We start from the raw sequence: 56,909 nt of genomic DNA on the forward strand, positions 1-56,909 counted from the left end.
TTTATTGAGGGAGGATAGTTGTATAAGGAATTGGTTTATTATGGTATTATATTTAGGTTATTGTCTTCAACACTCAATGTTAGGGTGGATAATTTAATCGGTCGAAATTTACATTCATCTTTTAGGAGGACATACCTTTGTTTAATTTTAAAAAAGTCACTGTAGGACTCTTGGTTATAGGAATCCTTGCTGCTTGTGACAATGAACTAGACTTTAAAAATGAATTAGTAGATACTCCTCAACAAAACGAAGTTCAAGATTCCACCCAACAGAACACAGAGCCTTCTTACGATGCACCAAGGTATCATATGACGGGCGGTTGGACAAATGGTGAATATTACATAATGATTAATGGTAGCAGCGACATCAAAGGATCTGCTAAGTATATACTGCAAAAAATCCCGAAAAAGGGAAAAGAGAAAGTCGTAATGCATTTACAGTTAACCGAATCAACTGGAAATAAGCTAACTGCTATAATTTATAGTGAAGATTCAAATAAGACTTCATTTCTAACGTTAGAAATGAACAAAGAAAAAACTGAAATTACTATAACGATTCCGAATGAAAAACCCGTCACTTACAAAAAAACAGAAATTATGCCATTCGAATTTAATCCTGAATATGTATGGGGAGAATAAAACCAAAATAAAAAGACAACCTCATCAACCATAGTGGTAAGCATTGTTATTGACTAACGGGTGCGTTGTTCATTAAGACTCACTAAAAATAATCAAAATATTTTATAAAAACTGTATACTAAATCACAAGAAAATCCATTTTGATCAATCATTTTTCAAAATGGATTTTTTTTATTTACGCTAATATGTGGGTTAAAGAGGACATATTGATTAATCTTTATTTCAATGCTACAGCAGTTAAAATATTTCATTAACTTCCCATGATTCGACTATTTGATGCGCCATCCTTGGATCATATCCTTTACCCATCAGATAGGCAATAGCTGCAATTTCCATCATTGCATGAGGGATGGATGTTTTTTGAGCTTCGTTTAAACCATACTGTACCCATGGTCCAACCTGTGACAGTGTTTCTTGTTTGAGATGGTGTGGGTTAGTGTAAGAAGGATACACAATATTACATCCTTTCGAAATATAGTTAAATATCACTATCCTATATTATGCACTTTAACTCATCCCGTGTTCGATAATCTCTAATTTTAAAGATAAAAGTTATGGGTCAAAGGATTTCCTTCTTAGAGGTAGGTTTGTTAAAGTGGAAAATTTTATAAGCGTTTCTAATTAAAGTATTGTAACTTCCTCGAGAAGAAACAATCAACCTAATAGAATGTAAACTAAATCAGGTTCAAGCTAAAAGTGAATTTTTTGAAATTGGTTAAACTAGTGGTATCGGTTGATTCTTCAAAGATTCACGAAAAATGTTGACAAAGTCCACTAATTACAATAATGTATTAGTGGATAAAGTCTACTAAAAAAGGAAGTCAAGAATGAATATAAGTAAAAATACCATGGCTGATATACGGCAATTCAATAGATTTTATACGAATATACTTGGTGTATTGGATAAGCATATTTTGGATACCGGATATTCTTTCACTGAGGCAAGGGTAATTTTAGAAATCGGTTTGATGGAGCAGTGTATAGCAAACAATTTGGTTGATAAACTGGAAATTGATCGCAGCTATATGAGCAGAATAATTAACAAGCTGAGTAAAGATGGACTGGTCATGAAGGAAAACTCGACCTTGGATAACAGAACTAGTCTGATTCGGTTGACCCCTGAAGGGATGACTCTTTTTAACCAGCTTAATGAAAGATCTGATGAACAAATAGTGAGGTTATTCCAAGGATTATCACAAAATGAAATAAAAGAAATCCATGCTTCTATGATGTTCATTCAGAAAAAATTAGATAGTTTGGGGAGAATATAGGATGATACGTTTTGAAAATGATTATACAGAAGGTGCTCATAAGCGAATTCTGAAACGATTAATAGAAACCAATGAAGAACAAACACCCGGATATGGAGTGGATGAACACTGTGAAAAGGCGAGAGCTTACATTCGAAAAGAGTGTGATGCGACGAATGCAGATATACACTTTTTAGTAGGGGGAACACAAACGAATACAACGATCATCGCTTCAATTTTGCGGCCGCACCAAGGTGCAGTTGCTGCAATTACCGGGCATATCGCGGTACATGAAACAGGAGCAATTGAAGCCACTGGTCATAAAATACTTACTTTGCCGAGTGATGATGGAAAAATTCAAGCTGAACAGGTGAAAGAATTATATGATGCTCACTGGAATGATGTTACTCATGAGCATATGGTACAGCCAGGCCTGGTTTACATTTCTAACCCTACGGAAAATGGAACGACTTATAGTAAAGCCGAATTGGAAGCATTAAGTAAAGTTTGCCGGGAATGTGGTTTGCCATTGGTATTGGATGGCGCTAGATTAGGGTATGGTTTGGCTTCAAAAGACAGCGATTTAACCTTGGCAGACGTTGCAAGGCTATGTGATGTGTTCTATATAGGGGGAACGAAGGTTGGTGCAATGTTTGGTGAAGCGGCAGTCATCATGAATGATGCCCTGAAAAGGGATTTCCGGTATTTTATCAAGCAAAAGGGAGGATTACTGGCTAAAGGGAGACTATTGGGGATCCAGTTTGAAACCTTATTTGAAGATGGCTTATACTATGAAATTTCTAATCATGCCGTGGAAATGTCAATGATGATTCGAGAAGCATTTGTTGAAAATGGATTTTCATTACGATATGATTCCACATCAAATCAGCAGTTTCCCATTTTGCCTGAAGATGTAATTTTGGAATTAGGCAAAAAGTATTCATTCTCCTTCTGGGAAAAGATCGATGCTACACACAGTGCTGTGAGATTTTGCACCAGTTGGGCTACGAAAAAAGAACATGTTGAAATGCTGGTAGAGGATATCAAGGCAACAAAAGGAGAAAAAAATGGCCACGATAGAGCTATATTCAGACAATAGTTATCTAAAAGAATGTTCGGCAAATATTGTTTCGATACAAGACCGGTTTGTCGTGTTCGATCAAACCATTTTTTATCCAGGTGGCGGTGGGCAGCCTTGTGACCGAGGGGTTATTAAACAAGGTGATGAAACCTATAATATATTAACAGTAAAAAAATAGATGGTGAAATCATTCATGAACTAGAACGCCCATTACAGGATATTAATCAAACGGTAGAAATGGAGATTGACTGGTCTTGGCGGTTTCAGAATATGCAGTATCACACACTATTGCATGTCATTTCAGGTTACTTATATCAACATTACAATGCTTTAGCTACAAGCAGTCAAATTGAAAAAGAACATGCGAGATTAGAGCTGTCTTTTTCTCCTGAAATAATGGGAGAAATACCATTTGAACAATTAGAACAATCGATAAAGAAGGTACTGGCACACCCCCATAATGTTTACACGAAAACAATTAGCAGGACTGAGGCAGAGCAAAAGGAAGGGGTAATTAAAACGGTCATTAATTTACTTCCAGCTTCTCTTAACGAAATTCGAATCGTTCAAATAAATGATATTGATGAGCAAGCATGCGGCGGAACCCACGTCAACAACACAAATGAAATTAAAGACTTTTCCATTATGAAAAACTCAACAAAAAGGACCCACGAAAAAAAGGATTAAAATTCAACTATTGGATTAAGCTCTGCTATCCCGTTTTTTATCAATGAGGAATATACGGGAATAGGCCCATAAACGGCAGTATCAAATAGAACAATATTTTTATTCCAAGCTGCAGCTGCCAATTGTTATCCAATTAACGGGTGCTTTACTTCATTTCCAAGAGCTAATCTGCAGCTCCTTTTCTTATGCAACAAAAGGTCAGCTATGTTGAAGAAGACCAGTTTGCGTTATGGTATAGGTTATTAAATTTAGATTGTAGTTTTATGGGGGGGTTATGTCAAATAAGTTGAAAAATGTAATGCGATTGTTTTTTGAAAAAAAAGAGAGTACAAGACCATTTACTCTGATTAGATATTTAATGATAATATTAATGGGCTTGAATTTAATATTAGGGTTAATAAATGAGTTTAATTTTAATTTCATAAAATATTTATTAATCTTATTAGGAATTGGTTCAATAATAGACGCATTCGAAAGACTCTTAAAAAAGGAAAATAAGAGTTGGATGTTATTAAATTTTGGTGTTGCGTTTGTATGGTTCACACTATTTTTTTTGTATTGAACGAATTAACAGGCCTTACTTCTATAAAGGAGTTGCATTGCAGCTCTTTTTTTTGGAGCTAAAGCCAGGTCTGTTCAACAATTGGGCCAGTTTGTTGAGGAACTTTTTAATCCAAGGCCAAAAAACAACCAGTCAAATAACCGGTCGTCTTTTGGCCTTGGATTCAAGTATCGTTTTAATTGACAGTAAACATCCAGGAAATGCCAAATTTATCCTTCAGCGAACCGTGAAGTTTCGCAAAGAATGTTTCATGAAGATCCATATGTATAGATCCATCTTCTTTTAATATGTTCCATGCCTTTCTGGCTTTTTCCTCCGAGTTAAGCTCCACGCTTACAACCACTTTGTCACTATCATTCAATTCGCGTTTTGAATCAGAACCCATAATAAATCCATCTTCTGTTATTCTTAAATGTGAGTGTAGAACAAGTTCTTTATCACTCTCTTCAACAGGAAAGTCTGGACTTGAAGGGAGCTCACTATATTTTTGCATCGCAATAAGTTCTCCGCCAAATGCCTCAATATAAAGTTTGAAAGCCTCTTCGCATTCTTAAACATTAAATACGGTTTAATCATTTTCATCCTCCTTTGAATTAAGATTGGATTCCTTAGTAATAACTGCTACCAAGATTGTCTTCTTATAGTATATACGAACATAAGTTCAGTTTTCAAGTAAAAACTTCTAAATCATTCTTTTTTATTAAAAACTTAAACATGTATCATTATGTACAAAAATATCATTTTTTTATTCTCCACGTGAAGGAATATAATGCTAATAAATCGTGGTGTAAAGATGAATACTACATTATTAAGTGCTCTGCTCTTGGTAGTCGAATTTATAAGTTTCGTTCAGAAACCTTTAAGGCATTAAACATTTGGTTGGAACGGTATCGTGAAATATGGGAAGAAAAACTCGACAGCTTGGAACTTTATCTTGAAGGAGCTACAAAATAAAACACAATAATTGGAGGATTAAAATGTTTACAAAAACCGAAATTACCCGTAGTTTCAACGCTGCTCGTGAGCTTGTATTTAAGGCGTTGCCGAATCAGAACATCTGCAGAACTGGTGGGGCCCAAAAGGATGGGCTTTTAATATTTCCAAGTTTGAGCTTCGTGAGGATGGTGTCTTCCATTACAGCCAGACATCTCCTGACGGTAATGTAATGTGGGTCAAATTCGTTTATCAAGAAGTAAATGCTCCAGAGAAACTTGTTTACACCTCTTTCTTTTCTGATGAAAAGGGTAACATCGTACGTGCTCCTTTTAACGACAGCTGGCCATTGAAAATTCTCAATACTTTTACATTCACCGAGCATGAAGGTAAAGCAGTACTTACGATGATTGGGACACCTGTATCACCGACTGAGGAGGAAATGAAAACTTACGAGGAGTCGCAGGAAATGGTACAGGCGGGCTTTTCAGGAACCTTCGTTCAACTCGCTGATTACCTCTCGAATATTTCTGAAAACTGATATAGATCGATGAAGAACAAAAGAACAATGAGAACACTGTTAATAGCAGTGTTCTCATTGTTCTTATTAAAGGGCACTTTAATGGGGTAACGAAAAAAGCCCGATTTCTTAATATAGAAATTGGGCTTTTTAATATTGGAATTCATTATCATTTTAAATAGCATTTTTTGTAGTCAATTGTCTTGTGAAATTTTTCTTCCTTTAATCATTGATAAAAAAGAAAAACTGTGGTAAATTTATATAGTTACACACTGTTAAGTGATTTTTATGTAGATCATCCCTATTTTAATTATACTTCATATAATCCTTTTCAGTCAACCCCTAATTTTATTTTTTTAAAGGAGTGTTTGATATGAACATGGAACTTCGCCAGGAGCAAGAACGAGCGGACAGCGCAATTGGTTGATCGGATGAACAATTTTTGGCATAGAATTCGTCTTGGCATTGAGCGATAAATGGGAGGGAAAGAAATGAAACCATATGTACTAGAGTTTCGGGAGATCGATAAAACGCAACTTTTGCTCGCCGGAGGAAAAGGGGCAAATTTAGGGGAACTATCGAAGATTCATGGAATACAAGTGCCAGAAGGATTTTGTGTTACGACAGAAGGTTATCAAAAAGCCCTCGAACAAAACGAGGCCTTCTACGCATTGGTGGATCAACTAACACTGCTAAAAGTAGAGGATCGAGATCAAATTGGTGAAATCAGCAAGAAGATTAGGAAAATCATCATGGAAGTAGAAATTCCATCCGATGTAGTGAAGGCTGTTGCTCACTATCTCTCCCAGTTTGGCGATGAACATGCTTATGCAGTGCGTTCCAGTGCAACTGCTGAAGATTTACCACATGCCTCTTTTGCCGGTCAACAAGACACCTATTTAAATATTAACGGCAAAGAAGCAATCATGCAGCATATCAGCAAATGTTGGGCTTCCCTGTTTACGGATCGCGCGGTAATCTACCGTATGCAAAATGGATTTGACCACAGTCAAGTTTATTTATCCGTTATCGTTCAAAGGATGGTTTTCCCACAGACTTCAGGGATTTTATTTACAGCTGATCCGATTACTTCTAACCGAAAACTGCTATCGATCGATGCCAGTTTTGGACTTGGAGAAGCGCTGGTCTCTGGCTTGGTATCTCCCGATTGTTATAAAGTGCAGGAAGAGGAAATCGTCGAAAAGATGATAGCAACCAAAAAATTGGCTATCCATGGACTAAAAGAAGGCGGAACAGAGACCCAGCAGATCGATCCCGATCAGCAAAAGACTCAAACACTTACTGAACAACAAATTTTACAGCTCGCACGCATAGGCAGAGAGATTGAAGCTTATTTTGGTTGCCCGCAAGATATCGAATGGTGTTTGGTTGATGATACATTTTATATTGTCCAGAGTCGGCCAATCACTACTTTATACCCGATCCCTGAAGCGAATGATCAAGAAAATCACGTCTATGTATCTGTTGGTCATCAACAAATGATGACCGATCCAATGAAACCACTTGGAATGTCTTTATTCCAGTTAACCTCTTTTGGACCCAGGTTTAAAGCTGGTGGAAGGTTGTTTGTTGATATAACACATAATCTGGCTTCACCTGACAGCAGAAAAATGTTATTAGATGCCATGGGACAACACGATCCGCTCATGAAAGACGCACTCATTACCATAATTGAGCGAGGAGATTTCATAAAATTTTCACCAAATGAAAAGCAAGAACAGAGTTCCGGTAAAAGCAATAAAAGTGTGTCGTCTGCGGATTCAAGGGCACAAATCGAAAACGACCCGACCATCGTTTCAGATTTGATTAAGAGTAGTCAAACATCGATAGAAGAGTTAAAACAAAACATCCAAACGAAATTAGGATCGGATTTATTTGATTTTATTCTGGAAGATATCCAGAAATTAAAGAAGATTTTATTTGACCCGCAAAGTTCAGCTGTGTTTATGGCTGCTATAGATGCTTCATCATGGATCAATGAAAATATGAACGAGTGGTTAGGTGAAAAAAACGCAGCAGATACGCTTTCTCAATCTGTACCAAACAATATTACTTCGGAAATGGGTCTGGCGCTATTGGAGCTCGCAGATGTGATTCGGCCTTATCCAGAAGTAATTGATTATTTACAACATGTAAATGATGATAACTTTTTGGATGAACTGGTTAATCTTGATGGTGGACAGGAAACCCAAGACGCTATCCATGATTATCTCCGCAAATACGGAATGCGATGTACCGGAGAAATCGATATTACTAAAACTCGTTGGAGCGAAAAACCAACTATACTCATCCCTATGATTCTCAGTAATATCAAAAACTTTGAACCTAATGCCAGCAATCGGAAATTTGAGCAAGGGCGACAGGAAGCTTTGAAAAAAGAACAAGAGTTATTAGATCGATTGAAGCAATTACCGGATGGTGAACAAAAAGCCAAAGAAACAAAAAGAATGATCAGCCTAATCCGGAACTTCATCGGTTATCGGGAATATCCAAAATACGGCATGGTTAATCGCTACTTCGTTTATAAGCAGGCTTTGATGAAAGAAGCCGAACAGCTCGTACAAGCCAAAGTCATTCGTGAAAAAGAAGATATATACTACCTCACTTTTGAAGAACTTCATGAAGTCATACGCACAAATAAATTGGATTACCAGATCATCAGCAAACGAAAAGACGAGTACAAATTATATGAAAAACTAACTCCACCACGTGTTATCACGTCTGATGGTGAAATCATTGTAGGTGAGTACAAACGAGAAAATCTCCCAGCCGAAGCTATTGTAGGTCTACCTGTTTCTTCCGGAGTTATCGAAGGAAGGGCACGTGTCATCTTAAACATGGAAGATGCTGATCTAGAAGAGGGAGATATATTGGTCACCCCCTTTACCGACCCTAGCTGGACACCGTTGTTTGTATCCATAAAAGGTTTAGTTACCGAAGTTGGTGGACTGATGACCCATGGAGCAGTTATCGCACGTGAATATGGCTTACCGGCGGTTGTCGGGGTGGATAATGCCACCAAGATAATAAGAGACGGGCAACGAATTCGCGTGCATGGAACAGAAGGGTATATCGAAATAATATAATTAAATCATCAAAGAAGACCATTCGCTTTCACGTAGTAACCAAAGCCCAATTTCCTGCCTGCAACACCGGGAAATTGGGCTTTTTTATATTTGGATTTTAATAACGTTGTAATTCGCAGTTATCTATTCAAGTGATGCTATTTCAGCATGTTCGTATCTATTGGATGGGAACCATTCCGAAAAGATTTGTTTCCATATACTCACGATAGCCTCGGGTATTGGGCCCTATTAACTCGTTATAATACCCTATTTTCTTAGTTTTCTAACTGTAGTATCTTTGTTTGACAGAATACATAAATAGGGACAGTCCCACACAAACAACCCCCGCAAAGGAGGCCTTACAAATGAGTGAAGAATCAATACTAATCGTGGAAGACGAAGAAAAAATCTTGAGACTGCTTGAATTGGAGCTTGAAATCGAAGGCTACCAAATCGGAAAGGCAATGGACGGGAATGAAGCCCTTGAGGCGTATCAATCAGGAAAATGGGATTTGATCTTATTGGATGTGATGCTTCCAGGCATAAGCGGGATCGAGCTGCTTCGGAAAATTCGTATGAAAAACAATACCACTCCAGTCATCCTGTTAACTGCAAAAGGCTCGGTTGAAGATAAAGTTTCCGGTCTTGATCTCGGTGCGAATGACTACATCACTAAGCCTTTCCAAATTGAGGAATTGCTTGCCCGAATTCGTGCGGTTTTAAGAATGCGGACTGCTGTACCTTCAATGAGAGATGAGGACGATGGATGGCTCAATACCGCTGATTTAAAGGTAAATGTCAAAACACGCGAAGTCATTAGAGGTGAAAGTGAAATTGACCTAACACCAAAAGAGTATGATTTACTTCTTTATTTACTGAAGAATAAGCGTCAAGTGCTAAACCGGGATCAAATTCTGGAAGCGGTTTGGGGGTATGATTTCTATGGAGAAACAAACGTGGTGGATGTGTATATCCGATATGTTCGCAAAAAGCTCGAATACGGCTTTGATACGCCGCTTATCCATACTGTAAGAGGCGTTGGCTACGTCATGAAGGATGCAAAATGAGACTTCGGAAGAAAATAAATTTATATACAGCGGTGTTATTCATTTTCCTGCTCCTTTTAATGAATGTTTCCATTTATTTTGTATTCAGTAATCTGATGATGGTGAATGAACTTAATCGTGCGAAAGCGGAGACAAAGAAAATTTCCTTTGATGTTAGTAAAAATGTTAATGATATTTCACCAAATGATTTACTTCGGGCCTATCTGCCTATAGATGGCATGATTGGTATTGTAAACGAAGGTCAACGAAAAGGAACGGTCGTTACATCCGATTCTGAAAAACAATTAAGCAATCGAGATAGTAGCTTTTATCAGGGTGAGAAGAGCGCGATCATCACTTATCGTCAAAAAAAGTATGTATTTGTTTCAAACCCGATCGTTTGGGGGGATGGAAGTGTAGTTAATCTACAAATCACCAAAAGCATTACAGCAACCGAAGAAATGCTCGCTGTTCTGCGCATCGTATTAATCGCTGTAACGGTCATTGCCATGATACCCGTTCTGATATCAAGCACCATTCTTAGTAACTTCATCGCCCGTCCGATTCGATCGATGATTGATACGATGAAGGAGATTCAAACAAGCGGCCAATTTAAGCGACTTAGCCTAGAGGAAAAATCAAAAGATGAACTTGTGGAAATGGGAAAAACCTTTAATCACATGATCGATTTGCTGCAAGCTAACTTCGAAAAACAGGAGCAATTCGTATCGAACGCTTCACATGAATTAAAAACACCGCTAACAGTCATCGAAAGCTATGCAAGTCTTTTGAAGAGAAAAGGGTTGGGGCGTCCTGATTTGTTTGCTGAATCAATAGAGGCCATCCATTCTGAAGCCATAAGAATGAGAGAGATGACAGAGGAAATGCTCCTGCTAGCAAAGCATCAGGAAAAATGGAATATAGAGAAGGAAACCATCATTCTGAACGACATCATTGCAGAGTTAGCGAAAGTGTATAAAAATGCGTATAATCGAACATTGGAGATTTATAGTGGCGATGCAATTGAAGCAGTAACGGACATTCAAAAGTTAAAACAGCTTTTGTTCATTTTTCTAGACAATGCAAGAAAGTATAGTGATGAGCATATCTCAGTCTACATAGGACAAACAAGTGCTGAAGCATATATCCGCATCGAAGACAGAGGGGATGGAATTCCAAAGGATGAATTGCCAAAAGTGTTCGATCGCTTTTATCGTGTAGATAAAGCGAGAAGCCGAAAGCAAGGCGGATCAGGATTGGGGCTTTCCATGGCAAAGGAAATTGCTGATGCAATTGATGTACGGATTGAAATGGATAGTCTCGAAGACAGGGGAACAATCGTCACTCTTTTATTTAATTAAGTCTTTAAATAGTGAATTCTTATATAGTTCACATTTTATCAAGATTAATAAAGTTAGAATGACGTTGGATGGGGGATACGATGAAGAGTAGAAAAATGCTGATAACAGCTGGATCAACTCTCGTTTTTGGTCTGCTATTATTCGTCGGGTTTCAATGGTGGGCTCCATCATTATCCGCGGAAAGCTTGACGATAGAGGAAGTGAACCAGACGGCAAAGGATAAATATCCAGGCACCATTTTAAAGACAACGGAAAGTGAAGGTGAAGAATATCAGATTGAAATGCAGCTTGAAACCGGGGTGTATCAAATTAGGATGGATGCGAAAAGCGGTGAAGTTCGTTCTCTAAAAAAAGAAACCATAGTTCATGCAGCTGAAGAAACGACGGAAAGCATACCCAAAAAGCAACTGAACCAAAAAGAAATAAAGGAGAGTATTTCCTCACAAGGTGACCTGGAACAAATTGATTTTGTGCAGGAGAAAGACAATTCCTTTTATAAAGCGGTGGTAAATAAGAATAACGAAAAAATCACATTAATACTCGACCCATATACTGGAGCTATTATTGACTCAACAATGGTGGCAGATAGTATCATTACAGAAAAGGAAGCAATTGCGATTGCGGAACAACATGTAAAAGGAACAGGTGACGATACAGAATTTTATCAGCCCCCAGATCAGACACCTTATTATTTGATCGAAGTTGAATTAGAGGATGATCGAGACGCGGTCGTCCAAGTTGACGGCTACACAAAAGAAGTAAAAACAATCACATGGGAAGATGATGAAGAGAATGATAATGATGGCCCGGAAAACTAATTAAAGGGTTTATTAATCAAGACGCAATGGAACAAATCATAAAAAAGGGTGATGCCTATTAATTGGCATCACCCTTTTTGGCTTCGGTGAGTAAGAAAAATGCAAAAGAAAAGAGAAGAAAATGTAATAATTCTCACCAATTTCTAATCCTTCTATCATTTAACTCTAATTTAATATCTCTAACATGAAATAAAGCACCAAATGATAAAACAGAGCCAAATAAGCTGGTTGGATGAAAGGCATCTCGATTATTGTACATAGAACATTTCCATCATATTTCAACACGAGAAAGGAGAATAAGTAATGTCAGTTATTTCTAGCATTCTGGATTACAACAAAACGTTTGTCGACCAAAACAAATATAAAGAGTTTCAAACGACAAAGTATCCAGATAAAAAGATCGTCATCATAACGTGCATGGATACCCGTCTGTTGGAATTGCTTCCAAAGGCGATGGGTTTAAGGAATGGAGATGCGAAAATCATAAAAAACGCTGGAGCTATTGTTTCCCATCCTTTTGGCAGCATTATGCGCAGTATCCTTGTCGCTATTTATGAGCTAAAAGTGGAGGAAGTGTGTGTGATCGGACATCACGGATGCGGTATGGTGGGGCTTCAATCCTCTTCACTTCTTGATGCCGCAAAGCAGAGGAAAGTCAGTCAGGAGCATATGGATGTCCTTACAAACTCTGGTATTGATTTATCAAAGTGGCTGTCAGGTTTTCAATGCGTTGAGGAGAGTGTAACGAAGAGTGTCCGTTTGATCGAAAACCATCCATTATTACCGGAATCCATTGCCGTTCACGGTATGGTCATCCATCCCGAAACGGGTAAATTAGATCGAATCATCGATGGATATAGCAATGTTGTCAGCAAGGACGAAATACATATTATAAAAGAAGGAGCGATAAAATGATGGGATCTAGCAGGCTTGAAGGATACAACTTAGGCCATTTTCAGAAAGACCTGGTTGCCGGGGTGGTAGTTGGGATTGTAGCGATTCCTTTAGCGATGGCTTTTGCCATTGCTTCTGGGGTAAGACCGGAATACGGATTGTACACATCCATTATTGCAGGAATCATGGTCTCCCTTTTTGGAGGATCCAAATATCAAATTGCAGGCCCGACTGGAGCCTTTGTCCCGGTCTTGTTCGGTGTGGTCATGCAGTACGGATATGAAAAACTGTTAATCGCCGGTTTCTTGGCAGGCATCATGATTTTTCTTATGGGTATATTCAAACTGGGAAGATTCATCAAGTTTATACCACGTCCAGTTACCATCGGCTTTACTGCTGGAATTGCCGTGATTATCTTCTCTGGGCAGATTGCCAATTTCTTTGGACTCAGTAACTTAAAAAAAGAAGAAGTCTTTCTTTTAAATATGAAAGAAATCTTATTGAACTTCAATACAGTGAATGTCTATAGTGTACTAGTAGCTATCATAAGTTTAACTCTCGTCATACTGACTCCAAAATATGTACCGAAAATACCTGGAGCATTGCTGGGATTGCTTGTATCGACTCTAGTAGCCAGCTTTTTCTTTCCAGGTCAGGTAGCGACAATTGGCTCGGCCTATGGCGCCATTCCTAATGCATTGCCCCATTTTCAGTTTCCCCAGATCACTGGCGGCCTAGTGATTGAACTTCTTCCGGCTGCTTTGGTCATTGCCATGCTTGGAGGAATTGAATCACTATTATCAGCTGTCGTGGCAGACGGCATGACCAACAGTAAGCATAACAGCAATAAAGAGCTGATGGGGCAAGGATTGACCAATATGATTACGCCTTTATTTGGAGGCATTCCAGCTACAGGTGCCATCGCGCGTACAGCAACGAATATTAAAAACGGTGCAGTTTCCCCTATATCAGGTGTGATTCATGGGCTGGTGGTATTGCTCGTGTTGGTCAGTCTGGCCCCATATGCTTCGGCCATTCCATTGGCCAGCATGGCCCCCATTCTTATGTTTGTCGCATGGAACATGAGCGAACGAAAAGAATTTTCGCATATCTTAAAAGCAAAGACCATGGACTCGATCGTATTGATCGTTACCTTCGTGTTAACCGTATTGATTGACCTGACAACAGGTGTCGGGATCGGATTACTATTAGCGATTCTATCTTTCGTTAAACTGATGAGCGGTACATTGAAATTATCAAAGGTATTACCAGATCCAGCTGATAAACTAGTTAAACCAGAAATGGTGCAGCAAGGTTCAAGCTGTCCGCAGATTAACATATATACGATAGAAGGACCATTATTCTTTGGTTCGATCGAAAGGCTGCAAGAAGAAATCGCAGAAATAATGCGTTCAAAACCTAAAGTCTTACTATTAAGAATGAGCAATGTGCCAGTTATCGATACATCTGGAGAAGCGCTTCTCACCGAAATCGTGAAGCAATTCAAGTTTCATAATCTACAAGTCTTGATTTCCGGGATTCAACAGGAACCAAAAGAAATGCTGAAAAAAACTGGATTCATTAAACTGGTAGGTGAGGATCAATTCTTTTCCAGTACGGGTGATGCCATTAATAAAGCTTTATCCAAACTGGATGAGAACCGCTGTAAAGGATGTAAACAGTTTTCTTTTGCTGAATGTACCGCACTGTCTCAGCAAGTCCAAAAGCCTGCGTTATTAAAACAAAAAAGAAAACGGGAGATAGGTTTAACATGACTCCATAAAGAAGAGAAAGGCATCCGCTTTTGGCAGATGCCTTTCTCTTCAACTTCTTTAGGTAATTCACCAAGGGCGATTAATGTGATTTATGATAGCCTAAATAAAACGATTCTTGCTTTAATGAACTAAAAAAAGAAGTGAAAAAGCGTTGATGACCCGAAAATCGTCCAAATTGAAATCATTAACACATTAGGGTTATTAGCTCAGGGATTAATCCTGACTATTTAATTGTATGCCACTTAAAACTTGATCCCAAATGGCCTCACCCCAAATTTGGTTAGGAACTTCTAAAACACAAACATTTTCCAGGTTCCATTCTAATTCAGAAATACTTGTTGCATCAACCGAGGGGATTAATATTAATACAGTAAATTCTTTTTCTTTTAACATGTCTTGCATTGTTTGTTGAAATAAATAGGCTTGCTCATATTTTGTTGACCATCTTACAAATAGGATTGAATCACTATTGTTAATCGTATCATTGAATCTTGCTATTCTTTTATCTGAATTTTCTTTAAAATCAGGATATGTTTCAAACCATTCTTTATCAGGCAGGATGGGGAAATCGTGAACTGAAGTAACTTTATAATGGTTATCTCTGATAAAATAGGTATTTACAGCATTTATTTCTACGTCATCATCAAAATAAGTACCGGAACCATCTACTAAAGTCAAATTCTTCAATTCCATATATTCCTTGAACTGATTTTTATAGAGCCTGGCCACTTCTGCAAATGACTCAGTAAAGACCCAGTCAAGAGGCAAAGAAAATCTTCTTAAACCAAGTCTTCTTAGGTTCAAAGTGGGAGTGCAAGCACTGCCACAAGGAATGATTACATCATAAGATTTCTTGATTTCGGTTAATTTCACTATTAATCCTCCTTTCTATATGATCAATACTATATTAGATGATAATTTTCTTTTTATTGATTAGACAAACCAAAAAAAGGCTTCACAGCAAGCAAAATCCAAGGCTATCTACCTTTCAATGCACGTAGAGTGAGGGCGATGCTTCTGCATTTACAATTCCCAATCTGATGATCACCAAAAGGCGAAGATCTTACATACTGTGACATAATAAATTTATAGGTTAATTATAAAATCGGTTTTATTTAATATAAGCAAAACGCATGCCCAAGAATTTTGAGCATGCGTGAACTATTATTCTTTTATGATATCCAACTCTTTCAGCGCATCAAGCGTAATCGTTTTTGCTGTGCTTCCGCTACCGTCGATATTCGTTGCGAAGGCCCATTTGCCTTTGTCCGTTTCGATGTAACCCACATACCAGCCCAATCCCATATCAGAAAGGCGTGTACCGGTTTTTCCATGGAGGACATATGAGTCTGCTTCTTCATTGATCATGATTCTCTTTACGGTTCTCATATGCTGCTTATCGATAGGCAGTTTTTCCTCTACAAGGTTTTCGATGAATTGAACTTGTTCCCGGGCAGAAATCTTTATGCTGCTGTCGAGCCAGAACTGATCGATCCCACCGGAGATATCACGATTGCCGTAATCGATCAGGTTCACATATTTCTGCATGTTTTCCGCCCCGATATCGCGGGCCATTGCTTGATAATACCAGATCACGGAATGCCTCATGGCTGAAGCCAGCGTATGATCTCTGTTCCAATCTTCAAATTCCCTGATTACCCCATCCCAGCGCTTCACTTCATATTCATCGCTCACCGCTTTTGTCTGTAAGCCGATTAATGCATTCGCGACTTTGAATGTCGATTCTGGAGTGTAGCGTTCTTTACTTCTCTGTTTGTTATAGATAAATACTTTATCATTTTTTAAGTTTTGCAAAACCATCGTGCCGTCCGCACCATCGAAAGACTCCCCAATATCCAGTTCTTTCACCTTTTGATCGTTTGCACTTGCTTGAATAGTGCCCATTGAACCCGTGACTAGCAGGACAAGAATGAAACATAAGGTTTTGATTTTCATTACACACTCTCCTTTAAGGCTGGATTGATCGATCATCAGAAGTAATTTCCAAAAAATAGGTTGATAGCTAAAGTATACCTATTCCCGATAAAAAACGAAACCTAATTCTTGGATTCTATCTGGATAGTATCAATCAAGGAGGAATGCAGCGGGTAGCTAATGAATATATATAGCAAATGCTAGAATGGATAATGGGAGGAATCTACCATGAAGGTTAACCAAAGAAAAGTAAATAGTCATGAAAAGGAAATTACATACACACATATTGAAAACGGAAGTTCAGCCGTTTGTTTTATGTTTTCAGGTGCGGGGTACACATATGAGAAACCGTTATTCTATTATTCGACGATGGTGATGCTTCAAAATCAGTATGATGTCGTGCATATTCATTACGCTTACGATCAGGATATTTTCAAGCATTCATTGGTAGATATCACAAAAGTGATCGTTAATGATATGAATCCCGTCATTACGGAAGTACTTCAAAACCATGAATATCAAGGAACAGTGTTTCTAGGCAAATCACTTGGCACCATACCCATCATCAACGGAATTATGAAAAGTGAGCGGTTTATGAAAGCCAAAATGATTTTGCTTACGCCACTATTGAAGTTCGATTCGATTTTTGAAGGATTATTGAGAGGTAATCATTCAGCACATATAGTTATAGGAGAAAAAGATCATCATTATATTCCAGATAAAATTCAAGCGATTGAAAATAAAACGAACATAAGCATGGATAAAATCCCGCATGCAAATCATTCCTTGGATATTGAACCTTTGAATACCTCAAGGTCGATTACCATGCTAGAAGGTGTAATGAATAGAATGGAGGAGTTCTTAAAAAACTGACTCCTTACATAAGCTCGGGTTGGTGGAGGGGAAAAATGTTAATAATAAAGGTATTGTAGCTGGGTTTATGAAAGGAGAAATCATGGAAGGAACCAATACATTTCATTCAATTGATGAATACATTATACAATTTCCCGAAGAAGTTCAGGAGATACTACTAACGTTAAGAAAAGTCATAAAGGATGCAGCAGCGGATGCAGAAGAAAAGATAAGCTATCAAATGCCTACCTTTGTTTTATATGGAAATCTGGTACATTTCGCTGCTTATAAAAAACATATAGGTTTCTATCCAACTCCAAGCGCGATCACGGCTTTTGAAGCTGCATTATCTGAATATAAATGTTCAAAAGGGGCCGTTCAGTTTCCGCTAAACAAGTCAATTCCTTATGAATTAATAACCGAGATGGTTATATTTAGAGTGGAAGAGAACAAAAAGAAGAAAGCAGAAGGGAAATTGAAAAAGAAAAAATAACAGAAACTATTATCGGAATTCACTAAATATTTAACATTTGATTGTGAGATTCAAGACGATAGAGAAGGGTGGAAATAGTATGTTCAAAAAATTATTCAGTAAAAAAGAAAGTGTGGAACAGCTGCTTGCTCCTATTAATGGACAAGTAATAAATATTGAAGATGTTCCGGATCCGGTGTTTTCCGGTAAAATGATGGGGGATGGAATAGCGATACTTCCTGAGGAGGGGTTGGTCGTATCTCCAATCGATGCAGAAGTAATCCAGGTTTTTCGTACTAAACATGCACTAGGCCTACGTACAAAGCATGGTATTGAATTGTTGATTCATATTGGATTGGAAACAGTTAACCTTAATGGTGAGGGATTTGAAGTCCATGTCGCAGAAGGGCAAAATGTAAAAGCAGGAGACAAGCTTGTAACATTTGATATCGATTTTCTAAAATCCAAAGCCCCTAGCATCGTAACTCCGATTGTTATCACGAATGGCGAGCTAGTTGAAAAACTGGAAAAAACAAATAGTACCCAAGCGAATATTAATGAAACGGAGATAATGAGTGTTTATTTAAAGTAAAACAAAAGGTGGTCAGGTGCCTTTTAGTAAAATAGAGTCTTCTAAACATGAAAAACAGTCCTTGCTGGCGAATGCTGGCAAGGACTGTTTTTACTACAGCTGCAAGACTTCAGCTTCACTTAGCACAGGTGAACTATTCCAATTGCACATGCCCTAAATCACTACTAAAAAATTAAGATCATTAATTAACTGGTTAATATTTTGGCTTGGACAGCTATCATATAGAGCATTTCTAAATTATAAGTACTTAGCTCCCTTTTCTATTAAACTATTCAATAGCACATTTTCAGGGGATCTTAGTGTGGATTTCTTAGGATAAACTTTTAGGCAGGTGAATGATGGAGGTTGTATCTGCTTAAAGTGAGTGCAATGACTGCTGCAAGCAGGATAATCGAAAAATGCAGCGAATAGTAGGTGTGTGAACAAATAAATCAAGCGAGGGTGAATTGGATGGGAGTTCAAGCAGAAAAGATTTTTGTAAACTTGCCTGTTAAAGATTTGGATGCCTCAGTAGAATTTTTCACAAAGGTCGGATTTGAGTTTAACGAGCAAATGACCAATGAAAATGCAACATGCATGGTTATCAGCGAGTCCATATATGTCATGTTATTGGTGGAAGATTACTTTAAAACGTTTACCAAGAAAGAAATCCCGGATTCTGCAGCGAGTACGGAAGCCATCGTCGCCCTGTCCGTTAAAAGTAAGGAAGAAGTCGATGAAATCGTGAATAGGGCACTGGATGTTGGCGGAAAGCCTTTCAATGAAGCCATTGATCATGGTTTCATGTACGGTTGGAGTTTTCTGGATATCGACGGACATTCTTGGGAAGTATTTTACATGGACGAAAGCGGATTTAATCAAAATTAAATTAAATGCAAGACACAATCCTTCCCGAAGGACTGTGTCTTTTTTTGAAGTGTTAAGTACGTGATCTTATCTGGAACTCATTCGTAACAATACAGGGCTAATGTCTTTCCACTCATAAACCAATAGATTCAAATCTGCGCCAGCCATTTTGATTTTTTCGGTTTTAAGCAATTTAGCACCAAATGCCTCATAGAAGTATCGAGATTTATTATCTTCAAGCACCTCAACGAAAATTTTCTTAAATCCCAGTTCGTCGAATTTAAAAAATAATTCTTTGATGAGTTTCTTACCTAGCCCCATTCTTTGAAAATTTTCGAGAATATATATCGCAGTTAAATCACCCGAATCCTCAACTTTATTTTTTTCCCTTTTCCCGCCACTTATAAATCCAACTATTGTTCCCTCGTTATTTTCAGCCACATAAACATAACTTTCATCACTGGATATATTCTTTTTCCATAATTCTTTCCTTTGCCTATAAGACAGATTATCTAAAAAATCACTCGGTATTATATCTTTATAAGTGGTTCTCCAGCAATCCACATGGACTACTGCTATCCCTTCCGCATCAGCCACCGTTGCCTCTCTTATTAGCATATTGATTCCTCCTTTTTTAGGTTAAATGAGAAACTACGGGTAAATTCAGATTTTCAACCATAGATGCACTGAATTCAGGGGTATGCTCAATATAAAAAGAATAACTATCCTTAGTTAAAAATAATTTCTTTGAGTCATCTGAAAAAGTGTGTTCCATTTGTTTTGATAGGTCATTAATAAAACTATTATTGGGTGTACCAAATGTCACCGCCATCTTTGGCGGTAAAGCCTTCATGGCAATAGGAATCCAAGGCCTTAGTTTTGAAACCACTATTGCATGTGCTGTTCCGCTAATTACGAAATTAAATATATCTTGATCTTTTTCCGTTTTCATATCAAAGTAACTTTTCAGCCACTCTCGTAAGTTTGGTACCGAATCCACAGGGAAGCCAATCTCTCTTAAATAAAGTATTTGTAACATACCGGATGCCTTCAGTTCATCCTCATTAACATAATCATGGGCAATAATTTCGAGAAGGTTACGTCTCCATCACGAAAATATAAATTTTTTCTACCGTTCGTTTCGTCAATATACTGACCCTGTTCTTGGCTTAGGACCAATAATCCGGATTGTTGTACAAATGCTGCCACTTCATCAAAATGAGAATAGGGGACTTGAAAAGCAAAGTGTGCTGGAGAAATGGGTTCAAACGCTTCTTTAAAACTTAATGTCGTAAAGGGCGTAAGCTGAAACTGAATAAAATCTTTAGATTCAGATAGAATGGGAAACTGCAGGCGTTTAGCATAGCATTGCTTTACGCCTTCTATAGATACTGTCAGTAATTCTAAATCAGCGAAATGAGTAATCAAGAATCTTCCCCCCCTTAAACTTCTAGTTTGCTATACTCCTTATTTTTTACTAATATTATCCATTTTGCAAGTAATACAACGATAGTCTAGTTGTTAATAATTAACTATATATGATACTATTTCCTGTAGTTTGTCTAATGTGGGAGAAGGTATGAGATGAAGCGGATTTTCCGTAGTAAAGTATTTTATTTATTAATCTTCTTGGTCACCTTGGGGATTGTGCTGGTTTTTAACAATGACAAAGAACCGACTGAGAAATTAAGTGAAGATGTATTTTTTACAACTTTAAAGGATGGGAAAGTGACATTTTTAAAGGTGGAGCCACAAAAAAGTGCTTATGAAATAAGAGGTCAGCTGGTAGGGTATGAAAAGGATCAATACTTTATCGCGTCTGTACCAAATAGTATAAATTCGCTAGATAGAATGAATAATGCGATAAGGGAACATGATATAGAAAAAATGGAGTTTACGCCAGAAGACACAGAGACAAGCGGATGGGTCACCCTTTTTACAACGACGATTCCGTTCGTAATTATATTCATCCTGTTTTTTGTCATTTTACTATTTACAGTTGTAATAAAAAGATTGAACCGTCCAAGATAATAATGAAACTCTCCATTTTTTCGGAGATAAACCTGTAAGTTTCGTCGATATTTCTGGTGAGTTGTGGCTTCTGCAAAAAAAGAGAAAATGATATTGAAGATTGCTGAATAGTTTGATAGAATAAAATAAATGAAAAAGACTATGTGCAACTGGCGAAACACGGATAACCGTGAGGGAACACATAGTGTCGTAGCCGTTCGCCTGGGCAGAGGTAAGGGATTTTATCCCTTGCCTCTTTCTGTATATTAATAGATAGTGAAGGTTTAAAGTATGCAGATTTTCATGGGCTTAAAAATCTTGTCAGTATTTTGAAATTTCAAAACTATCATAGTCAAAAGAGGAGCAAACAAAATGAGCACATTACTTTTAGAAAAAGTCAAAACGATCAAAGCGTTAAATAATATTGCCGAAAGCGGGCTGAATGTATTTAATAAAGGCGATTTTAAGGTCGACAATGACAGTGAAAACCCTGATGCAATCGTTCTTCGCAGCTTTAACATGCATACTATGGAATTCGGCGATCAATTAAAAGGAATCGCAAGGGCAGGGGCTGGAGTCAATAATATTCCGGTCGACAAATGCACTGAGCAAGGAATTGTCGTTTTCAATACACCTGGTGCTAACGCAAACGCTGTAAAAGAAATGGTGCTGACGTCATTAATGGCTTCATCTCGTAACCTTTTTGCAGGTGTGGCTTGGACAAAGACGCTTGAAGGCGAAGGAGAACAAATTCCAAAGCTTGTTGAAGCAGGAAAGAAACAATTCGTTGGTAAAGAAATCAAGGGAAAAACTCTTGGCGTAATCGGTTTAGGTGCGATCGGTGCACTTGTAGCGAATGATGCCCTGGATTTGGACATGGATGTCATTGGGTTTGACCCGTTCATCTCTGTTGATACAGCTTGGAACTTGTCCCGCAATGTACAGCGCGCCATGACGATTGAAGAATTGTTTGCAGAATCTGATTATATTACAGTACACGTTCCATTAACTGACGACACAAGAGGAATGTTTAACCAAGAAACATTCGGCATCATGAAGCCGGGCGTACATATCTTGAATTTCTCACGCGGCGAGCTAGTGAATGAAGATGATATGCAAGCTGCACTTGAAAGTGGAAAAGTAGGCAAGTTCATTACTGACTTCCCGAATGAAAACGTGTTGAAAATGAAAAATGTCGTTCCAATTCCGCATCTTGGTGCCTCTACGCTAGAATCAGAGGAAAACTGTGCCATCATGGCAGCTCGTCAGCTGAAGACCTTTTTAGAAACAGGGAACATCAAGAACTCTGTGAATTTCCCAAACACTTCCCTTCCTTATACAGGAAACCGTCGTGTGGCAACTTTCCACGAAAACGTTCCGAACATGGTTGGGCAAATCACACTGGCTGTATCTGGCTTTAATCTGAACATCGCTGACATGGTTAACAGAAGCCGTGGGGGATATGCATATACGATCATCGACATTGACGGTGAAGTAAGCGGCGATATCATTCCTGGCTTGGAAGAAAAAATCAAACAAATCGAAGGCATCGTTACAACTCGTATTATCTAATTTGAACAGGAAGACTTTCTTGCTCAAATAATAAGTGAAAGCCCCAATTCCTTTACGGAGTTGGGGCTTTTTAATTTTGTTGAATTTTTTTAGCAAAATGGCATTCATTCCTGGACCCTTTGGAACGTACGTAATTGCCAGTTCAGGAACCTTATTAAAGAATCGCGCCGGTTAGTATTTACTGTCTTAAATCCTCCCGTTAATTCTTTAACTTAAAAATCGTTTTTCCTTTGCTTTAGGTACCCCTTAATAAAAAGTTAAGAAATACTCTGCATAATAAGTTTCACCACTTATGAAAAGGGAGGAGTTGTGTTAAAAACATGGAACGGTAAAACACATAAGAAAGCTTGGAGAAACTACATAGGAGGACAAAAAATATGAAAAAGATGATGTATGTTAAGCTTGGGTTAGATATTTTAATGGCCGTTACGTTCGTATTATTTTTTAATAAACAAGTATTAGGGGGATTAACGTTTCACGAAATTGCCGGGTTAGCTATTGCCATATTATTTTTCACCCATGTGTTGCTCAATTGGCAATGGGTAAAAAAAGTTACTATTAAATTATTTGACCGCAAGCTGCCTCTTGCAACAAAATTTGGTTACTTTTTAAACGTAATGTTGTTAATTACAATGACCTTTATTATGATCAGTGGTATTTTTATTTCAAGAGTTGTATTCCCGAATATCAACGTTGGAAATGAACAATGGTTTAAAATTTCTCATATAGCGATTTCGTTTTTAGCACTTATTTTAGTTGCAGCTCATGTTGGATTACATTGGAAATGGGTAATGAATGTTTTTAAAAATATGATTAACTTCAAAGCTCCGAAACCTAGCTTAGTGATTTTAGCAAGAGTGGCAACAGTTGCCTTATTAGTGTTTGGCGGCTATCAAATGTACTCAACACATTTCATCAGGCAGGTGCAAGGAGTTGCGAGCGTGTTTAATCTTTCTTCTTCACAAATGCCAGAAGGCGGCTTTAAAGGGGGAGAAAAACCGAACTTTCAGGATGGAGGCTTTGAAGGGGGAGAAAGACCAAACCTTCCGGAAGGCGGCTTCGAAGAGGGCGATGGCCCATTTGAAAAAGGAAGCCTTTCAGAAGGTGGATTCAGAGGGGAAAAGGGTCACTCCGGGAGTTCGAACGCTTTAGGCGTTATCGTTACGTATTTTGGCATCATGTCTCTGTTTATCATTATCATTTATTATATTGAAAAATTTATAATGAGCCATACACGGAAAAATAAAAAACGAACTATAGTGAAGGCGATTTAGCGAGTGTGTAAAAGTAATGTAGACTTCGTATGAGCATTCTACATAGCAAAGAACTCAGGTTACGAGACTAAAAGAAGTCCCAAGTGAAGGTAAACTGCTTGGGACTTTTATTAGTTGCTAGAAGACGCTCTGTTCTACAGTTTACGCAAGCGAACACCCTCAAAAATTTTGATTCAGCTGCTGATGAAGGATATTCGATGTTAAAAAAGCTCCAACAGGAGGTAATTGCTCGGTATGGGCGCTGCCGCTAGCAGGAAATTGATTCAAATCTATATCAGTGGTGGCAATCCAAGACCCAGATTCACCTGCTTGCAGAGAGGGAGGCTTCATAAGAAAACGTCCTTGTAGAATAAAATGCCGAATCCTAATTTGGTTATCATCAATCATGGTTAAATTGCCAGAGAATGTGGCATAAGGTGAATCAAATGAGATTTGTTTAGTGCTTTCATTCCAAAATCCATTAATCGGAATAGGTGTACCCCGAAAATTAATCGTACCAATTACCCTATTATCCGTAATAGAGTTAATGGCAAGTGTACCCCAAATGATCGTTCTGCCAGCTATTGAAGAGTGGATACCCCATACTGATGGGAATGGAAAGCTAACCGAAACAGTACCCTGTGAAGTTACCAATGCTATGCCCTCCCTTAAAGATCATGTTCAGCGGAAGCTCCCTTGTTTAAAGGAACAATTCAGTATATGCAGCAAGAGCAGAATAATCCAATAAACAAAGGTGAAGTATTACATACCCTGCCTGAACTGCATTCTTTCCGATCGATAAAAACATCAAACAAAAAACGTGGTAAACAAACATCGATAAAAAATCCGGTCTTCAATGGAAAACCGGATTTAAAATAAATTTCTTAATGATGATGTTCATGACTTTCTTCTTGTTTTTGCATCCCTTTTTGCAAGAACTTCAATTCACTTTCAGACAGTTTTCCTACGATAAACTGTTTTTGAGGCATAATGATTGAACCATCGTTACTAGCATGAACTTTTATATAGTATAGGCCATCACTATCAAAGTTTTTACTTAAAGTATAAGTACCGTTTCCCTCTTCCTTAGCTTGTTCCATACTATATTTGAGCGAGCCATCTTGTTTCCATATCTCAAAATGAACATAATCTGCGTTTTCAACCATTTGACCACCTTGAGTAAGAACAGCCTTCATGGTCTCCTGTGTATTAACTGAAAAGGATTCCGGTATAATTATTTCAGCTTCAAGGGGCGTTTCTTCTTTGTATAGATTAGTGACATCCTTTTCAAGTGAACAAGCACTTAGAAATAAGCTGAAAATAAAGATTAAAGAACTACCTATATATTTTTTCACGGCAAAAGCCACCCTTTACATTTCAAATTATGCATTCAAAAACTTCTTAACTGCAGAAATTCTTTTAATAATTAACCAGTCAATTAGCCAAACAACAATAAGAGACAAACCAACCAAAGGAAACAAAATTCCTAGACCTATTAACAGAAATAAAAAGAAGTTCATGTTCTTTATATTAGGAGCTTTTGGTGCACCGAATCCGTTTTTCGGCTTTCGCTTCCACCATAAATAAAAACCACTAAATGCAACAAGCATGATTCCTAAACATATAAGAAGGCTGACTATTTGGTTAATCAAACCAAATTGAGTCCCTTTATGCAAGGTAATTCCCCAAGCAACTATTTTTCCTATTAAACCGTAATGATCATAACGATAATCAGCTAGAACTGCACCGGAATATTGGTCAATATGTATAGTCGCTTCATCTTGTGCTTTCGGTGGAAAAGCTGACAATGTATAAACGCCATCAGTTTCATTTGGAATATTAATGCTATAACTTGGATGCATACCCTCACGACTCGCTATCGTGACTACATCATCAATGGAGACTGGGATAAACCCCTGAATATCTGAGATAGGTACATCTAAATTTTCTGCTGCCCAAGGAACATCTACAATGTCTTTTGTTTTAATTGAGGATGTTGGAGCACTTCCTGTCCATATGGAAGGAGGATACCCAGATCCGGAATTGGTAGCTAACGATTGAAAATTACTTCCCCAAAAACCAGACCAAGGCAATCCTGTCATAATTAAAAATAACATGCCCGCAGTTATCCAAAAGGCAGGTACTGCATGTATATCTCTTCTGAAGTTATTTTTTCCTTTATTTATTCTTGGAAAAAGAACACCAGAAAGTCTTAGCTTACTTTTGGGATACCATAAATAAAGACCAGAAACAATTAACACAACTGCCCAACACGCAGCCAACTCTACAATTCTATCTCCCAAGGTGCCGGCCATCAGTTCACCATGAATTTCTTCGATTTTATCCATAATTCTGTCTTCATCATTTAACTCTCCAATAGATTTACCTGTATACGGATCTATAAAAATGGTAAGGGACTCATTATTAGAAGTGATGCTTACTTCGCTTGAACGAGATGCATTTTCTCCAGGATGATACTTTGTCACTACTGCATCAGGGTAAAGTTTCTTCACTGACTCAATCTGCTGGGATGCTGGTATCTTTTCTCCTTGCGGAATAACCTCTTGGTAGTTTTGATAAAGCACTTGTTCAATCTGTGGCTTAAATAAATAGATTGAGCCAGTAACTGCCAGAATAATAAGTAAGGGTGCAAAAAAAATTCCAGCGTAAAAATGCCATCTCCATACTGTTCTATACAGAGAGGTGTTTGGTTGTTTAGTTTCCATTTATACAGAACCTCCGAGTAATACTAATAAATTCACCTATAATAGATGATAAAAGAAAATTGTGAGAAAAATATGAAATTTATTTTAAAAAAGGAAGTTTGTATTTGTTAAAGATTAAATGGTCATATCGACTAATTAGAACGACTGTAACTAAGGAGTGAACTTGCAGCAAGTAGTAGAGTAAGAATGGAATGAAGGGAAATGAGGTAAATACGGCGAAAGTAATCTATAGAAATGTGATGAAGATAAGCATCAAGATCTCAATGTAAACGGATCAGGTAAACGGCTAATGAACCGATGTTGAAGACAAACGCATGAAGCAAAGCAGCACTCTTGAAAAAAGAAATTGTGTAAATCGTAAAAAACTTTAAAGGAGTGACGAATATGCATAATAAGGATTGTTCCAAAAAGTGTCAGTGTTTCATCGTACCTAACTATATTCTTGAGAATTTGGCACAAAATGAAGTGGAAGAAGCACGGATCAGTTTAGCGAAAAGCCGTCAAATGCGCAGGCGCAGAATCTTTAAAGATTATGATATTGACGGTGTTGTCGCTTTAACGGATGCAGGATCTGAACGTCAAGGTGAATCTGCCCGACATGTTTACGATTGTAAAGGGGGAACGAAACTCCGGCAGAATGAGGCAAGGAAAGAAGGAGATCGATCAAGTGCAGACCCTGTTGTTAACGCTGCATACGATTATAGCGGAGTTGTGCGTGACTATTTCAAGGATGTCTTGCACCGCAATTCAATTGATAACCAAGGCCTTGATCTCATTCTGAACGTTCATTATGGGAATAAATTCACGAATGCCTATTGGGATGGGGATGAAATGGTATTTGGTGACGGCGATGGGGTCATCTTTAGCAATTTTGCCAATTCACTCGATGTAATTGGACACGAACTGACACATGGGGTTACGCAGTTCACAAGTGGATTGGAGTATGAAGGTCAGTCCGGGGCTTTGAACGAACATCTTTCGGATGTGTTTGGAGTTGCCATTAAACAATTTCACTTAAAGCAAACGGCAGGAGATGCCGATTGGTTAATCGGTGCTGATATAATGGGACCAACACTGAAAGGGCAGGCACTCCGTTCAATGAAGGCGCCAGGTACTGCATTTGACAATAAGTTAATGGGTAAAGATATTCAGCCTGATCATATGAAGAACTTCTATAAAGGTGAACGCGATAATCATGGTGTCCATATCAATAGCGGTATACCGAACAAAGCCTTTTATCTAGTATCCATGGAGATCGGAACGGACAAGGCGGCTTTGATCTGGTTCAATGCGATGCAGAATTTATTTGCAACGGCAAACTTCAATCAATTCGTGCAAATTGTCATCAAAGCAGCGCAAAAACTTGTTGATAGCGGAGAAGTGCCTGAAACAGCTATTGGAACAATTGAAAATGCTTTTAAAGCGGTTGGATTGCCTGAGTAGTCATATTCCATGAATAGGAGGACTCATCTAACATGCATATCAAATTTAGCTGCATAGGGGGATTTGCCAACCTCGACTTGAATTGCCAGATAGATACGGATGAATTGCCGAAAGAGCAAAATGAGGAATTGCAGAACTTAATGAAGACAGCTGACCTTCCTAATGCTGCCGAAAGTAAAAAAGTAAAAGCGCAAGGGTTCGACTCGTTTTCATACCAACTGGATATAGCAGATGAAAAGAAGAAGCAGTCTTTCACGTTTACTGACATAACAGCTCCAGAGGACGTGCGGCCCTTGTTGGATTATTTACGGAATTTAGCGATTGAAAAAAAGATGGCAGAATAACCACGTCAAAAAAAGTCTATCATCACGATAGACTTTTTTTGACGTGTCTTAAAACTTCACAAAAATGTCATTTTATTTCACTTTTATATGAATTTTGGCTGTTTGTTCTCTAAATGGACACAAATTAACAAGAAAATAGTAATCTGAGCAGCAGATTTTAAAAGGAAATTCGAGATTTTGTATAGAGTGAGCCAATTAAACAGGCAATGCAGTCACAAAGGGGAACGAATTTTGATAGAGGTAAAATCAGATGGATTTTACAAAAAATTCATAAAATAGGATAATAGTCGCATGGAGGTGAATGGCATATCAAGAAATGAAAGTGACGATAGACAGAAATATAAAAACCCCTAGGTGAGGACGTCCTGGAAGACATCACCTAAGGGCTTGGGAGCAGGAGTATACCTGCCTCTATATCCAGTATACTCCAAAAAAAATGAATAGGGAAACGGGGAGTGAATGGAAGGATGATTCGCAAAAACTATATAATGAATAAAGAAACAGTGGGAATGATGGAGAGTTACGATCCAAATGGTGTAGAAATGACCATGGTAGTGGAAGGAGAGAACACATTCCATGTTGCCCAACCGCGACAGGAAATCCTGAATAACACGCTGAACCACTTTGGACTGGATCTGGATGGTGGACTTGCAGCAGCCAAATCCGTGCTTGGCGGAAAATACAGACTGCCTGTCTGCATAAACGCCCAGCTGGGAATGGTCTGGTTCTCCTCCCGCTCTTTCCGGAAAAGGGGAGGGATCTGGTTTTCCTACATCCACATTCGTGATCTCGAAGAAATGAACGAAAAAGAAACCTTGGTCCACACAAACTACGGACATTGCCTCCCTGTAGACTTAAGCAAAAATCAGCTTGCCTTCAAAAGGGATCAAGCATCCTATCTGCAAACGACCTTCCATGAACGCTCTTTAGGCAAAAAGACCTTTAATTACGAACCGGGAAGCGGAATCACCTTTTGTAAAGAACCTGGAGAGGTCCATTACAGGGTGAAAGGGAAGGAATAATTAAATCAATGAGAGGAAGATCGCCGAATTGGCGGTCTTTTCTATTTCCAACATATCATTGATCGTTTCTGCTGCCTTCTAGTTTAGTTTTAATGAAATCAATCCATGTTCTAGTTGCGTATGAGAGATAACTGTCCTTTTTCCAAGCGATGCCGATTTGCCAGTTAATACTGGGGTTAAGGTGAATGACTTTAATCTTTCCTTCACTGACATCAATTTGCTCTAGGTCACTTTGAGGGAGGATCGTTATTCCTTGATTAAAGGAGACCATTTCCATGATGAATTTCCACTGCGAAGTTTCGCAAATGACGTTTGGTTCAAATCCGTTTAGCTTACATGCCTGCATGATCAATTCATGGACTTGGTAGCCCTCCCGAAAAATGATGAAGCTTTCTTCCTTTAAATCTTCCCACATTACCGTTTCTTGATCGGAAAGCCGATGATTCTGATGGACAACAAGACATAAATTGCCTTTCATGAATGGAATGCTTTCAAACTCATCATCAATCGGCAGGGGCATCACCACTAAATCAAGTTCGCCTTGAAGTAGGGTGTTTTTTAAATGGAGGGCGCCATCCTCCACAAAACGCACAGTGATGAGGGGATATTCTTTGTGGAATAGAGCCATGAGTTCAGAGAAAATGTCCGTTCCTAGCGTAGAAAAAATGCCCATTTTTATATTTCCCTTTTTACTATTCTTTATATCATCCAATTCGTCATAAAAATGCTCGATTGATTGGGAAATGCGTTGACTGTATTGATAAAGTAATTTACCTGTATCAGTAAGCTCAATCTTTCTTGTGGTTCTGGTCAGCAGCTTAACATCCAGTTCCTTTTCTAAATCTTTAATGGATTTACTGATGTTTGGCTGTGATAAGAATAAGTGTTCAGCCGCTTTAGAAAAGCTGCCATGATTAACGACTTCAGTAAAATACTGTATTTGTTTGAAATCCATGATTGCACGTCCTTATTTATTACTAAAATTTATAGAATATATCATTATTATATATTTCACTTATATTTTATAAAATATTATATTTGAATAGTAGTTGATGCTTAAAACATTTCGATGGGGAAAAGGGAAGTAACAAATGCTTCAATCCAGGTATAACAGTATAGGGGAAAAGAAAGAGGGGGATACCTTCACTAAACAGCAAAATTGGCTTGGAGCCAGTTAAGGATGAATTTTGATCTCACATCTTTTTAAATGATGAAAGATAAATCCAATGAAATTTTTTCCTTGGTGTTTTTTTATGAAGGAACCCTTATTGGATTATAGAGACTCCTTTCATGGATTAAGTAAGCAGCCAGCATTTGCTAATATTCACCAACTATTTTAACAAAATATAGAGAGTAACAGGAGTGCACATTATGGGTACAATCGGAATTTTAATTGCAATTGCTTTAATCGTCATTCTGGCAATGAAGGGTTTTAGCATAGTCATTATTGCCCCGCTAGCCTCCATTGTAGTCATCGTGACGAATGGCATGAATTTCTTTCCTTCTTTAATTGGAAATGAAACATCATTCATGACAGGCTTAACGGGATTTTTAATAAATTATTTCGGTATCTTTTTATTAGGTGCCATTTTAGCACAGTATATAGAGAAAAGCGGTGCAGCGCAGGCAATTGCGCAAAAGGTACTGTCCATCACTGGTACAGAAAAACCATTTTCTGTATTAATGGCCATTTATGCAATCAGTGCCATTTTAACTTTCGGTGGCATTAGTTTATTTGTCGTGTTATTCGTGGTCGTTCCACTAGCGAAGCCATTATTTAAGCAATTGAATATCGGATGGAATTTAGTCGTGATACCGGTATTTATGGGAATCGGGACATTTACAATGACGATGCTTCCTGGATCGCCATCCATTCAAAACGTTGTACCCACGACATATTTGGGCACGACGTTAACGGCAGCGCCTTTAATTGGAATCGTCACAACTTTTATCGCAATAGCAGTTGGTGTCTTTTATTTAAGATACACATTGAATAAAAGCTTGAAGAATGGTGAAACATTTGAGCTGTATGCAGATAAAGATGAAGGAAAAGTCATCTTAAAAGAAAAGATCCCTTCCTTTTTCATAAGCATTTTACCGATTCTGGTATTAATCATCATCATTTTTGAAGGAAGTGCCATGAATGTTGCCAATATCGTATTAATAGGCTTGGCGGCAGCGATATTAGTGGCAGCTGTATTTTTCCACACTTATATTCCGTCACACAAAATGGCACTTAGCTTAGGTGCGGATGGATCGGTCACACCCATTTTCTTTACGTCAGCAACCGTTGCTTTCGGTGTCGTGATCACGATGGCACCAGGGTTCAAAGTGATTTCGGATTTCATTTTAGGAATTCCGGGGAATCCATTGATTAGCTTATCAGTCGCATCGGCCGCACTTGGCGCCATTACAGGTTCTTCATCAGGGGGCCTTGGGATCGCCATGGAGGCATTTGCACAATCATACCTTGATATGGGAGTGAATCCGGAGGCAATGCACCGAATTTCAGCCATTGCATCGTCTGTATTTACAGGCTTACCGCATGCTGGTGCCATTCTTTCATTGTTCGCATTGACAGGCTTGAATCATAAAAATGCCTTTAAATATTCCTTCTATAGCATGACATTACCGAACTTATTGGGCCTGATCGCCGCATTGGTGCTAGGCATCATGTTCTATTAAACACATCCTGGGATGGTCCAATTTAAGGAGGTGATATGGAGTGGCAAAATCAATGCGTGAACAAGTGATCGGTACATGGTCATTGGTTTCATATGAAACGCAAGACGCTGATGGTAACGTGCTTTATCCATTGGGCAAAGACGCAAAAGGCTTCATTATGTATAATCCCGATGGATATATGTCTGCCCAGCTCATGGCATCTGGACGACCTGCATATAAATCCGGGGACTTGCACACAGGCACTACAGCGGAAATGGCAGCAGCGGCACATGGATATTTAGCCTATTCAGGTCCTTTTGAAGTGGATGAAGAAAAACGTGAGTTGATTCATCATATGGATGTCAGTATGAATCCAACCTGGCTTAGCCAGGCACAGCCTCGAATCGCGAAAATTGAAGGAGACCAAGTGGTTATTTACAATGGACTTCACCCAGAAGACAAACTGATTTGGAAACGTGTAAATAAAAACTGAAATTCTATCGAAAATACGTAACAAGGGGAGAAAGTATCATGACAAACGAACGCACAGTAATCATAACAGGGGCAGCACAAGGGATTGGGTACGCTATTGCAGAATCCTTCATCAATAATGGGGATTTTGTAGCCATCTTTGATTTAAATGAAGAGGCGGCTATAAGTGCAGCTGAAAAATTAGGCAATGCAAAAGGCTACAAAGTGAACGTAGCAGACGAACCAAACGTAAAGGCAGCCATTGAAAAAGTAATTGCGGAACGAGGCACTATTGATGTATTAGTCAATAACGCAGGACTGCAATTCATCTCTCCAGTCGAAGATTTCCCAGTAGAAAAATGGGACCTTGTGAATGATGTAATCCTTAAAGGAACCTTCCTATTGACCAAACATGCACTGCCAACCATGCAAAAACAGAAAAAAGGACGCATCATCAATATTTCGTCTGCACACGGCCGAATCCCGGATGCATACAAATCTGCCTATTGTGCCGCAAAATTTGGTCAAGTTGGCTTTACAAAGGTAACCGCACTGGAAAATGCATTGAATGGCATTACATGCAATACGATCATGCCCGGACCAGTACGTACGGAATTAATCGAAAAACAACTGCCAATCCTTGCAGAACAAGATGGTACAACAGTTGAAGAAGCATTAAACCACCACATCCTAGGCAAACAATGGATCAAACGTTTACTCGAACCAGCAGAAATTGGTGCAACAGCCGTATTCCTTGCTTCAGAAGGTGCAGCAGCCATCACTGGTGAAGAAATCGGCGTTACTGGCGGAATATAATATATAATTTTGTTACACATAGTATTCCCCCTTCCCGGGGAACCTTCTATAACATGACCGTTTGGTGTACTGGCACCAGCGGTCTTCTCTATGCTTTTATTCGAAAAATTAATAAAAAGCTAAAGCCTATACAGGTCTTTAGCTTTTTTCTCGCGGTTAATCTTCCACTAACCCGATTTAAGACATCTTTTTTATCTTTCAAACCGTCCAGTATGCGTATTTTCTCGATTTATAAGTGCATCACCAAGATTGATTCTGCTCATAAGTCTCTCATGGTCCGAAGGAAAACGTTCTTTAATGTTTGCAACTCCCTCTATTGTTGGGATATTACCATTAGGCACAGGACGTTCTTCTCTTTGAAATCCGGGGTTCAAACTATCATTAATCATTACAGGTCTGTCAATTGTATCGTTGTCATCATTATTATTAGTGGGATTATTAGTTAGGTCTCTATCAAGGTTCCCGGCATTATTAAATGAATCATTGTTATTATCTTGTGACATATATATCACTCCTTCGCTTATATTATCCGCCGATGGCATTAATCTATTCGCAAGCTGTACTTATCCCTTATCCGTATAGTAACGAATTCTGTCTTTTCTAATCCGCAACAACGCCAATTTTCTTGAATTGTCATCAAGTACGAAGGGCCAAAAGGTTTTTTTTATGAAAAGATATTAAAAAAACTTATTAATATTATTATTGACTTACATTTTAAATTGTCTTACAATTTCAATGTAAATAGTCAAAACATTCAATCAAATGGAGGGGGAGCTTTTTTTACGAGCTGATTCACTTCAACATGAAGCATGACCACATATTGTAGCGTACACTTTATGTCGATTCGAAAATGACATAAGTCTTGTCATAATTTCAATATCTGTATGTCTAGAGTTATCAAAGTATGAATGCTTTAGAAAAAATGAAAGCGAATACATTAATCGTTGGAATGGAGTGAATAACTTGAAAAATCAATCAAACCTTGCTGAATCTACTGTGATTGTTCCGGAGGTCGTTAGTAAGAAACCCAACTTCATCACGAAGTTCAAAACATCTTATGGTCCGGGGATTCTTGCCGTGTTAACGTGGCTTGGAGCCGGAGATCTGGTGACTTCATCGGTTGCCGGGGCTGATTATGGATATAGCTTAATGTGGATTTTAGCTCTGTCATTAATCCTTCGTTTTCTTATCGTTAATGTTATCGCCAGATTCCAGCTCTGTAACACAGAGGGGTTAACCATACTTGAAGGATATGGACGTATCCACCCATTCTTCGGTTACTTCATGTTTGGTTATGCATTAATAATGGGTCATCTTTTTAATGCATATATGATTAAGGGAGCGGGAGAGGTATTATCGACCCTATTCCATGTTAACCAGCCATTCTTAGCTTCAATGGTAGTTGTGGGATTAGTTTTTATGCTTATTGGCAGAAATATTTATAATAGAATTGAAAGTGTAATGAAAGTACTTTTGGCATTATTGACCATTGCCTTCTTGTTCCTGGCCATTCAAGCAACACCGGATGTGGGGCAAATCATTAAGGGAACAGTTGGTTTTAGCATTCCAAGTGATACTGGCGTTCACGGAGCATTATTGGTAGCGATTTCAATTATCGGTGCAGTGGCAGGATCGATTTCGAACTTTGTTCATCCATATTTCATGAAGGAAAAGGGCTGGACGAAACCGAGTCATGTAAAGGTTCAAAGAAATGATTTGCTGTTTGCCATCGGAGTTTGCATCGTGATTAATTTGGCCATTTGGGTTGTTGGGGCAGAAATTTTAAAACCGAAGGGAATTCATGTGGAAACGATTGATGACTTGGCAATGGCATTACAAATGTCGTTAGGACAATTTGGCTGGTACATTTTCTATCTTGGTGTATTTGGCGTATTGTTCGCGAGTGTAGTAGGCAAGTCAACTGGTTTTCCTAGATTGATAGTAGATGCCTTTTACGTAATAAATAAGGATCGTCGCGAAAAGTACAATGGTAAATATGAAAAAGATCCAATGTATAAATGGGTTATAATTTTTGTATTGGTTACCCCAATCATTTGGTCCATCCCCGGCATGCCTGGTTTCATCGCATTGACAATTGGCGTAAATGCAATAAACATAATCGGTTTTCCTATTATCGCAATTGGGATGCTGGTGCTATCAAATAAAAAAAGCTTAATGGGAAAATATAAAAACAATTGGTTCGAAAATATTATTCTATCTTTAGCTTCCATTTTAGCGGTTTGGTCCGCCATTCAATTAGCTACAACCTTTTTTTAAATAATGGTAGATTATAGGTAGAGGTATTTCAAAATACATGTGTCTGCATTTGATCCCGATGGGGTCCTACTTTATTGGAAGTGAGGGTATCAATGATGAAACCGAAAGTAATCATTTATAAGAAAGTGGATCAAGAAGTGTTGGATTATATTCAAAAGACTTGTGATGTCGTTTATTTTGAAGGTCTTGACTCACAAAATTATCCTGAATTTCTTCAAGAGCTGAGGAACGCACAAGGTATATTAGGTTCAGGATTAAAAGTGGATAAAACTTTACTGGATCAAGCACCGCAATTAAAAATCGTCTGTAATTCGTCAGTTGGTTATGACAATTTGGATATAACGGAGCTGTCCAATCGAGGAATCATGGCCACGAACACTCCCGAGGTATTGAATGAAACAGTCGCAGATACGATTATGGGCTTGATGTTGTCCACAGCGAGAAGAATGCCAGAGATGGATCAAATGGTAAAGTCAGGGCAATGGACATCGAACATCGGAGAAAAATCGTTTGGGGTGGACGTCCATCATAAAGTATTAGGGATTATCGGCATGGGCGGAATAGGTTCTGCCGTTTCAAAAAGGGCACGTTTTGGATTCGATATGAACATCCTCTATCACAACAGATCTAGAAATGAAGAAGCAGAACAAAAGTATGGAGCTACATACTGTTCTCTGGAAGAACTTTTAAAGCAATCTGATTTTGTCTGCTTGATGACACCGCTGACTCCCCAAACTGAAAAGATGATGGGGGAAAAAGAATTCAAGCTCATGAAAGAGACTGCCATCTTCATCAATTGTTCAAGAGGGAAAACCGTTGATGAAGAAGCCTTGATCACTGCGCTTAAAAACGGTGAAATTCACGCGGCAGGACTGGATGTTTTTGTACAAGAGCCCGTCATGGAAGACAATCCATTGCTTTCCATGAAGAATGTCGTCACTTTGCCTCATATCGGTTCCGCAACATATGAAACCCGCCTGAAAATGGCGATGCTGGCAGCAACCAACCTTGTAGCCGGATTACAGGGAGAAACTCCGCCTACCTTGATTAAAGCTGGTGTAAAGGTGAAGTGATTTCTTAAACAGCATTTATAGATTAAGATGGATAGCCTTATTTGGGGCTATCTTTTTTTTGATCTCGAATTATTCAATATTTTTACTTCTTCTGCAAAACAAACAAGCCCTCACTATAAAGGAGTGCTTCAGGCTGTAGACAAGCTTGTTACTATAGATTTCCACTCCAGGCACTCGCTTTCCGCGGTTGGTCCGCCCTCGGCGCTGCCTGCGGGGTCTCCCTTGGATGCACCATTCCCGCAGGAGTCTCGTGCCTTCCGTTCCAATCACCTTTGTTTTAGAAATCAGAAACCTCTCTATAAAGGAGGGGATGATTTATATGGATATAGTTTATGCTACGTCTGATTGTTTAATGGAATCAACGTAATGGTTTGCTTTATCCTGGTCAAATCCGCCTTCCCACTTCGACATGACAATCGCCGCCAATGAGTTCCCAACGACATTAACCGCTGATCTTCCCATATCCAAAATTCGGTCGATACCGGCAATGAACGCAACACCTTCCAACGGCAGTCCCATTGAACCAAGTGTTGTTAAAACAACAACGAATGACGCCCCTGGAACGCCAGCCATTCCTTTTGACGTTAACATCAATACTAGTAACAAAGTAATCTGTTGTGTAATGGACAGATCAATACCATACATTTGTGCCACGAAAAGTGAAGCAAGTGCTTGGTATATCGATGAGCCGTCTAGATTAAACGTATAGCCTGTTGGAATAACAAAAGAAGTAATGGATTTAGGGCAGCCAAACTTCTCCATTTTGTCCATAAGCCTTGGTAATACCGACTCTGAACTTGCTGTTGTAAAGGCCAAAATCAGTTCATCCTTTAACACTTTCAGGATAACAAAAATGCTTGTACCAGACATTTTCGCTATAATTCCAAGAATGACGAACACGAAGAATATCATCGTCACATAAACAGCAATTACCAGGTTCCCTAAAGGAATTAATGTTTCGATACCAAATTTGGCAACAGTTACACCAATGAGTGCAAACACACCAAAAGGGGCAAATTTCATGACTAGATTCGTCACCCAAAACATAACTTCCAAGACACCTTCAAAGAATCCAAGAATAGGCTTTCCTTTTTCGCCTATCGCAGCCACACCTAAGCCGAATAAAACAGAAAAGAAGATAATCGGTAATAAATCCGCTTGAGCCATTGATTCAAATACATTTTGAGGAACAATATGTGAAATTGTTTCACCAAAGCCACTGCTTCCAGCCGTCTTTGTTGTTTCTTCATATTTTGAAATATCACTTTTTTCAAGACTGCTTGTATCTAAACCAGTCCCCGGATGGAACAAGTTTGCCGCCAGTAATCCAATAACAATGGCAATTGTGGTGACAATCTCGAAATAAAGAAGGGTCTTCCCGCCTAATTTCCCTAGTTTTTTAATATCGCCGACTCCCGCTATTGAGACCACTAATGCTGCCATGACGATCGGGATGACAATCATTTTAATTAAATGAATGAAAATATCGCCGATAGGTACCATAATGGCCATGGCTGTTTCATTACCATGGAATAAAGCACCGACTACAATACCTAGTACAAGTGCAATAAAAATTTGAGTAGCTAAGCCAAACTTTTTCATTTGAATTCCCCCTATCATTTTGTTAACGCTTTCAATTTTTAGATTATTTTAAGTTTATGATCAGCCTACCGGAACCTACTGAAACCTACTGATATTTACAAGTAATAGAAAAAATAAAAATTTCAGTTAAAACCCCTCTCTCTTTTTAACCATTTCATGTGTTATGTTTTTATAAAGTGACTGGGGAGGGACCGTGTTGAAAAAGAGTATAAGGATATTATTATTGATTATGATTGCGGTGCCTCTTGCGGGTGAATTCAAGTTTTATCCATTCGACGGTACATTCAGAGTCAGTTTGGGAACTCCCGTCTTTTTCTTGTTTTTGCTATGGGGAAGGGGGATCCACCCGATTATTGCAGGCATTTTAACGGGGATGAGTGTGTTTGTTTATCGTTTTTCACTGGCTGTCGGAATACGGGACATATCTGTTGAGGAAGCGATGTATCTTCATTTTCCCGCCTTTTTCTATTATTTCATCTACGCGTTCGCATTTCATAAGACTAAATTGAACGAACGCCACGAACAGCCTTTAATGATCGGGCTTTTAGGGGTATTGATCGAGCTTTTTGCAAGTGTATCCGAAATGGCGATCCGTTCCTTCTTGGCAAATCAGGACACACCCTTGCTAGCCATTGACCAGCTCGTTTTAATTGCCTTTATTCGAAGCTTTTTCGTTCTCGGCTTTTTTAATATATTAAAGCTGAGAGAAGCAAAATTCGCAGAAGCGGAGCAGCGCATGCAAAAGGAACAAATGCTGCTTTTCATTTCAAGTTTGTATGAGGAATCGGTTCAACTGAAGAAAACGATGCAAAATGCGGAAGAAATCACCCGCACTTGTTATGACTTTTACCGTCGATTAAAATCAGAGGGGACTAATGGAAGCGATGCGCAAACGGCCTTGCAGATTGCCGGTCTCGTGCATGAAATCAAAAAAGATAACCAGCGGATTTATGCGGGGCTGTCGGAACTCATGTCTTCCGAAAACCTGCAGGAATATATGAATATCGAAGAGCTTGGTAACATCATGATTGTATCCAATAGACGATATGCTGAGTCCCTTCGCAAAGATATTTCATTTTCCTTGCATATAGATGGTGACCATCCGCCCTACCAAGTATATATGGTATTATCATTAATAAATAATTTATTGGCCAATGCAGTGGAAGCGATCAAAGAAGAGGGATACGTATCATTGCATGTGAAAAGGAAAGATCAATTCGCGGAGTTTTGCATCAGTGACAATGGCCCCGGCATTGCACCGAAGCAGAAGGAAGTCATTTTTACAGCAGGATACACAAAGAAATTCGATGAGGCGGGAAACCCTTCGACAGGAATCGGGTTATCGTATGTGAAACAAACTGTTGAAAAATTTGGAGGACAAATCAGGTTAATGGATAACTATAAAGAAACCGTATTCAGCGTAGAACTTCCGATTGATGCGATTATGGAGAAAGGGTTAACGAGATGAATTATTTCATTATAGATGACGATCCTGCCATTAGAGGAATGCTGACAGAGATGATTGAAGACGAAGATTTAGGCAAAGTTGTGGGAGAAGCAGAAGACGGATCGTTAGTGAATAATGGCGTACTGTCTTTTAAAAAGGCAGACATTGTCCTAATCGATTTGCTCATGCCAATTAGGGACGGAATTGAAACGATCAGGGCTCTTGCTGATGGATTTCAAGGAAAGTTTGTGATGATTTCGCAAGTGGAATCGAAAGAACTGATTGGAGAGGCGTATAGATTAGGGGCGGAATACTACATTACAAAACCGCTGAACCAAGTTGAAATTTCATGCATATTAAACAAAGTGAACGAGAGAATACTGGTGGATCAATCGATCCAGGGCATTCAAAAATCGTTGAACGTGTTTACGGGCCGCCCGAAGTCTTCGAAAGTGTCCTCCTCTCATACAAAAAATATTATCGAAGCCGGACGTTCCTTAATTTCCGATTTAGGTATGATTGGCGAAGGGGGAAGCGAGGATTTACTAAACATTTTAGGATTCCTTCAAAGTGAAAAGAAAAGACTTGGTTCCGCCTACACGTTTCCATATTTAAAGGAAATTTTTGCTGGAATTGCTGCTGGAAAGCTGGGAGATCAAGCGAAAGAGGCCGAAATCCAGAAAGAAATGAAAGCCTCTGAGCAGCGTGTCCGCCGCGCTCTTAACCAGGCCCTCATCCATATCGCTTCACTAGGATTGACGGATTATATGAATCCAAAATTCGAAGCCTATTCATCCACATTTTTTGATTTCTCGGAAGTCCGCAAAAAAATGTTGGAGCTAGAAGACAAAAGCAAAAAAGTAAGCAGCCAGAGCCGTAATAACATGAAAAAGTTTATCCAAGTGCTGTTTATGGAAGCAAGACAGATGATGAAATAATAAACCAGAAACACAAGTATAATAGATTGAAAATTCACAAAAACATTTTCATATTTTTCAATGGAAGAAACAAAAAGACAAACCCGTTTATATGGATTTGTCTTTTTGTTTTCTAATAGTTGATTAATTCCATCGCTCTAACTTTGGGATGCCTCTAGTAAAAAACTTAGCCATAAATTTAGGCATTTTCATATTTTCCATCATATGACTTTGAACAAATTTTTGCATTTCCATCGCAGTAATGTTTTGAGTGAATTCACCATTTATATAACAATGGCTGCAATATTTAGTGCTTTTACTACCATCTTTTTCCGTTCCTCCACCTAATTCATCCTTAGATAGCGGCATTCCGCAACTCTGACATGCTTTATATTTTTTCATTATAAATTCTCCTGCAAATGTTTTATTCTAAACATTATCTAACAAACAAAATTAAGTCAAGTTGACGTGGGTGTTGCAGCTATTATGAAAGGCAGGACTAGCGAAGCATTAGGTTTTCAAATAATCATAAAAATAACCAGTCAAGCTACTCGCTCAACTGGTTAAGGCTTTACATGTTAAATTAGAGTTTAAAATGACGAGTTATTATGGCAACTGTTGTGCAATATACATTGATATAGTTCTGAAAATGTGATAAATTAGTATAGAAACACATTTGTCAATATACAATAACAGTTTATCCCTTACTATAAGTATAAGGTAAAGCTCACCTCTAGTCAACCCCTATTTTTATTTTTTGAAGGAGTGTCTGATATGAACGATGAAATTCGGCAGGAGCAAGAACGTTTGGATGGGGTGATAGAAACAATTACGAAACAAATCAGCAAAATTGAAGGAGAAACTTCCCAGCGCAGAAAAGAAGTTGTTAATATCCGTAAACACTTTTGGGATGACCTCAAGGTTAATATGGATACTTTCGATGATTACCTCGAGACCATCATTGGCTTAAGGCAACAGGCTCAAGCCTTGTCAGAACGCGAAGGAGCACATAGATATTCCTACAAGAGGCTATCTACACTGCGCCGTATGCAGGAAGTTCCTTATTTCGGTCGGATCGATATCACTGAAGAAGGGTCCGCCCTTACGGAACATATTTATATTGGGACCTCCACTCTTACTGATACAACAGGAGAAAACTTCATTGTCTACGATTGGAGGGCTCCGATTTCGAGTGTTTATTATGACTATCCTCCCGGCCCCGTAGAATACTCTACTCCCGGAGGCATGATTTCTGGGATGCTGGAGAAAAAGTGGCAATATATCATCAAGGGAGGCGTTATCGAATCAATGTTCGATACGAGTCTCACCATTGGAGATGAGATCCTGCAGCAGGTGCTTGGCAAGGGAACAGATAAGCATATGCACAGTATAGTGTCCACCATTCAACGGGAGCAAAATAGGATCATCCGGAACGATCGCGGACGTCTGCTCATTGTTCAAGGTGCCGCTGGCAGCGGCAAGACATCAGCTGCCCTCCAACGGATCGCTTACTTGCTCTACAAAAATCGTGAAAGGCTAAAAGCCGACCAAATCATTTTATTCTCTCCTAACTCAATGTTTAATAACTACGTATCAAATGTGTTGCCCGAACTTGGCGAAGAGAATATGCAGCAGGTAACATTCCAGGAATACTTGGACCATCGTCTGACTGACTCGTTTCAAGTTGAGGATCCTTATGAGCAATTAGAATTTTTGTTGACTGCAGCGGACGATCCTTCCTATAGCACAAGGACAGCGAGCATCCAATTTAAGGCATCGATTCGTTTCTTTGAGATAATCAAAACATACAGACAATCACTAGAACGATCTGGAATGATCTTTAGAGGGTTAAAGTTCCGGGGGGAAACGCTCGTCTCCGCCAAACAAATCTCAGAAAGATTTTATAACACAGATACCACAATACGTTTTCACAATAGGGTTGAAAAGTTGAAAGAGTGGTTATGTGAGTTACTTGATGAAACGGAAAAGTCTGAGTTGAGAAAACCTTGGGTCCAGGAGGAAATCGAGTACCTCAGCAAAGAAGACTATCAAAAGGTATACACCTACCTAGAGAAAAAACGCGGCCTTAATGAAGATTCCTTTGACGATTATGAGAAAGAGCATAAAATGCTCACGCGTATGATTGTTCGCAAGAAATTGAAGACGTTACGCAAACGGGTAGAAGCACTTCATTTTATCAATATTAAGGGAATATACAAGCAACTCTTTGACGAACAAATACGGAGTGAACTGTGGAATGAGGGTGAAACACCTGTCGAAAGGGAAATATGTATATCAACGCAAAAAATGCTGGACGAAGGTAAACTGCATTACGAAGACGCGACACCATTTTTGCTGCTGAAGGAGCTAATTGTAGGATTTCAGACGAATACTTCTATAAAATACGTGCTTGTAGACGAAGCACAGGACTATTCTCCATTTCAATTCGAGTTTTTGAAACGGTTGTTTCCATCAGCAAGGATGACCGTGCTCGGTGACTTTAACCAGGCAATATTTGCACATGCCAGCGAACGGGTGGATTTCCAGACTCTTACCAGTTTATACGGAATAAGTGAAACCGAGAGTATAACCTTGGATCAAAGCTACAGATCCACAAAGCAGATTATAGAATTTACACGTGAACTAGTTCCTGAAGGCCATCGAATTAAGGCATTCGATCGTGAAGGCGAGAGGCCTGTATTGACTCAAGTGTCCAGCCGTGATGAATTGCACCACAAAATCGCGGCTAAAGTCAAAGACTTTCAAAGTCGTGAATATAATACCATCGCAATAATATGTAAATCCGCTGCCGAAAGTGCCGCTGCATACGATGCCCTTAGTATCCTTGGTGAAATTAAACTCGTACAAAAAGGCACGAATGAATATGAACAGGGTGTTGTTGTTATTCCGGCTTATTTGGCCAAAGGCATCGAATTCGATGCTGTAATCATATATGATGCATCTGTGCAAACATACGGTGATGAGAGCCTGCGAAGATTGTTCTACACCGCATGTACCAGGGCTATGCATGACTTACACATATATACGGTTAGCGAACCCAGTCCTTTCTTGCAAAACGATGCAACGAAGCGTTTACTTCTGACATAGTAGCGCTTCCTTTTTTCTCCTTTAATTTTATTGTTCTTTTATCAAATACTATAAAGAATCTTTAGAAAAGGAGGAGATGAATTGACTAACGAGAAAGAACAGGTGGAAACGGGAGGAAGCCAGGTGACGGGTGAATCAACAACTCAAACAGTTAATGATGGTCATTATCATTATCCAGGGCCCGTGGAAGATGGCTATAGTGGAAATACAGGAAGAGCAGTACAGCCTGCCGGGAAAGAAAATCGCGATATTCCTCAGAACAAAGACACATTTAATTACACTCGTCTTTTAAAGTAGGACCTTCCAACAAACAGCTTTTTTGAAACCTGTGTAGACTTTGGTTCTATGCAGGTTTTTTATTGGGTACGACCTCGTTTTTAATTTATAACAGTTCGGACATAATATACTTGGAGGTGAAGGAAATGAGTAAAAAGACAGGAAGAGGTCGCATCGCACCAAGTGTTAACCCGCAGGGACATGGAAAAGATGTGGAATTCTCCACTGAGCCAAAAAGCGATCTTGAAAACAAGGCAAAAAAGTCCAATACAAAATAAGCGCATTGGGCAAAAATATGGTCATACTTCATAAAGAATGCCCTTCTCTTAGTCGAGAGGGGCTTTATGCTATATAAATGTGTTTAGGGAAGACAGGACTAGTTTAGATTAGAAACTTTTAACTTCCACCATTTTTTCTGCAATTAGTTTGAAATCTTTTTCACTTATCTCAAAATGGCCAAATCGAAAAGGATAACCCCAACGCTTCTCATTTTTAATGAAAGCGAGGTGTGGAATTAATGGATGAATCGATGTTTCTGTACAACTGATGAAATCTATATTTCTTCGGAAAGGCATGAAATCATTTCCCATATCAAATTGAAAAACATCATCATCGATAACTTTCCCTAAAGCAGTAAATTTTTGATGCGGAGTACTTTGCTTAAGACTTACCTTTGAAGAGTAATAAATGATCCAATCCCCATTTTTCATCTTTTTTAAAGGAGCCTCTTTCCCATGACAAACCTTGGGCGAATCCACCATCGATACCCTTCATTACATGGTCGCGAGAAGCAACTCCAATCCAATACCTTGTATTGTTTTGCACTTGAGTCAGCAACCGCAATTATCACTTATGTTATCATCTTGGGTTGATTTTGAAACAGGAAAGTTCATCTCCTGCCACGCCGCAATACCCCCGGTCAACTCTTTAACGTTATAACCTCGTTCTAATAAAACCTTTGCCACTTTGGCAGCAGTATTGCACCAGACATCCCAGCAATAAACAATGATTTCCTTTTCTTTTGGTATTTCATTTAAACGATTCTGTAATTCTTGTTCAGGTATAACATTAGCATCCTTAATGGTTAAACTTCTTAAATGAATGGGACCGTTTCTTACATCGATTAAGAAGTACTTCTCGGGATCCATTTGCTTGGATCTCGAATAATCCATAGGGCTTATTGTTGCTTGAAGACGTGCATTAAAATAATCAAGTGCGTTCATATTTTATTACCTCCTGTTTTCTATAGTGACCTCCAAATTTTTACGAGAAAATCTTTAAGCAATAGTCTTTCCTGCTGATTTAAAGGGTCTAAAACTTCTGATTCTACATTAGTTAAAAATTCCCAACGCGAATCCAATACATCATTGCCTTTTTCAGTAATCAGAAGGCTATAGGACCTTCTGTCATTAGGATTTCTTGTCCTCTCAACAAATCCCAATTTTTCCAAATGGTCAATATGACTCACCATTGTCGTCCGATCGATTTGTAGGTTTTCAGAAATATCTTTTTGTGATGAGTAAGGGTTTTCCTGAATGAATAAAAGCACACCATATTGTCTGGAGTTAATATCAAATGGGATAAGTCCTTCAGCAAACTTACTTTCCATTTGCTGCAAAGCCTTTCCAAGTAAAAAACCATAAGATTGATTCCATTTATTCAATTGAACTTTCACCTCCTGTGATAATCAGTTATTAATATAATCAGTTTAACTGATTAATTTCCGAAAAACAATAAATATTTATAGTGTTTGCATATATCAGCCCTTTTTTTATCGCATATTACGTTTTTGAAGCAGTGAAATGTGAAAGAATAGCAGGATGGAGCTGCCTTTTAAAAAAACGCCAAATACATTTGTCGCTGTGCTAATATGAAAGACTGAGCTTAATAAAATGGAGAGGAGTTACAAATGAAAATAAATCGATTAATAGCGAACAATATAAACCATTTAGATGCAGCACTGCCAGACGATCAATCATTAGGAATTGCTGGTTTATCCGGTTCCGGGAAAACGACTTTTTGTCAAACCATTGGGGAAGAATCCAAAAAGCGTCTCGTGTCCTTATTGCCGAAGTCTGAATATCAGTATTTATTTCCTACTATTATGGAAACCAACTTCAGCGCCATCAAGATGGAAGAAATGCCGCTTGTCCTTTTTCTCGGCAAATCATCCATCTCAGCCAATCCCCGTTCAACCATTGGCACACATACTGGTGTGTTTAAAGAGATTCGTGTTTGTCTTGCTGAAAAATTCAATCTTTCTCCGGAAGTTTTTTCCTTTAATAATGCCTTAGGCTGGTGTCCTAGCTGTAAAGGGCGCGGTACGACGAAAAATGTCGAGTGTCCTAAGTGTGAGGGGAAACGCTACAATCAAGACGTCGAGCAATATACCATTGAATTATTAGATCGCCCGCATACTATTTCCGATATCAACAACTTAAGCATTGAAACAATCCTTTCACTTGCAGAGACATTACATATTAGTGAAGCTAAACAGCATATTCTCCAAAATATAATCAATATGAATATTGGCTATTTAGGCTTGAACCGTATTATGGGGACAGTGTCAGGGGGAGAATTAACCCGGCTGTATTTGGCCGAATTCATGGCAACAAGTGAAAATACCGTGATCATCATTGATGAAATCTCCGTCGGTCTTGATCATCAAACCCTATTAAAAATTTTGGAACAGATTGAGCAATTAGGTTATAAAAATCAAATTTGGCTCATTGATCACTCGGACACGGTGTTAGATAGCACAGATGAACAATTATTCTTTGGACCTGGCAGCGGAAAATATGGCGGGAAAATCGTTGAGGAATCACCACGTCCCAAACCAATCAGCTGGGAACGAAATGAAGCGACGCCAACGGAATACTATCAATTTCAGGATCTTTACTGCCGTAATATTCAAATGAAGGAAATCCGGATTCCCAAGAATAGGCTCGTTACCTTTACGGGTGAGTCGGGATGCGGTAAATCTACACTTGTCAATGAATGTATCTCCAAGGATTTTCAGAAACGGTATCCAAAGGATAAACTGGTCATGGTCGGGCAGGACCGAAACAAATCGATTACAAGTCGATCAACCGTTGCGACGTTTCTTGATATTAAAAAGAAACTTACCAAATACAGTGATGAAATTGATGATATTTTTCTGCGTTCGATTGAAGATATCATCGAAGAATTGCCAAAGGAAGACATCGCTCATAAACGCTTGAGCTTATTGATCAAACTTGGCCTTGGTTATTTGACGTTAGAAAGAAAAACACAAACACTATCGACGGGTGAATTTCAATGTGTCCACTTAGTATCCGAGCTGTTCGCAAAGACAAGAAACCCACACACGCTGTTCATTTTTGACGAGCCTTCAAAAGGGTTATCGCAAAACATTTTAAACCAATTCATCGATAGTGTCAGGGTCATCCTGGAGGATGAATCCGTCTCCATCATCATGATTGAGCATAATGGTTATATGCTGGAAAGCTCGGATTATATCGTTGATTTTGGTAAAAGACAGCTTGCACCTGTCCAACATCTTGATGTTGTCAGTCATGATGAGCATTATCGTCACAAAGACAGTGGAGATCGAGTGGAGCCATTGCAAATCTCTTCCACACTTCGGTCAAAAAATGGTATCAATTATTTACAGGAAAATCATTTGGACTATTTCAAAAAGGCAGAGAACGTCTATAAGGGCGGCATTTTAAAAAGCTTATCACCAATTGCCCGTGTGATTTATGGTGAATACGAGTCAGACACGATTGCACCTGTGATCGCCATCGATCTTGAACGGCACTTATACAGCCAATTTACGTTTCTTTATGAAGTGGGCGGAATGATCAACCATCTAGTCGCTGCACATCCGACCAATAAAGATACAAGAAGCTTTGATTTCTATTCTGCAGAAAATCATTGTCCAAGCTGTTCGGGCCGCCGGGTCATTGAAAAATTTGACTTTGATGTCGTCATTCAAGACAAAAACGTGCCATTCTGGGATGGCTTATTACATCCGGACGTGATGGAAGTATTAAAATATTATCAACATTCAAAACTGCAATTCCTGTTTGATGAGATCAAGAACGAACTCGGTCACGACATTAGTAAAAGCTATAATGAGATGACAGATGCAGAAAAGCAAACCTTCTTATATGGATATTGGGAAAAGTCCTTTTATGATAAAGCAGGCAAGGCATCAAGAATTTGGGAAGGATTCAATTTCATCATTGGACGTTATATGTTCATATCGAAATCGATCATTAAAGAGCAGATGAAAGCATCAAAAGAGATGATCGCCTGTCCAGTCTGTCAAGGAACGATCCTGAACCATCATAAAAAACTGGTATTTGGTAATACAGACATTCGCGATATCATCCAACAGCCAATTGATGAAGTCATCAAAATTGTCGGGAAGCTGCCAGAACTGGAAAAACTAAAAGCAATCCTAGGCGGCGATATCGCACTTACTGATGATGTCTCATTCCTTCCTCGGGAAACAAAAGCAGCGTTGAAAATGCTCGAACTGGAACTGGCAAGCTTCGTCGGCTATGAAGTGGTCTTACAAAATACCCTGCCATTCTGGGACAGCATCAAAGGCAATATCGAAGCAATCAGCAGCAAAAACCAGATCACCATCTGTGACTTTGCCGATATTAACGAAACAAGAGAAACCATTATTGATAAATACTTCACCAATGGCAAATACAAAAAACTAACCTATGTCTATGAAACATTTGGCTACAAAAAAATCGTTACCCAAATCAATAAAATTAAAGCAACTCATAAATGCCCATTCTGTAATGGAAAGAAAGTAATTTCAGAAGATAACCTCCATGACGGTGTATATAAATTAACCATACCCTGTGTGAGTTGTCATGCCAGTGGCATCAATGATGAAGGGCGTAAAGCAATCGTCGAAGACATCGACGTACAGACCTGGCTGACAGGGAAAGTAAGCGATGTTGTAGCTGAAAGTGAACGTACTGAGGCCGTTGCCGATATCCCGATTTTCGCCCGGATTCGTGAGCTGAACAAACGAGATATGATGGCGGTTTATCAATGCCTTGAACAAAAAAATAAATAATACAGCACTCTATTGCAAAAAGCCCGCCGTAATAGCGGACTCAGACTGTAGACAAACTCGATGAAAATCGGGTTTGTCTACAATATTTTTAGGTTTTTAAACTTTGCCCGTTGATTTCCACTCCAGGCACTCGCTTTCCGCGGGCGGTCCGGGAGCCTCCTCGTCGCTTTTGCGCCTGTGGGGTCTCCCTTGGACTCGCTTTTCCCGCAGGAGTCTCGTACCATCCGTTCCAATCAACTTTGTTTTTAAAATTTAGATAGAACCCCTTTTGTCTACAAACTAAAAGTCCGCTGTAAATGGCGGACTTCTATTTGAATATAAAAGAGGTTCAGAGTCCGAATAGTGAGTGAAGGTCGAACATGAACGGTCGAATACTATGTGGGGTAGGTAGAATACTGTGCGTGAACGGCCGAATATTGTGTGGTTTAGGTCGATAAACTGCGTCAATGGCCCAAGACAGTGTAGCTTGTCGAATAAAGTGCTCCGGTTTTTATCGTTTTTACTGTAATCCTCATTGGATTGAAGAAATTTGTGACACTCCTGCCGAATTACTGGCTAGCCGAGACCCCACAGGCGCTTGCTTTGATGCGGCTTGGCAGACAGTCGGCGGAAAGGGAGCGGATTTCTGAAATCAACTGAACTTTTTAAATAAAAAAACTGCAGGCAAACCGAGTTTTCATCGAGTTTGTCTACAGTTTGAAAGTCCGCCGATAATGGCGGACTTTTTTTATTATTTTACAGAATAACCTTCTTGATAAACGGGAAGTGTCACTGAAATCGTTGTTCCCTTATTCAAAAGGCTAGTTATATGAAGTGTACCATTCATCGTTTGGATGGTCTTAACAGCTACCATTGATCCCAACCCTGTCCCTTTTTCTTTGGAACTGTAATAAGGTTCGCCAAAACGATTTATTTGTTCTTTATTCATGCCTATTCCATTGTCACTTATTTCGATAATGATGTCGAAATTATTTACATAGGAAACAATACTGAGTTCCCCACCCTCTGGCATTGCCTCAATACCATTTTTAATCAGGTTCAGGAAGCATTGCTTGAAATGTTGAACATTCCCTCGGGTAATGCCTGGAGTCAACTGTTCAGAAATAGTAACTAAATTCATGCTGGCCAATGGTTTTATCATTTCAAGTACATATCCTATCTCACGGTTAATTGAAATAGGATCCACTTTTTCAATTGCAGGTTTTGCAAACGCTAAATATTCACTAATAATGGATTCTGCACTATTAAGCTCTCTAACGACATGCTGTATATATTGTTCTTTTACTTCTTGGGTTAGATCAGGAGCCTTTAGCAGTTGAACAAATCCTTTCACAACGGTTAAAGGATTTCTAACTTCATGTGAAATACTGGCCGCAAGCTGACTGACTACCTCCATTTTTTCAAGCCTGATCATTTGTGTTCGGATTAAAATGGCATCTTTTAAAATTTCCATTATATATACAGCTACAGCGATAATGAAAGGAGGGAGGATAATAAAGTAAAATACATACGCCTCCGTTATTCGAAAATAATCAGACATACCGAGTGAAATCAAGCTGGTCAGTATTCCTAGAAACAAAATTAATAGTATGGAGCCATTTAGCTTATTTTTTCGATTGAAATTATTGAATTTGGAAGAAAATAGAGCCGTTAAAATAAATATAACGATATAAACAGTTAACGTAAGGAAATTGAAACCATAAAAAGCAAACCTAAAAGTTAATATGATGACTAACAGAGCAGCCCCTACAGGCCAACCACCATAAAGTGTCCCTATTATAAAAGGAATTTGCCTGAGATCGTGGACACAATATTCATCTATATAAATAGGAAACTTCATACATAATATAATAGGAATGCTCATGCATGCAGTAATAAGGGTCTTGCCATACTGACTTAACCTTTTGCCATGATCCAATAAAATGTAATAAATCAAAATACTTACCAAGATATAAAAGAGGTTATCTAATATGTGTTGATTAATATAAATAAAATTCATAGGATTCTCCTGAAAAAGTAACCGTTTCGTTTATTATACAAGAATAACACTAAAAAAGAGAATCTTAATAAAGTAATTTATTTACAAAAAGACATTTAAATTCAAAAAAAGAGTTGTTTATTGTATCTAGGTGATAAATGTAACGAATTATCAGTTGGAAAGTTGGTTTTACATAATAAAGGAAATATAATGAAGACAGAGGTGATTATCATTGAAAAAATGGACAAGAGACATAGAAATAAACGCTCCAATTGAACAAGTTTGGAAGTTTCTTGATGGTTCCGTAGAAAATATGCAAAAAATCATGCCTCAAGTAGTTGAACACAAGCCCGTTAAAATAACGGAAGAAGTGGTTGGAAGCGTATATCGCCAAAAATATCGAGAAGGAAAACGAACAGAAGAGTATGATATAGAAACATTGGAATATTTAAATGAAACTAATGAGAAAAAGCTAAAAGTGGGCTTTATACTTGCTAAAATGTTTGAAATTACAGCTTTTTATGAACTAAATAAAATCAATGACAATAAGACTTCCTTTACATATACAGTCACCAGTCGCCCGTTAAAGTGGTTTTTGAAATTACTTTTACTATTTGCTACCGATAAAGTGGTAGTTGAATTTTTAGAACGTGTCAAAAGGGTAGCTGAAGCAGAAACAAGTGGATCATGAATTAATTAAGTCAATCGTCCGCATGATAGGGGGCATACCACTTGAGCATGTTGGAGGGTGTGCTTTGATCGTTTCATTCCACTGCAGGCACTCGCTTTCCGCGGGCGGTCCGGGAGCCTCCTCGGCGCTCTTTGCGCCTGTGGGGTCTCCCTTGGACACGTATTTCCCGCAGGAGTCTCGCACACCCGCTCCAATCAACTCTGCGTGAAAACTAAGTCGGCACAGCAACACAGATAGAAAATGATCCATCTTTTTTCAAGATGGATTTTTTTTATTTGTCGTAAAAGATTGAGGTGTAGGGGATTTTTGACTGAACTTACAGGTGGTTACCCCAAAAAGAGAGTTGCTTCGCCGTTTTAAGGAATACGAGAATAATAAGTTATGGTATCGGAGTAGGAGTAAAGGCAGGGTTAGAAGATGATAAGTAATTCTAAAAAACAGTGGTTAAAACAAAATTAAAATTAGGTGGTGAATTTTGATATTGATGTCTACAAATAAAGAGAATTATAAGAAGGCTTTAAATTTCGGATTATTATTTTATGCGATATTCGTGGGGTTAAGTGGAACAGTTTCCTTTGCAGTTCTATTATTTTGGGTTGTCCCAAAAGATCAAATATCAACAATATTAGTACCTTTAGCAAAAGTTGAACCACTTACTAACATGCACAAAAGGAGAACTCGAATTTATGTTCAGTGCCGCTGGACATCATTACTGCGTCTCAAAGTGTTTTAGGCTTATGTTAAAGTAGATTTTGAAAAAACAATTGTTTAGTGAAATCCCCTTCAATTCTTGAATAAATATAGAAACTCTTCTAAAATATATTTAGTCCATAATTTTACAGTGAATAAAAATATTACATACAAATGAAATCTAGTTATAAGAAAAGAAGTTGAAAGGACTTTCAATAATGTCTATGATTTACGAATCTCAAACACTAGTTTCTGCCATGCAAACACGTGTCGGACAATATAAGGATCTGAAAGAACAGCTCACTGAATTAAAAAAAGGATTTGAGAGTATCGTTAATTTGGATGATGAGCTACAGGGTCAAGGAGCAGAGGCCATTAAAGGGTTTTACAAAGCACAGATCGATGTCGTGGATTCTTGGCTGCGTTTGATCAATCGGCATGTTGCCTTTTTAAGTGGAATTCAAGGAGATACAATCGAAGCGAACCTTAGTGAAACCGTGGTTACGGTCCCTTTTTTAGAGGAAGAGCTGGAAAGCGCCAGTCGAAATTCCAAGGAAATGGTCACAGCCCAGAAAAATGATCTGAAAAAAATATTCTCCGGAATTGATGATATCATTCAGTTAGAGCCCTTCTCTGACGATGCGTTCTTTGAAAATATCGAGAAGGCTGAAACAAAACGGACCCAAACGATAGACAAAGTAAACGAGATCGATCATAAGTGGACGAAAGAATACGCTAAATCTGAAGAGGACCAGGCGGCAGTGACGGCACTCATGGAGCAATTGAAAGTATCCAGTACAAGAGGAGGAGTAGTATCCCCTCTCTATTTTAATGCAACGGCTTATAAAAATAGTGAAGCCTATAAAAACCTAGAAGTTAGGAAGAAAGAGACCGCGGAATATCTGAAGGTTAAGCAAGAGGAAGCAGAGAATCGTCGGATCAAAGAATTGAAGGCACAACTCGATCATGTAACAAATCCAGATGAGTTCCTCAAAATCGCGAATCAGATCGGATATGAAAACTTAGGTCCCACACAACAGCAATATGTGATGCAGCTTGAAGCGTCCAAGCAAACGGCAGACGTTGCAAAAGGAATCGGCGTAGGCCTTTATGATGTAGGTAAAGACTTTGTCACAGGAATTTGGGATCTCGTCACAGACCCTGGGGAAGCGGTTGAAGGTCTAGCAAATTCGATCATGCACCCGATAAAATCCTATAAATATATATCCAAGTCCATCTCGGATTCATATGAACGGGATATGGTAAATGGAAATGCCTATTCGCGGTCTCACTGGGTATCCTATGCTCTTGGAACAGTCGTCACATCAGTAGTAGGAACAAAAGGCGCAGGAGCCGTAACAAAGACTGGCGTAGCGACAACAAAAGCAGCTGCAGTAAAGGGCGTTACGAAGGCAAAAGAACTGGCCACTATCCCTAACCTATTGCCATACAATCCTAAAAACCAACTGTCGTTGGCAGGGGCAGTACCTTATAATATGGTTAATGGTACTGGATTAAAAGAACAGTTAATTTCAATGGCGAGAGTGGAGTCTGAGGTTAGTGGTAAGGGGATAGATAATTCTAATAGACTTATCCCTGGTAATCCAGGTGTTATTACTGGAGGTAACTCCAATAAGTTAGGGAAAAATATGATGGAAGATATGGGGCTTAAACGTTCTACAAAATGGAGTGGTTATCAAGCACAACATATAATTCCTTCTGAAATGGCAAAAAACCCTGTTATTCAAAAAATAGGAATGAATTTTGATGACTCATCAAATGGTATTTTTCTAAGAGTGCCAGATAATGATATAAGTACCATGTCCAGGCACAGGGGTTATCATTCTGTTTATAATGAAGTGGTTGAAAGAGCATTAAACAAAATGGATATTAATCAAAGTGTTAATAGTTTACAAAAGGATGTTTATGAGTTAAAAAATAATTTAAGGAAATTGCAAGAGAATGGTTTACCCTTGTATCCTAGTCAAGGTGCAACAGTAGAACTTTGGGAGAGAAAGCTTAAACAATTAGAAAATAAATAAATGTATATTGTATGGAGGTAAGTTCTTATGGATAAGAAAGATATTAGTTTCCTTGAACAGCTACTTTATGATACAGATAAAGAAATAATAATCAATGAGTTAACGAATATAGAAAACCCTTTATTTCTTCATTATTTTGCTGCAAATTATAATTGGAATAGTGGATTTGATGTACCAAGAGTTATTTTAGAAAACGAGGCTTGTGATTTAGGTACCGGTTTACTAATGTTTCATTATGCAGACGGCTATCGTATGTTAGAAGATTCAGATGAAGTTTCAAGTTCTTCATTAGAGGAATGGAAAGGTTTTTTGAATAAGATTTACAATAAACTTATAAACTTTGAGTTTAAATCTCAGAATATTTCCTTTGACCCTGAATTAACAAAAATCCAAAAGTATAAGTTGAAAAAGAATAACCCAAACATTCCTGATATTCTTATTAATATATCACCAGGCGAAGTGGTTGACATTCCTAAAATATAATGTAAATGTTTTTAAACCTTGAATGGCTTAAGCTTTTCAAGGTTTTTTATGTCTTATAATTGGTTTAATAAAGTAAAAACGGAAAGGGTGATTTTTTGTCAATTAAGAAATCAATGGGCCAATACTTCAGTATGAGACATGATCTTGCTGATGAAGGAATGAACTTTTTATTTAAGACTTCAGTTACTGAAGAGCTTAATTCAATAATTTATGAAGGTGAAGTTGACGAAGAAGATTATATTACATGGAAACCTGTAGAAAAAACTACTTTACATGACTTAAAGGAGTTAGAAGAGAACTTAGGGGTGGGATTCCATAAATCAATTATTGAATTTTTTAATTCGTATTGGTTCGCTAATTTAGACGGATTTTTAAATGATTTCTATATTAAATTAGATGCGGTTTTGCCAAACTTCGAGTTTGATTCATTCCGAGGGACCTTAGAGGGGTATAAGAGCAATCATAACAATAGACTAGAAAATATCCCTTTAGGTATCGAAGGGAATGGTTTGTTAATGGTAATTGATAATGAGAACGGTAAAGTAAAGTTAGAGGATCTCGAAAGGAATTCATTTGAGGTTATTTCAGAAAGTATTGAAGCATTAATTTCTAAACTAAGAATAAAAAGATAGTCGGAAATTGAAAGTTGATAAAACCGAGGTAAGTTGGTTCTATCAACTTTTTAATTTGAAGAAATATCCCTAAAGGCGGATTCAGACTTAGATGATATTATTAAAATAATAGAAGACCTAAAGGAGAAACTAAATGGATAAAACTCAAATTGCGAAAGACATTAGAGGTGCCATCAAAAGTGGCAAATTGGATACGGTAAGAGATTTACTTGAGAAAGAACCAGAAATGTTAACATGGAAGACACCCTTTGGTACATGTTTCTAAGTTCATTACCTAATTCGCTTATTGTCATTGAAACTTCCTCCTCATTATAGCATCTATAAAAATATTACCATATGCTGTTATAATTTAAATGATTAAGTATTTGGGAGGTATTTTTATGGCTGTACCAGGTTATCAAGATTTTATGTATCCATTTTTGAAACAATTAGAAGACAAAAAAGAGTACCGTTTACAAGATTTATATACAATATTAGCAAGCTATTTTAATTTGACTGAAGAAGATGTTGCTGAAATGCTACCTAGCGGTAAGCAAACATTGTTAGTTAATCGAGTAGGTTGGGCAAGGACCTACCTGGATAAAGCAGGACTTATTAAAGTTGTTAGGAGAGCAGTTTTCAAAATTACAGATGAAGGATTACGGGTGCTTAATAATCCAAGTATAACTAAAATTGATAGAAAGTGGAGTTAGTATAGTTTCATGGACACATTTTAGTTAAGTCCTTACAATGATTTTTGAGAGGATGTGTCCGTCTTGGAACGTAAGAATACAGGTAAAAAGTACAATAATGAATTCAAGAAGACTATTGTAGATCTTTATCACTCGGGTAATTCGGTCAAAGAATTAAGCGGCGAATATGGCGTATCAGAAGTTACCATTTATAAATGGGTTAAAGAATTTACTCCAATCGGTTTAGGGGAAGAGTCCATGACTCCAATG

55 protein-coding genes, 3 pseudogenes and 1 riboswitch are annotated in these 56,909 nt (G+C 38.4%); of the genes and pseudogenes, 41 read left to right on the forward strand and 17 right to left on the reverse strand.

Annotated elements, in window-relative coordinates:
• Positions 1 to 137: 137 nt before the first annotated feature.
• Positions 138 to 638 (forward strand): hypothetical protein, encoded by a 501-nt coding sequence (locus J7J00_RS24095; RefSeq protein ID WP_214795262.1) that lies wholly within the window; start codon positions 138 to 140, stop codon positions 636 to 638.
• 237 nt (positions 639 to 875) lie between these two features.
• On the opposite strand, the gene J7J00_RS24100 is transcribed toward J7J00_RS24095, so the two are convergent.
• The gene (locus J7J00_RS24100) at positions 876 to 1,091 is read right to left on the reverse strand and encodes a hypothetical protein (protein ID WP_214795264.1); all 216 of its coding nucleotides are present in this window, start codon (positions 1,089 to 1,091) and stop codon (positions 876 to 878) included.
• A gap of 374 nt (positions 1,092 to 1,465) precedes the next feature.
• Here J7J00_RS24100 and J7J00_RS24105 point away from each other — a divergent pair, with 374 nt between their 5' ends.
• From J7J00_RS24105 to J7J00_RS24120, 4 genes are read left to right on the forward strand one after another with little or no spacing between them, the layout of a single operon-like run.
• Positions 1,466 to 1,909, forward strand: a complete 444-nt coding sequence (locus tag J7J00_RS24105; protein ID WP_098370173.1) for a MarR family winged helix-turn-helix transcriptional regulator — start codon at positions 1,466 to 1,468, stop codon at positions 1,907 to 1,909.
• A 1-nt stretch (position 1,910) separates the two neighbouring features.
• Positions 1,911 to 2,987 (forward strand): threonine aldolase family protein, encoded by a 1,077-nt coding sequence (locus J7J00_RS24110; RefSeq protein ID WP_214795266.1) that lies wholly within the window; start codon positions 1,911 to 1,913, stop codon positions 2,985 to 2,987.
• Positions 2,956 to 3,147, forward strand: coding sequence for an alanine--tRNA ligase-related protein (locus J7J00_RS24115; protein WP_214795268.1), 192 nt, complete (start codon positions 2,956 to 2,958; stop codon positions 3,145 to 3,147). Before J7J00_RS24110 ends, J7J00_RS24115 begins: the two co-directional genes overlap by 32 nt.
• Positions 3,148 to 3,206: 59 nt before the next feature.
• Positions 3,207 to 3,656, forward strand: a complete 450-nt coding sequence (locus J7J00_RS24120) for an alanyl-tRNA editing protein (RefSeq protein ID WP_214795270.1) — start codon at positions 3,207 to 3,209, stop codon at positions 3,654 to 3,656.
• Positions 3,657 to 4,393: 737 nt separating this feature from the next.
• Here the strand turns inward: J7J00_RS24120 and J7J00_RS24125 are convergent.
• Positions 4,394 to 4,753, reverse strand: a pseudogene (locus J7J00_RS24125) (VOC family protein); the annotation flags it as partial.
• Between the two features lie 561 nt (positions 4,754 to 5,314).
• On the opposite strand from J7J00_RS24125, the gene J7J00_RS24130 reads away from it, so the two are divergent.
• From J7J00_RS24130 to J7J00_RS24160, 7 genes are all read left to right on the forward strand, one after another.
• A complete protein-coding gene (locus J7J00_RS24130; RefSeq protein WP_309487240.1) occupies positions 5,315 to 5,692 on the forward strand; it encodes an SRPBCC family protein in 378 nt (125 codons plus the stop codon).
• A gap of 470 nt (positions 5,693 to 6,162) precedes the next feature.
• A complete protein-coding gene (gene ppsA, locus J7J00_RS24135) occupies positions 6,163 to 8,778 on the forward strand; it encodes a phosphoenolpyruvate synthase (protein ID WP_214795272.1) in 2,616 nt (871 codons plus the stop codon).
• A 344-nt stretch (positions 8,779 to 9,122) separates the two neighbouring features.
• On the forward strand, positions 9,123 to 9,824 hold the full coding sequence (locus J7J00_RS24140) for a response regulator transcription factor (protein WP_214795274.1): 702 nt from the start codon (positions 9,123 to 9,125) through the stop codon (positions 9,822 to 9,824).
• Positions 9,821 to 11,164 (forward strand): sensor histidine kinase, encoded by a 1,344-nt coding sequence (locus J7J00_RS24145; protein WP_214795276.1) that lies wholly within the window; start codon positions 9,821 to 9,823, stop codon positions 11,162 to 11,164. The genes J7J00_RS24140 and J7J00_RS24145 overlap by 4 nt, the downstream gene beginning before the upstream one ends.
• An 80-nt stretch (positions 11,165 to 11,244) precedes the next feature.
• Positions 11,245 to 11,982 carry a PepSY domain-containing protein gene (locus J7J00_RS24150; RefSeq protein WP_214795278.1) on the forward strand — a complete coding sequence of 246 codons (738 nt, stop codon included), beginning with the start codon at positions 11,245 to 11,247 and terminating at the stop codon, positions 11,980 to 11,982.
• Positions 11,983 to 12,285: 303 nt separating this feature from the next.
• The gene (locus tag J7J00_RS24155; RefSeq protein ID WP_214795280.1) at positions 12,286 to 12,897 is read left to right on the forward strand and encodes a beta-class carbonic anhydrase; all 612 of its coding nucleotides are present in this window, start codon (positions 12,286 to 12,288) and stop codon (positions 12,895 to 12,897) included.
• Positions 12,894 to 14,651: a SulP family inorganic anion transporter gene (locus J7J00_RS24160; RefSeq protein ID WP_214795282.1), complete on the forward strand. Its 1,758-nt coding sequence runs from the start codon at positions 12,894 to 12,896 to the stop codon at positions 14,649 to 14,651. Before J7J00_RS24155 ends, J7J00_RS24160 begins: the two co-directional genes overlap by 4 nt.
• Before the next feature lie 213 nt (positions 14,652 to 14,864).
• Here the strand turns inward: J7J00_RS24160 and J7J00_RS24165 are convergent, their stop codons facing one another.
• Both J7J00_RS24165 and blaOXA read right to left on the reverse strand, forming a co-directional pair.
• The gene (locus tag J7J00_RS24165; RefSeq protein WP_214795284.1) at positions 14,865 to 15,524 is read right to left on the reverse strand and encodes a DUF1796 family putative cysteine peptidase; all 660 of its coding nucleotides are present in this window, start codon (positions 15,522 to 15,524) and stop codon (positions 14,865 to 14,867) included.
• 291 nt (positions 15,525 to 15,815) lie between these two features.
• Complete coding sequence (blaOXA, locus tag J7J00_RS24170; protein WP_214795286.1) at positions 15,816 to 16,607, reverse strand: class D beta-lactamase; 792 nt, start codon at positions 16,605 to 16,607, stop codon at positions 15,816 to 15,818.
• A 207-nt stretch (positions 16,608 to 16,814) separates the two neighbouring features.
• Between blaOXA and J7J00_RS24175 the strand changes: the two genes are divergently transcribed.
• From J7J00_RS24175 to J7J00_RS24190, 4 genes are all read left to right on the forward strand, one after another.
• Positions 16,815 to 17,459, forward strand: coding sequence for an alpha/beta hydrolase (locus tag J7J00_RS24175; RefSeq protein WP_214795288.1), 645 nt, complete (start codon positions 16,815 to 16,817; stop codon positions 17,457 to 17,459).
• A gap of 82 nt (positions 17,460 to 17,541) precedes the next feature.
• The gene (locus J7J00_RS24180) at positions 17,542 to 17,931 is read left to right on the forward strand and encodes an iron chaperone (protein WP_214795359.1); all 390 of its coding nucleotides are present in this window, start codon (positions 17,542 to 17,544) and stop codon (positions 17,929 to 17,931) included.
• 79 nt (positions 17,932 to 18,010) lie between these two features.
• The gene (locus J7J00_RS24185; protein WP_214795290.1) at positions 18,011 to 18,502 is read left to right on the forward strand and encodes a PTS sugar transporter subunit IIA; all 492 of its coding nucleotides are present in this window, start codon (positions 18,011 to 18,013) and stop codon (positions 18,500 to 18,502) included.
• A 450-nt stretch (positions 18,503 to 18,952) separates the two neighbouring features.
• Positions 18,953 to 19,369 (forward strand): VOC family protein, encoded by a 417-nt coding sequence (locus tag J7J00_RS24190; RefSeq protein WP_101223282.1) that lies wholly within the window; start codon positions 18,953 to 18,955, stop codon positions 19,367 to 19,369.
• Positions 19,370 to 19,435: 66 nt separating this feature from the next.
• On the opposite strand, the gene J7J00_RS24195 is transcribed toward J7J00_RS24190, so the two are convergent.
• Both J7J00_RS24195 and J7J00_RS24200 read right to left on the reverse strand, forming a co-directional pair.
• Positions 19,436 to 19,945: a GNAT family N-acetyltransferase gene (locus J7J00_RS24195; protein ID WP_309487236.1), complete on the reverse strand. Its 510-nt coding sequence runs from the start codon at positions 19,943 to 19,945 to the stop codon at positions 19,436 to 19,438.
• Positions 19,946 to 19,982: 37 nt separating this feature from the next.
• Positions 19,983 to 20,776: pseudogene (locus J7J00_RS24200) on the reverse strand (VOC family protein).
• Positions 20,777 to 20,932: 156 nt separating this feature from the next.
• Between J7J00_RS24200 and J7J00_RS24205 the strand changes: the two are divergent.
• The 3 genes from J7J00_RS24205 (at position 20,933) to J7J00_RS24215 (ending at position 24,204) form a co-directional block, all read left to right on the forward strand.
• Positions 20,933 to 21,379: an ATP-dependent metallopeptidase FtsH/Yme1/Tma family protein gene (locus J7J00_RS24205; RefSeq protein ID WP_214795294.1), complete on the forward strand. Its 447-nt coding sequence runs from the start codon at positions 20,933 to 20,935 to the stop codon at positions 21,377 to 21,379.
• Positions 21,380 to 21,514: 135 nt separating this feature from the next.
• A riboswitch (ZMP/ZTP riboswitch) is annotated at positions 21,515 to 21,593 on the forward strand.
• Between the two features lie 137 nt (positions 21,594 to 21,730).
• Positions 21,731 to 22,930, forward strand: coding sequence for a phosphoglycerate dehydrogenase (locus J7J00_RS24210; RefSeq protein WP_214795296.1), 1,200 nt, complete (start codon positions 21,731 to 21,733; stop codon positions 22,928 to 22,930).
• A gap of 377 nt (positions 22,931 to 23,307) precedes the next feature.
• Positions 23,308 to 24,204 (forward strand): DUF4405 domain-containing protein, encoded by an 897-nt coding sequence (locus tag J7J00_RS24215; RefSeq protein WP_214795299.1) that lies wholly within the window; start codon positions 23,308 to 23,310, stop codon positions 24,202 to 24,204.
• Between the two features lie 159 nt (positions 24,205 to 24,363).
• Here the strand turns inward: J7J00_RS24215 and J7J00_RS24220 are convergent, their stop codons facing one another.
• Positions 24,364 to 24,837 carry a hypothetical protein gene (locus tag J7J00_RS24220; RefSeq protein ID WP_214795301.1) on the reverse strand — a complete coding sequence of 158 codons (474 nt, stop codon included), beginning with the start codon at positions 24,835 to 24,837 and terminating at the stop codon, positions 24,364 to 24,366.
• Positions 24,838 to 24,903: 66 nt separating this feature from the next.
• Between J7J00_RS24220 and J7J00_RS24225 the strand changes: the two genes are divergently transcribed.
• A complete protein-coding gene (locus J7J00_RS24225) occupies positions 24,904 to 25,062 on the forward strand; it encodes a hypothetical protein (protein ID WP_214795303.1) in 159 nt (52 codons plus the stop codon).
• 5 nt (positions 25,063 to 25,067) lie between these two features.
• On the opposite strand, the gene J7J00_RS24230 is transcribed toward J7J00_RS24225, so the two are convergent.
• Positions 25,068 to 25,538: a FixH family protein gene (locus tag J7J00_RS24230; protein ID WP_214795305.1), complete on the reverse strand. Its 471-nt coding sequence runs from the start codon at positions 25,536 to 25,538 to the stop codon at positions 25,068 to 25,070.
• A gap of 27 nt (positions 25,539 to 25,565) precedes the next feature.
• On the reverse strand, positions 25,566 to 26,909 hold the full coding sequence (locus tag J7J00_RS24235; protein WP_214795307.1) for a PepSY-associated TM helix domain-containing protein: 1,344 nt from the start codon (positions 26,907 to 26,909) through the stop codon (positions 25,566 to 25,568).
• A gap of 384 nt (positions 26,910 to 27,293) precedes the next feature.
• On the opposite strand from J7J00_RS24235, the gene J7J00_RS24240 reads away from it, so the two are divergent.
• The 3 genes from J7J00_RS24240 (at position 27,294) to J7J00_RS24250 (ending at position 29,718) form a co-directional block, all read left to right on the forward strand.
• Positions 27,294 to 28,352: a M4 family metallopeptidase gene (locus J7J00_RS24240; RefSeq protein WP_214795309.1), complete on the forward strand. Its 1,059-nt coding sequence runs from the start codon at positions 27,294 to 27,296 to the stop codon at positions 28,350 to 28,352.
• Between the two features lie 32 nt (positions 28,353 to 28,384).
• Positions 28,385 to 28,696 carry a protealysin inhibitor emfourin gene (locus J7J00_RS24245; protein ID WP_214795311.1) on the forward strand — a complete coding sequence of 104 codons (312 nt, stop codon included), beginning with the start codon at positions 28,385 to 28,387 and terminating at the stop codon, positions 28,694 to 28,696.
• Positions 28,697 to 29,184: 488 nt separating this feature from the next.
• A complete protein-coding gene (locus J7J00_RS24250) occupies positions 29,185 to 29,718 on the forward strand; it encodes a competence protein ComK (protein ID WP_214795313.1) in 534 nt (177 codons plus the stop codon).
• 55 nt (positions 29,719 to 29,773) lie between these two features.
• Here J7J00_RS24250 and J7J00_RS24255 read toward each other — a convergent pair whose 3' ends face one another.
• Positions 29,774 to 30,673: a LysR family transcriptional regulator gene (locus tag J7J00_RS24255; RefSeq protein WP_214795315.1), complete on the reverse strand. Its 900-nt coding sequence runs from the start codon at positions 30,671 to 30,673 to the stop codon at positions 29,774 to 29,776.
• 416 nt (positions 30,674 to 31,089) lie between these two features.
• Here J7J00_RS24255 and J7J00_RS24260 point away from each other — a divergent pair, with 416 nt between their 5' ends.
• Genes J7J00_RS24260 through J7J00_RS24270 form a run of 3 tightly spaced genes read left to right on the forward strand, consistent with a single transcriptional unit; the run spans position 31,090 to position 33,669 of the window.
• On the forward strand, positions 31,090 to 32,403 hold the full coding sequence (locus tag J7J00_RS24260; protein ID WP_214795317.1) for a GntP family permease: 1,314 nt from the start codon (positions 31,090 to 31,092) through the stop codon (positions 32,401 to 32,403).
• A 40-nt stretch (positions 32,404 to 32,443) separates the two neighbouring features.
• Entirely contained in the window at positions 32,444 to 32,875 is a 432-nt protein-coding gene (locus J7J00_RS24265) for a lipocalin-like domain-containing protein (RefSeq protein ID WP_309487237.1), read from the forward strand.
• Positions 32,876 to 32,913: 38 nt separating this feature from the next.
• Positions 32,914 to 33,669, forward strand: coding sequence for a 3-hydroxybutyrate dehydrogenase (locus J7J00_RS24270; protein WP_214795319.1), 756 nt, complete (start codon positions 32,914 to 32,916; stop codon positions 33,667 to 33,669).
• Between the two features lie 191 nt (positions 33,670 to 33,860).
• On the opposite strand, the gene J7J00_RS24275 is transcribed toward J7J00_RS24270, so the two are convergent.
• Entirely contained in the window at positions 33,861 to 34,172 is a 312-nt protein-coding gene (locus tag J7J00_RS24275; RefSeq protein ID WP_214795320.1) for a hypothetical protein, read from the reverse strand.
• 451 nt (positions 34,173 to 34,623) lie between these two features.
• Between J7J00_RS24275 and J7J00_RS24280 the strand changes: the two genes are divergently transcribed.
• Both J7J00_RS24280 and J7J00_RS24285 read left to right on the forward strand, forming a co-directional pair.
• Positions 34,624 to 35,946 carry an Nramp family divalent metal transporter gene (locus J7J00_RS24280; protein WP_309487238.1) on the forward strand — a complete coding sequence of 441 codons (1,323 nt, stop codon included), beginning with the start codon at positions 34,624 to 34,626 and terminating at the stop codon, positions 35,944 to 35,946.
• Between the two features lie 95 nt (positions 35,947 to 36,041).
• Positions 36,042 to 37,019 (forward strand): 2-hydroxyacid dehydrogenase, encoded by a 978-nt coding sequence (locus J7J00_RS24285; protein ID WP_214795324.1) that lies wholly within the window; start codon positions 36,042 to 36,044, stop codon positions 37,017 to 37,019.
• A 330-nt stretch (positions 37,020 to 37,349) separates the two neighbouring features.
• On the opposite strand, the gene J7J00_RS24290 is transcribed toward J7J00_RS24285, so the two are convergent.
• Positions 37,350 to 38,621, reverse strand: a complete 1,272-nt coding sequence (locus J7J00_RS24290) for a cation:dicarboxylate symporter family transporter (protein ID WP_214795326.1) — start codon at positions 38,619 to 38,621, stop codon at positions 37,350 to 37,352.
• 196 nt (positions 38,622 to 38,817) lie between these two features.
• Between J7J00_RS24290 and J7J00_RS24295 the strand changes: the two genes are divergently transcribed.
• Positions 38,818 to 40,089, forward strand: coding sequence for a sensor histidine kinase (locus J7J00_RS24295; RefSeq protein WP_214795328.1), 1,272 nt, complete (start codon positions 38,818 to 38,820; stop codon positions 40,087 to 40,089).
• The gene (locus J7J00_RS24300; protein WP_214795330.1) at positions 40,086 to 41,006 is read left to right on the forward strand and encodes a response regulator; all 921 of its coding nucleotides are present in this window, start codon (positions 40,086 to 40,088) and stop codon (positions 41,004 to 41,006) included. Before J7J00_RS24295 ends, J7J00_RS24300 begins: the two co-directional genes overlap by 4 nt.
• 123 nt (positions 41,007 to 41,129) lie before the next feature.
• Here J7J00_RS24300 and J7J00_RS24305 read toward each other — a convergent pair whose 3' ends face one another.
• Entirely contained in the window at positions 41,130 to 41,387 is a 258-nt protein-coding gene (locus tag J7J00_RS24305; protein WP_214795332.1) for a zinc ribbon domain-containing protein, read from the reverse strand.
• 372 nt (positions 41,388 to 41,759) lie between these two features.
• On the opposite strand from J7J00_RS24305, the gene helD reads away from it, so the two are divergent.
• The 3 genes from helD (at position 41,760) to sspL (ending at position 44,647) form a co-directional block, all read left to right on the forward strand.
• The gene (gene helD, locus J7J00_RS24310; RefSeq protein ID WP_214795334.1) at positions 41,760 to 44,093 is read left to right on the forward strand and encodes an RNA polymerase recycling motor HelD; all 2,334 of its coding nucleotides are present in this window, start codon (positions 41,760 to 41,762) and stop codon (positions 44,091 to 44,093) included.
• 81 nt (positions 44,094 to 44,174) lie between these two features.
• Entirely contained in the window at positions 44,175 to 44,390 is a 216-nt protein-coding gene (locus tag J7J00_RS24315; protein WP_214795336.1) for a hypothetical protein, read from the forward strand.
• A gap of 125 nt (positions 44,391 to 44,515) precedes the next feature.
• The gene (sspL, locus tag J7J00_RS24320) at positions 44,516 to 44,647 is read left to right on the forward strand and encodes a small, acid-soluble spore protein L (protein WP_034304091.1); all 132 of its coding nucleotides are present in this window, start codon (positions 44,516 to 44,518) and stop codon (positions 44,645 to 44,647) included.
• Positions 44,648 to 44,755: 108 nt separating this feature from the next.
• Here sspL and J7J00_RS24325 read toward each other — a convergent pair whose 3' ends face one another.
• The 3 genes from J7J00_RS24325 to J7J00_RS24335 form a co-directional block, all read right to left on the reverse strand.
• On the reverse strand, positions 44,756 to 45,079 hold the full coding sequence (locus tag J7J00_RS24325; protein ID WP_309487239.1) for an EVE domain-containing protein: 324 nt from the start codon (positions 45,077 to 45,079) through the stop codon (positions 44,756 to 44,758).
• Positions 45,080 to 45,199: 120 nt separating this feature from the next.
• Positions 45,200 to 45,592: a rhodanese-like domain-containing protein gene (locus J7J00_RS24330; RefSeq protein WP_214795338.1), complete on the reverse strand. Its 393-nt coding sequence runs from the start codon at positions 45,590 to 45,592 to the stop codon at positions 45,200 to 45,202.
• Positions 45,593 to 45,612: 20 nt separating this feature from the next.
• Positions 45,613 to 46,032, reverse strand: a complete 420-nt coding sequence (locus tag J7J00_RS24335; RefSeq protein WP_214795340.1) for a MarR family winged helix-turn-helix transcriptional regulator — start codon at positions 46,030 to 46,032, stop codon at positions 45,613 to 45,615.
• A 246-nt stretch (positions 46,033 to 46,278) separates the two neighbouring features.
• On the opposite strand from J7J00_RS24335, the gene J7J00_RS24340 reads away from it, so the two are divergent.
• Entirely contained in the window at positions 46,279 to 49,452 is a 3,174-nt protein-coding gene (locus tag J7J00_RS24340; RefSeq protein WP_214795342.1) for an ATP-binding cassette domain-containing protein, read from the forward strand.
• Between the two features lie 730 nt (positions 49,453 to 50,182).
• Here the strand turns inward: J7J00_RS24340 and J7J00_RS24345 are convergent.
• Positions 50,183 to 51,451, reverse strand: coding sequence for an ATP-binding protein (locus J7J00_RS24345; protein ID WP_214795344.1), 1,269 nt, complete (start codon positions 51,449 to 51,451; stop codon positions 50,183 to 50,185).
• Positions 51,452 to 51,662: 211 nt separating this feature from the next.
• On the opposite strand from J7J00_RS24345, the gene J7J00_RS24350 reads away from it, so the two are divergent.
• From J7J00_RS24350 to J7J00_RS24380, 7 genes and pseudogenes are all read left to right on the forward strand, one after another.
• The gene (locus tag J7J00_RS24350) at positions 51,663 to 52,121 is read left to right on the forward strand and encodes an SRPBCC family protein (protein WP_214795346.1); all 459 of its coding nucleotides are present in this window, start codon (positions 51,663 to 51,665) and stop codon (positions 52,119 to 52,121) included.
• Positions 52,122 to 53,035: 914 nt separating this feature from the next.
• Entirely contained in the window at positions 53,036 to 54,853 is a 1,818-nt protein-coding gene (locus tag J7J00_RS24355) for a T7SS effector LXG polymorphic toxin (protein ID WP_214795348.1), read from the forward strand.
• A 27-nt stretch (positions 54,854 to 54,880) separates the two neighbouring features.
• Positions 54,881 to 55,336, forward strand: a complete 456-nt coding sequence (locus J7J00_RS24360; RefSeq protein WP_214795350.1) for a DUF4274 domain-containing protein — start codon at positions 54,881 to 54,883, stop codon at positions 55,334 to 55,336.
• Between the two features lie 113 nt (positions 55,337 to 55,449).
• Positions 55,450 to 55,968, forward strand: a complete 519-nt coding sequence (locus J7J00_RS24365) for a SecY-interacting protein Syd (RefSeq protein WP_214795363.1) — start codon at positions 55,450 to 55,452, stop codon at positions 55,966 to 55,968.
• 133 nt (positions 55,969 to 56,101) lie between these two features.
• Positions 56,102 to 56,224 (forward strand): annotated as a pseudogene (locus J7J00_RS24370) (ankyrin repeat domain-containing protein); the annotation flags it as partial.
• Positions 56,225 to 56,348: 124 nt separating this feature from the next.
• Positions 56,349 to 56,660 carry a winged helix-turn-helix domain-containing protein gene (locus J7J00_RS24375; protein WP_214795352.1) on the forward strand — a complete coding sequence of 104 codons (312 nt, stop codon included), beginning with the start codon at positions 56,349 to 56,351 and terminating at the stop codon, positions 56,658 to 56,660.
• Positions 56,661 to 56,723: 63 nt separating this feature from the next.
• A partial coding sequence (locus tag J7J00_RS24380; RefSeq protein WP_214795354.1) for a transposase occupies positions 56,724 to 56,909 on the forward strand: 186 nt, incomplete at its 3' end.

The sequence above is a fragment of the Bacillus sp. ISL-4 genome (genome assembly GCF_018613275.1).
In the GTDB taxonomy this organism is placed as follows: domain Bacteria; phylum Bacillota; class Bacilli; order Bacillales; family DSM-1321; genus Peribacillus; species Peribacillus simplex_E.

Excerpts from the sequence above, each read along its gene's own strand:
- J7J00_RS24105 (WP_098370173.1), top strand. The coding sequence starts at position 1,466 with ATGAATATAAGTAAAAATACCATGGCTGATATACGGCAATTCAATAGA.
- J7J00_RS24110 (WP_214795266.1), top strand. The coding sequence starts at position 1,911 with ATGATACGTTTTGAAAATGATTATACAGAAGGTGCTCATAAGCGAATT.
- J7J00_RS24115 (WP_214795268.1), top strand. The coding sequence starts at position 2,956 with ATGGCCACGATAGAGCTATATTCAGACAATAGTTATCTAAAAGAATGT.
- J7J00_RS24120 (WP_214795270.1), top strand. The coding sequence starts at position 3,207 with ATGGAGATTGACTGGTCTTGGCGGTTTCAGAATATGCAGTATCACACA.
- ppsA (WP_214795272.1), top strand. The coding sequence starts at position 6,163 with ATGAAACCATATGTACTAGAGTTTCGGGAGATCGATAAAACGCAACTT.
- J7J00_RS24140 (WP_214795274.1), top strand. The coding sequence starts at position 9,123 with ATGAGTGAAGAATCAATACTAATCGTGGAAGACGAAGAAAAAATCTTG.
- J7J00_RS24145 (WP_214795276.1), top strand. The coding sequence starts at position 9,821 with ATGAGACTTCGGAAGAAAATAAATTTATATACAGCGGTGTTATTCATT.
- J7J00_RS24150 (WP_214795278.1), top strand. The coding sequence starts at position 11,245 with ATGAAGAGTAGAAAAATGCTGATAACAGCTGGATCAACTCTCGTTTTT.
- J7J00_RS24155 (WP_214795280.1), top strand. The coding sequence starts at position 12,286 with ATGTCAGTTATTTCTAGCATTCTGGATTACAACAAAACGTTTGTCGAC.
- J7J00_RS24160 (WP_214795282.1), top strand. The coding sequence starts at position 12,894 with ATGATGGGATCTAGCAGGCTTGAAGGATACAACTTAGGCCATTTTCAG.
- blaOXA (WP_214795286.1), bottom strand. The coding sequence starts at position 16,607 with ATGAAAATCAAAACCTTATGTTTCATTCTTGTCCTGCTAGTCACGGGT.
- J7J00_RS24175 (WP_214795288.1), top strand. The coding sequence starts at position 16,815 with ATGAAGGTTAACCAAAGAAAAGTAAATAGTCATGAAAAGGAAATTACA.
- J7J00_RS24180 (WP_214795359.1), top strand. The coding sequence starts at position 17,542 with ATGGAAGGAACCAATACATTTCATTCAATTGATGAATACATTATACAA.
- J7J00_RS24185 (WP_214795290.1), top strand. The coding sequence starts at position 18,011 with ATGTTCAAAAAATTATTCAGTAAAAAAGAAAGTGTGGAACAGCTGCTT.
- J7J00_RS24190 (WP_101223282.1), top strand. The coding sequence starts at position 18,953 with ATGGGAGTTCAAGCAGAAAAGATTTTTGTAAACTTGCCTGTTAAAGAT.
- J7J00_RS24205 (WP_214795294.1), top strand. The coding sequence starts at position 20,933 with ATGAAGCGGATTTTCCGTAGTAAAGTATTTTATTTATTAATCTTCTTG.
- J7J00_RS24210 (WP_214795296.1), top strand. The coding sequence starts at position 21,731 with ATGAGCACATTACTTTTAGAAAAAGTCAAAACGATCAAAGCGTTAAAT.
- J7J00_RS24215 (WP_214795299.1), top strand. The coding sequence starts at position 23,308 with ATGAAAAAGATGATGTATGTTAAGCTTGGGTTAGATATTTTAATGGCC.
- J7J00_RS24225 (WP_214795303.1), top strand. The coding sequence starts at position 24,904 with ATGCAGCAAGAGCAGAATAATCCAATAAACAAAGGTGAAGTATTACAT.
- J7J00_RS24235 (WP_214795307.1), bottom strand. The coding sequence starts at position 26,909 with ATGGAAACTAAACAACCAAACACCTCTCTGTATAGAACAGTATGGAGA.
- J7J00_RS24240 (WP_214795309.1), top strand. The coding sequence starts at position 27,294 with ATGCATAATAAGGATTGTTCCAAAAAGTGTCAGTGTTTCATCGTACCT.
- J7J00_RS24245 (WP_214795311.1), top strand. The coding sequence starts at position 28,385 with ATGCATATCAAATTTAGCTGCATAGGGGGATTTGCCAACCTCGACTTG.
- J7J00_RS24250 (WP_214795313.1), top strand. The coding sequence starts at position 29,185 with ATGAATAAAGAAACAGTGGGAATGATGGAGAGTTACGATCCAAATGGT.
- J7J00_RS24255 (WP_214795315.1), bottom strand. The coding sequence starts at position 30,673 with ATGGATTTCAAACAAATACAGTATTTTACTGAAGTCGTTAATCATGGC.
- J7J00_RS24260 (WP_214795317.1), top strand. The coding sequence starts at position 31,090 with ATGGGTACAATCGGAATTTTAATTGCAATTGCTTTAATCGTCATTCTG.
- J7J00_RS24270 (WP_214795319.1), top strand. The coding sequence starts at position 32,914 with ATGACAAACGAACGCACAGTAATCATAACAGGGGCAGCACAAGGGATT.
- J7J00_RS24275 (WP_214795320.1), bottom strand. The coding sequence starts at position 34,172 with ATGTCACAAGATAATAACAATGATTCATTTAATAATGCCGGGAACCTT.
- J7J00_RS24285 (WP_214795324.1), top strand. The coding sequence starts at position 36,042 with ATGAAACCGAAAGTAATCATTTATAAGAAAGTGGATCAAGAAGTGTTG.
- J7J00_RS24290 (WP_214795326.1), bottom strand. The coding sequence starts at position 38,621 with ATGAAAAAGTTTGGCTTAGCTACTCAAATTTTTATTGCACTTGTACTA.
- J7J00_RS24300 (WP_214795330.1), top strand. The coding sequence starts at position 40,086 with ATGAATTATTTCATTATAGATGACGATCCTGCCATTAGAGGAATGCTG.
- J7J00_RS24305 (WP_214795332.1), bottom strand. The coding sequence starts at position 41,387 with ATGAAAAAATATAAAGCATGTCAGAGTTGCGGAATGCCGCTATCTAAG.
- helD (WP_214795334.1), top strand. The coding sequence starts at position 41,760 with ATGAACGATGAAATTCGGCAGGAGCAAGAACGTTTGGATGGGGTGATA.
- sspL (WP_034304091.1), top strand. The coding sequence starts at position 44,516 with ATGAGTAAAAAGACAGGAAGAGGTCGCATCGCACCAAGTGTTAACCCG.
- J7J00_RS24325 (WP_309487239.1), bottom strand. The coding sequence starts at position 45,079 with ATGAAAAATGGGGATTGGATCATTTATTACTCTTCAAAGGTAAGTCTT.
- J7J00_RS24330 (WP_214795338.1), bottom strand. The coding sequence starts at position 45,592 with ATGAACGCACTTGATTATTTTAATGCACGTCTTCAAGCAACAATAAGC.
- J7J00_RS24340 (WP_214795342.1), top strand. The coding sequence starts at position 46,279 with ATGAAAATAAATCGATTAATAGCGAACAATATAAACCATTTAGATGCA.
- J7J00_RS24345 (WP_214795344.1), bottom strand. The coding sequence starts at position 51,451 with ATGAATTTTATTTATATTAATCAACACATATTAGATAACCTCTTTTAT.
- J7J00_RS24355 (WP_214795348.1), top strand. The coding sequence starts at position 53,036 with ATGATTTACGAATCTCAAACACTAGTTTCTGCCATGCAAACACGTGTC.
- J7J00_RS24360 (WP_214795350.1), top strand. The coding sequence starts at position 54,881 with ATGGATAAGAAAGATATTAGTTTCCTTGAACAGCTACTTTATGATACA.
- J7J00_RS24365 (WP_214795363.1), top strand. The coding sequence starts at position 55,450 with ATGGGCCAATACTTCAGTATGAGACATGATCTTGCTGATGAAGGAATG.
- J7J00_RS24375 (WP_214795352.1), top strand. The coding sequence starts at position 56,349 with ATGGCTGTACCAGGTTATCAAGATTTTATGTATCCATTTTTGAAACAA.